The organism is Candidatus Methylomirabilis limnetica, from assembly GCF_003044035.1.
GTDB lineage: Bacteria > Methylomirabilota > Methylomirabilia > Methylomirabilales > Methylomirabilaceae > Methylomirabilis > Methylomirabilis limnetica.
The window spans coordinates 1-57,011 of the sequence record NZ_NVQC01000023.1; the positions used below are offsets into that span (position 1 = coordinate 1).

Here is a 57,011-nt window from a genome sequence, read left to right on the forward strand (position 1 = left end):
CCCTTCCTCAAATGACTCCTTGGCCCCCACACGCGCCATCATGCGGCGAACCCCTGGAGAAAACGACGTGTTCTCAATATCCAGATCCTTGTCTTTTGGAATCAGACCTTTTTGACAGTCAGAACAATGATAATAGGCCCGCTTGATCTCAATCTCCGAGAGGACCGTTGTGACCTTCTTTATCCGATAATCCGTGAACTCCGCCTCGTGCCCTGAGCCACAGAGAATCCGGGCCCCCCGATGATCTCCTGAATCAGCATTGATGAGCTGTTCCAGAAACACGCCTCCCACCTGATGCATGGCATGGCGTATAGAGAGCTCAGTGGCTTCCAGATCCAGACCTCCTCGCTTCTCCTTGTCCTGAAAAACACGTGTCATCAAGAAATTGATTTCTTTACGGGCTTCCTGGAGAACCTCCTCTTCAATTTTTTTTTAAGCTCCTGCAGCTCATGTTCATCGTCTATCTCAGAAACCGGCCTGAGAAGACAAATCTTCTCGTTTACTTCAATGGCCTCTTGGTACAGTCGAGCAAACTTTCTATAGTTTGCAATCTCCTTTTCGGTCTTCTCCAGTTCCGGCCCCATCCGAAGGTTTTGAGCCCGACTCACCCCCTTTTGGGTCGTATTCCAAAGATACTGGGGCCCGTGTCCCGGGTGATCCGGTTGGAAGCAGGCGCAGTTCTTTTTCCCACACCTGCGAAAGTTGACCGAAATCATCCCTGGACGAAAGTCGCCGACAGCCGACATCTGCAGGTAGATATTATCGCGGCGCTCTTCCAGTTGTTCAAGTGGTGTTGTCATAAGGCCTCCTTATCTGATTGCTCAATTAACAATCAGATGATAGGCCAAAAAAAGGGAAAAGTCAATATTACCCATAAATTTGTCTTACACCCAGTTCCGGGTTTGTCCTTGACCGTTTTTTCTCCCTTGTGGTAGGGTAAGACCCTGTTTTTTCAGTCTCGCATCCTGTTGCCCAAACGAGGCGGAGATGTTGCACCCATCGTTCGATGATTTTTCGCGAAAGGCCGAGGATGGGAACCTGATTCCCGTCTATCGCGAGATCCTCGCTGACATGGATACTCCGGTCTCGGCCTTTCGGAAGATCGATCGCGGCGAGTATGCCTTCCTGCTGGAGAGCGTTGAGGGGGGAGAAAAGTGGGGCCGCTATAGCTTTCTGAGCAGTAGCCCCGGCCTTATCTTTAAAGCGAAGGGATCGACGGTTGAGGTGATTACCGAAGCCGGAATTGAATCTCACGCCATCGAGAAAGACGTGCTGGAGCCACTGAAGGCGATCCTCGCGCGGTATCGGCCGGTGCGTACGGATGGTCTTCCCAGGTTCTATGGGGGGATGGTGGGGTTTTTGGCCTACGATGTCGTTCGACAGTTCGAACGGCTTCCGGCGATGACCAAAGACGATCTCGACCTACCCGACGCCCTCTTCCTCCTGCCCGATACCCTGCTGATCTTCGACAATGTCTCTCACCGGATCAAGGTGGTTTCCAATGTCCTTGTTCCCGAGGCGAATCCGCGGCGGCTCCGGGAGGCGTACGACGATGCCGCCAGGAAGATCGATGCGGTTGTCGAGGCGCTGCGGCGTCCACTTGATGTGCGCCACACGGAGGGCCGAGGCGCGGGAGAGCTGCAACTTGGCTCCACCATGAGCCGTGCAGAGTTCATCCAGGCCGTACAGCGCGCCAAGGAGTATGTGCGGGCTGGGGATGTTGTCCAGGCGGTGATCTCCCAGCGTCTATCGACCAAAACCTCGGCCGATCCTTTCGATGTCTACCGGGCCCTCCGAATCATTAACCCGTCACCGTATATGTACTACCTGCGTTTGGGCGATTTCCAGGTGGTCGGTAGTTCACCTGAGGTACTCGTCCGATTGGAGGAGGGGAGGATCGATCTCCGTCCGATCGCCGGCACCCGCCCCAGGGGGCAGAGCGATGCAGAAGACCTGGCCCTGGAGCAGGAACTGCTCGCCGATCCCAAAGAACGGGCAGAGCACATCATGCTGGTAGACCTCGGACGAAACGATGTCGGGCGGGTGGCCGAGGTAGGGTCGGTCACCGTCTCGGAGCTGATGACGGTGGAGCGGTATTCGCACGTGATGCATATCGTCTCCAACGTCAAAGGAATGCTCGCTGAGGGGTGTGATGCCTTCGATCTGCTGCGTGCCTGTTTTCCCGCTGGAACGGTGACCGGCGCTCCCAAGATACGAGCCATGGAGATTATCGAGGAGCTGGAGCCGGTGCGCCGAGGGCCGTATGCGGGCGCGGTCGGGTATTTTGGCTTCTCCGGCAACATGGATACCTGTATTACTATCCGCACCGTTGTCATCACCGACGGGACCGCACATGTCCAGGTAGGCGCCGGGATCGTCGCCGACTCCGACCCGGAGCGGGAATACGAGGAGACGATGAATAAGGCCAAGGGGATGCTCAAGGCGATCGAGATGGCTGAATCAGGCGATCTCTGGATCGGATGTGCGGGGTAAACGCAGATGCTGGTCGTCATCGATAACTACGATTCCTTCACCTATAATCTGGTCCAGTATCTGGGCGAGCTCGGCGAACGTCCTCGCGTCTTCCGGAACGATCAGATCACCCTGGAGGAGGTTGCTTCGCTTCATCCGGATCGGATTGTGATCTCTCCGGGACCGAAGACGCCGAAAGAAGCCGGCATCAGTTGTGATCTGATCCTACAGTTTGCCGGACAGATCCCGATCCTTGGTGTCTGCCTCGGTCATCAGTGCATTGGTGCCGCGTTTGGCGGCCAGATCGTGAGGGCGTCTCGCTTGATGCACGGCAAGACCTCTCCGATTCACCATGACGGTCGGACTATCTTCTCCGGACTCCCGAACCCCTTTGAGGCAACGCGCTACCATTCGCTCCTTGTGAATAGGGAGGGTTTACCGGATTGTCTGGAGATTTCCGCCGAGACCGCCGAAGGAGAGATTATGGGAGTTCGCCACAAGGAGCATCAGATCGAAGGGATTCAGTTCCACCCCGAATCGATCCTGACGAAGGAAGGTATGGCCCTGCTCAGAAACTTCCTCTCACTCTCCTGAATGACAGCAATAATACAGGTATAGCTAATGATCCTTGAAGCGTTACAGAAGGTGGTAGAGCGAAGAGACCTCAGCCCTGAAGAGGCCTTCATGACCATGGAAGAGATGATGTCAGGAAAGGCGTCTGACCCGCAGATCGCAGCCTTCCTCACGGCGCTTCGATGTAAGGGCGAGACGGTGGTTGAGGTAACCAGTTTTGCCAGGGCGATGCGGGCGCACGTGTTTCCGGTGGTGGTAGGGGCACGTTGCAACGTGCCCCTCTTAGTCGATACCTGTGGTACCGGGGGCGATGTCAGCCACACCTTTAACATCTCAACGGCGGCGGCCTTCGTGGTGGCCGGAGCAGGTATCCAGGTGGCCAAGCATGGCAACCGCTCGGTGTCGAGTCTGTGCGGAAGCGCTGATGTCATGGAGGCGCTGGGCGTAGACCTCGCGCTCACGCCGCAGCAGGTGGGGGACTGCATCGACGAAGTCGGGATCGGATTCCTGTACGCGCCGCTTTTGCACATAGCCATGCGGTACGTGATGACGGCTCGCAGGGATATACGGATCCGAACGGTGTTCAATATTCTTGGTCCCCTGACCAATCCTGCCGGTGCATCGGCTCAGGTAGTGGGCGTGTATGAGGAACGTCTTACCGAACTCTTAGCCAGCGTGCTGAATGCTCTTGGGTCGAAGCGGGCGTTTGTCGTGTGTGGCCTTGACGGGCTTGATGAGCTCTCACCCACGGGAGAGAGTAGGGTCTCCGAGGTCAAGGATGGGCATGTTCACACGTACATGGTCGCGCCGGAGGATTTCGGTATCAAGCGGGCAACGCTTAGCGACCTGCGGGGCGGCAGTGCCGCGGAGAATGCAGAGATCATCAAACGGATCCTGGATGGGGAGGAGGGGCCGAAACGCGACGTTGTGGTGATGAACGCCGCCCTCGCTATCGTTGCTGGCGGTAAGGCTGATGACTTCCAGGATGGGGCCACACTGGCTGCTCACTCAATCGATAGCGGTGCCGCCGCGGAGAAGCTCTATCGCCTGGTAGAGTTCAGCCGGCGACACTGCTGGCAGTGAGCCGAAGCGATGATGCTGCGTCGTATTCTTGAGCACAAGCGTCAAGAGGTGGCCGAACGGGAGGCGGTGATCCCGCTTGCGGAGCTGATGGCGCAAGCGTTCGACTCACCGCCACCGCGCGATTTCACGGCGGCCGTGACAAGAAGACGAATGGAGTCGGCGACGCGTGAGCCCCTGAAGGCGATCGCCGAGATTAAACGCGCCTCACCTTCCGCGGGACTGATCCGCGAGTCGCTTGACGTGGCTGAGCTTGCGGTGTCCTACCGGGAGGCGGGCGCAAGTGCGATCTCAGTTCTCACAGATGGCCGGTTCTTCAAAGGGAGCCTGAAGGATATCGCGACAGCCAGGGGGGCGATCGATCTGCCGGTACTCAGGAAGGAGTTCATCGTGAGCCCCTACCAGATTTACGAGAGTCGCGCGCATCGGGCAGACGCGATTCTACTTATCGTGGCGGCCCTTGATGCTTCGCAACTGGTGGACTTCTATTCGCTGGCCACATCGCTTTCACTGCACCCGCTGGTTGAGGTCCACACCCTCGCAGAACTTGAGACCGCCAAGAAGGCGGGGGCCACGCTTATCGGGATCAATAATCGGAATCTTGCAACCCTGGAGACCAGTGTAGACACCACGTTTGCGCTCTTGCCATACCTTCCCCCGAAGGCGGTGGTCGTGAGTGAAAGCGGCATCAGCCGCCCCGAAGATGTACGGCGTCTGACCGAAGCTTCCGTGGATGCGATCCTGGTAGGCGAAGCTTTGCTCTCGAGTCCGGATCCTGGCGGCAGGCTTCGCGAGTTGTTGCTGGATGCCAACGGATGATACGGGTCAAGGTATGCGGGATTACGTCGCGCGAAGATGCCTGGGCCGCCGTGGAGGCAGGGGCCGATGCTCTTGGATTCATCTTTGTGAAAGGGACCCCTCGGCATATCGAGCCCGAGGCGGCCGCCGTCATCGTCGCCCAGATGCCGCCATTTGTGGCCACCGTGGGGGTGTTTATCGACCGGATGCCCGAGGAGATAGATCGGATCATGATCGCGTCCGGTCTCAGCCTCGCGCAATTGCATGGGGCCGAGAGCCCGGCAGACTGCGGTCGCCTTCGTGTCCCTTTCGTGAAGGTGATCCGGGTCCAAGGCGAGTACGACCTGGAGGCGTTACGCACCTATCCGCAGGCGAGGGCGTTCCTGCTGGATACCTACGTTGCTGATCGACCGGGCGGGACCGGCAGGACCTTTCCTTGGGAGATCGCGGCCAAGGCTGCGCGCCAAGTCAGGGTGATCCTGTCCGGTGGGCTGACCCCGGACAATGTCGCTATCGCGGTGACCCAGGTCAGGCCGTATGCTGTCGATGTCTGTAGCGGTGTCGAAGCCTCCCCAGGCCGGAAAGATCATCAGAAGGTGAGGGAGTTCATTGAGCGAGCAAGAAAAGCCGATGCACGCTGAGGCGCGACATCAGGGCCCGCTTCCCGATGCCAGCGGACACTTCGGCAGATACGGAGGGAAGTTTGTTCCGGAGACGTTGATGGCAGCGCTCACGGAGCTGGAGAAGGTCTATCTCGAGGCCAAGGCCGACCCCGGTTTTCAGTCCGAGCTGCAAGGCTATCTCCGGCATTATGTGGGACGCCCGACGCCCCTCTATTTCGCGCGCCGGCTGACGGAATATTTGGGAGGGCCTCGGATCTATCTCAAGCGCGAGGATCTTTGCCATACGGGTGCGCACAAGATCAATAATACGATGGGCCAGATCCTCCTCACTCGTCGCATGGGAAAGTCTCGGGTCATCGCTGAGACGGGGGCCGGACAGCATGGGGTGGCTACGGCCACGGTAGCCGCGCGGTTTGGTCTTGCCTGTGAAGTCTTCATGGGCACCGAGGATATGCGGCGGCAGGCCTTGAACGTCGTCCGTATGCGCCTGCTTGGCGCAAAGGTTACTCCGGTCGAATCAGGGAGCAGGACCCTGAAGGATGCGATCAACGAGGCGATGCGTGACTGGGTCACGAACGTCGAGACGACACACTATATCCTGGGCTCGGTCCTGGGAGCCCATCCGTACCCGATGATGGTTCGAGACTTTCAATCGGTCATCGGTAGGGAGGCCAGGGCGCAGATCATGGAGTTAGAGGGGCGACTGCCGGACTACCTGGTGGCCTGCGTCGGCGGAGGTAGCAACTCGATCGGCCTGTTCCATGACTTTCTTGACGAGCCCGCTGTTCGGATGATCGGGGTGGAGGCGGGCGGTCTGGGCATCGAGACCGGTCGCCATGCGGCCAGATTCGCGACCGGCGAGTTGGGCGTCCTGCACGGGACGATGAGCTTCATCCTGCAGGATGGCGATGGTCAGATTCAGGAGACCCATTCGGTCTCTGCCGGACTCGATTATCCAAGCGTCGGTCCGGAGCACAGTTACCTCCGAGACCTCGGGCGGATCGACTTTGTCTCGGCCACCGATGCGGAGGCGCTGGAGGCCTTTCAGCTCCTAAGCGAACTCGAGGGCCTCATCCCGGCCCTGGAGAGCGCTCACGCCATCGCCCACATCAAGAAGCTGGCCCCGACACTGGCCAAGGATCAGATTGTCGTAATCAACCTCTCGGGCCGAGGTGACAAAGACGTGGAGGTTGTCGCCAAGCTGTTAGGGTGCGAGGGGTAGGGGCAGGGAAAGGGTGTGCTGGGTAGGGGCAGTCCCTTGTGGCTGCCCTGAGTGCGAGGTGCAAACATGAACCGAATTGACGAGCGCTTCCATCGTCTCAAGCAGGCCGGAGAGCGGGCCCTGATGCCGTACCTGACTGCCGGCGATCCCGATCTTGCTACCACCCGTTCACTCATCCTGGAGTTCGAGAGGCGAGGGGCGGATCTTATAGAGATCGGCGTTCCTTTCTCTGACCCTTTGGCCGACGGCGTCACCATCCAGCGTGCATCGCAACGCTCATTGTTGGCCGGTACGACGCTCCCGCGAATCATCGAGATGGTAGGGGGGCTTCGTGCTGACTGCCGGCTGCCGCTACTCCTGATGAGCTACGTGAACCCGATCTTTCACTTTGGTTATGCTCGATTCGCCAAGGAGGCTGCAGCGGCCGGCGTCGATGGGCTGATCGTACCGGATCTTCCACCCGAAGAGGCGGCCGAGCTGGTTGAGGCGACAGCCGCTCACAACCTTCATACGGTATTCCTGATCGCCCCGACCAGCCCGCAACAGCGCGTGCGGACGATCGCGGCTGCATCGAAAGGCTTCATCTACTATGTCTCCTTGCGGGGTGTGACGGGGGTTCGTTCCGGGCTCAGCGACGATCTTGATGCCAGCCTTCGGTTGATCAGAGCGGAGACCGACCTGCCGCTCGCGGTGGGGTTTGGCATCTCAACGCCGGAGCAGGTGCGGATGGTGTCGAGGGTGGCGGATGGGGTGATCGTAGGAAGCGCCATCGTTTCGCTACTGGAACAAACAGCCGGGCAGCCAGATCAGTTGAAACGCGCGGGCGATTTCGTTGCGTCACTAAAGGCCTCGACAATCGAGTAGGTACCCACAAGCTTGCGCCCGCGGGTATCTGCCGCTGATCTTGAGTGTTACGCTTGGCTTCGGACTTTCGCTTGACAAGCCCCATGTAATGTCATATGAAGGTGATACAATACTGCCTTTCGATAACGGATCGTGGTCAAAAGTAGAGAATGACAATGCTTTCATGGATGACGCGTCAAAAGGAGCTGGTAGGGCTGGATATTGGAACCAGCTCTGTCAAGGCCGTGCATCTTCAACGATCACGAAGCGCCTATCAATTAGCTGAAATTGGCATCGCCCGCATCCATCCCGAGACGATCGTGGATGGAATCATTACGGACGCCGCCACGATCAGCACCGCCATCCGGCAACTCTTCAAAGAGCACGGCATCGCCATCAAGGACGTGGCTTTTTCTGTTTCGGGCAACTCGGTGATTAGCAAAAAGATTAAAGTTCCCAAGATGAAGAAGGCGGAACTCCGCGAAGGGATCATATGGGCGGCTGAGCAGCACATTCCCTACTCGATCGAGGATGTTAACCTTGACTTCCAGATCCTTGGAGAGGCCGGTCCTGACGAGCAGGAGATGGATGTACTGCTGGTCGCAGTGAAAAAGGACACACTCAATGCTTATCTGGCTGTCATTACTGCGGCCGGGCTGAGCGCCGCAGTCGTTGATGTGGACGCCTTCGCCATCGAGAATGCCTTTACGATATCCAAGAAGGTCCAGCCGGGCGAGGTGGTGGCCCTCGTGAACATCGGAGCGGCCGTTACCAATATTAATATTCTTGACGGCGGGATTTCGGAATTTACCAGGGATAGCCCGCTGGGGGGCAACCGACACACCGAGTCGATACAGAAGAGCGCGGGCTTAAGTTTTGAACAGGCCGAGTCGCTAAAGAGGGGAGAGCCCGTTGCGGGGCATAGCGTTGCGGAAGCAAAGCCTGTAATCGAGATGGCCAATAACGAATTAGCTGGGGAGATACGACGATCCTTCGATTTTTATTACTCGACGAGCCAACGGGATACTATACACCGGGTGGTGTTAAGCGGCGGATGCGCGCTGTTGCCGGACATGGCGGCATCCCTTTCAAGTGTGCTTGAGCTTCCTGTTGAGGTTACCAATCCTTTTCAGTACATTACTGTGGACCCGAAGAAGTTCGATGCTCAGTACCTGGCCTCTGTCGCTCCTCAGATGACAGTTGCCGTGGGATTGGCCCTTCGGGAGCCGGAGGATGATGCGGGATGATCAGGATCAACCTTCTCCCGCGTGAGGAGCGACAAAGAAAGGTTCATGTCAAGGCCACTCAGGCAGCGATCATTGCCGTGGCGGTCCTTGTTGCCGGAGGGATGTTGGGGTACTGGTATTACGTGAAGCGGGACGTGCAACAACTGCGAGCCAATATCGTCGCGACGCAGAGTGAGATCGACACAAACAAAAAGATCGTCCTGTTGGTCGAGCAGTACACTCGCGACAAGAAACAGCTTCAGGACCGGCTGACACTCGTTCAGCGCTTGGCCTTCGATCAAAATAGCCCGGTCCGTCTGCTTGATGGTATCAGTCAAGCATTGCCTGATGGCGGCTGGATCACCGGAATCAGTAAAGTCTCCGGGAGGCTCGTCATTCAAGGATATGCCTCCTCACACTTTGCTGTTGCGGAATTGATGCTGGCGCTTCAGCGACTCCAGTCGATCGTGAGCAGCGTTGAGCTAAACTTTTCAGAGCTTGCGCTGTACGAAGGCCGGCCGGTCGAACGGTTCGAGATCCTTGCGACCCTGTCGGGGTAGGCGGGAGGAGGGGGATGTTGCCTTCTATTGATCTGTCGGCCTACACTGCAAACATCCCGCCAAAGCAAAGGGTTGCTCTCGGCATCATATTCGCCATTCTAGTGGCCATGGGCTACTGGCAGTTCTTCCTCAGGTCGGAGTGGACTACACGGAGCGAGGTTCAAGCTGAACTACTGCAGTTGAGATCAAAGGCGGAGCAGAGCAGGCAGATCGCGAGCCAAAGACCGCATCTGGAACAAGATGTCAAGTTGCTGGAGGCGCGCCTCCAGCGTGAGATCCAGAGGCTTCCGGCCGAAAAGGAGATCCCGTCGTTGCTAAAACGGGTTGCCAGTCTAGGCCAGGAGGCGGATCTGGACGTCACCTTGTTCAAGCCCGGCGCCACGGTGATGAAGGAGTTCTATGCTGAGATTCCAGTGCAACTCAAGGTAGCGGGGACATACCATGACCTTGGGCTACTCTTTGAGCGGCTTGGTCGATTGGAACGAATTGTGAACGTGGCCGACCTGACCATCCGCCCGGCAGTGAAAGGCCAGAGGGCTGGGGACAGCATCCAGGCTGAGTTTGGTGTGGTGACCTACACCTACCAAGCGACGGCGCTCGGGGCAGACTCAGGCAAAGCGGGAGCGAAGAGTGGTGAGGCTGCAAGTGCGGCAAAATAGGCTCCCGTGCAAGCCTGTCCTAGAGCGCTCTAATCGAGGAACGTCTGTTGGCAGCATGGTAATCTTCATCCTTGTGACTGCCACGGCCTGCGGCAGGGATACGACGCTGCCCACGCCTTTCCCTGCCCAGAGCCTGCCCCAGCCTGTGCCCCGCGTCGCCTCCCCAACTCAAGAGGTGAAGGATGGTCCCTTCGATGGAACTCAGGATAGACCTGCTACGTATCAGTCCCGGGGGCGCCGCGATCCGTTTCGGCTGCCTCGGGTCATGACGTCAGAAATGCTCCCGACAGTGCATCTCAAGCTGACTGGTATTATCCGGGAAGTCCGCTCCTACTACGCATTGGTGGAGTCGGACTCCTCACCAGGCATGGGGTACGTCATCCGGGAAAACGACATCGTTGATTCGGCAAAAGTCGTCAAGATCACCAAGGATAGTGTAAAATTTGAGGTGCAAACGAAGAATTCGGAGGGGAAGTTGCTTACCGGATACGTAGAGAAACATATGCCAGTAGAATCAATGAAATCGCAATGAAGATGATCAGAGACAATAACGCAGCACGAAAGCGCTCGCTTGCTGGCGTAATCCTCCTGGTGATTTCTACAGCATGTGCTACCACAGAGGTTCCGACGGACAGGGCGCTGCAGCAGCCCTCAGGTGATCCATCCTCGCTGACCGCCTCTTCTGCGGCGCAAGCCGTCGATGTGACCGGCGTGCAGGTCCGGGTACAGGGGCCAGGCGAGGCGTCCATCATTATCACGGCGGATGGGACGCTGGTCGATTATGCATCGTTCGCGGAGCACGACCCGCCCCGCCTCGTCGTCGATCTGCCACACGCCATAAACGCGATCAGCCGGCCCGTCAACCTGCCGGCCGACTCTCCCATCTTACGGATCCAGACGATGCAGATCCCGCAAGGTCCCATCCCAGGCCTCCGCCTGGTGTTAGACCTCAAACAGATGCTGCCGTATCGCGTGGAGTTGATCGGCAACAGCTTGCTGCTTCTGATCAGCGCTGAGGTCTCTGAGTTAGCCCCAGTGGCGCAAGAGCCTACGGAACTGGAACGGGTCGCCGAGCCTATGGTGAGCCCAGTCGAACCAGTGGATGAGGTGGCTCGTGGCGTGAAGCCGACGGTGTCCACGATGGTGGCGAAGCTAGCAGCCGACACTGACCAATCGGTCCCGCCATCGGAAAAGCCCCATCCTTCCGCGCCCACAGAAGGATCGGCGAAAAAGCCTGTGGCGAGTCCCGTCGAAGGAGCGGAAACAGGGTCGGTGCAGGCCGCGCAGCCTCCAGCCGCATCACCTCCTGCCGCGAAAGGGGAAACGCCACCGCCACTCCCGAAAAACCCCACTGCCCTGGCAGCGGCTAAACGGCCCAGCCGTAAGGCGAGCGGAGGAGCAGGACAGGAGGCGCCCCCGTTGCCTTCGGCGGCCGCCACACAACCGATTGCGCCGGTACCTGCAACGCCAAAAGTCGCTGCCGCCAACAAGCGGTTGTCGTTGGTTTTCAAGGATGCTGATCTCGATGAGATCCTGCGGACGGTAATCCGTGAGGCTAGCGGATTGAATATAGTACTTGCCCATAAGCTCCCGAAGGAAAAACGACAAGTGACCGTTCGGCTTGATAATGTCGAGTGGCGTCAGGCGCTCGATGTCATCCTCCGCAGCCTGGATCTCAGCTATGAGCAGGACGGCAATGTGCTCTATGTCGGCCCAACGACTGATATCCGAAAGAGCAAGGATGATCGGGTAAAGGGTATCGAGGAGGCGATGCGAATTAAGGAGGCGACGGAGCTCAAAGACTTGCGCATAAAGGAGGCGACGGAGCTCAAAGACTTGCGAATGGAGGAAGAGAAGCGGAAGGTTGAGGATGCAAAGAGAAAGGCTGAAGAAGAAGACCGGCTTTGGGCTAATGAGCCTCCATGTACGAAGGTGATTCGTTTGGCGCATACGAAAGCCCCGGACGTGAAAAAACTTCTAGAAAAGCACAAGACGGTGCGGGGAAGCATTGAACTGGAGGAGACGACCAACACCCTGATTGTGATTGATGTGGAATCTCGCTGCCTGAAGATGGCCGCCCTCGCCAAAGAACTGGATATGCCGCCGAAAGATCCCTTTGTGACCAAGCTGCTGCCGTTTAATTACGCGAAGGCGGCCGACCTGAAAACACACCTGACTGCGCTGAAGACGACGCAAGGCAGCGTGATCGTCGATGAGCGCTCGAGCCGAATCATCGTGAAGGACCTCCCCGAGAGCGTCGAGAGGATAGAGACGTTTTTGAAGCAGGTCGACATTCCGACGCCCCAGGTCCTGATCGAGGCGCGCATCGTCGAGGCCTCTCGCAGCTTCTCGCAGAGCGTCGGGATTCAATGGGGTGGGGCGGGGATTCCCACAACACCAGGGAGTAAAACGGGGGTGACGACCTTCGGCGGAAGCGGTACTCCTGGTTTGGTTAAATTCCCCACGCTCACGCCGACCCCTGGTACACTACCGTCCAGTACTGGAGGCGGTGTCCCTTTCTTAGGGCCGGTGCCGCTCGCGCTGAATCTTCCAGCGGTCGCCGCAGGCGCCAACCCGTTCGTTCTCGGGGCGACAATCGGGAGCCTCGCAAATCGATTCCTTGTGGGGGTACAGCTTTCTGCTGCGGAGCGTGAAGGAAAGATTAGGACCCTGTCGTCGCCGAGAGTGGCGACCCAGGACAACGAGGAGGCCGAGATCAAACAAGGGACGCAGGTCCCCTATACCACGATCGACAGCTCCGGCAGAACGGTTGTCATGTTCCAGGAGGCCTTCATTAAACTGAAAGTGAAGCCGCACATTACACCGGACGGGCGGGTCTCGATGAAGGTTGAGGCGGAGCGTTCCTTCGCGGGAGACGTCATTAGCGGCCCCTTTGGATTTGTTTTCCCCATCAACACTCGCAAGGCCACGACCAACATCCTGATTCAGAACGGTTCCACCGTGGTGATCGGTGGTCTCCTTCAGTCAAACGAGTCGATCGGTACAGATCGAGTGCCGTTTTTTGGCAACATCCCGGGTTTGGGCTGGCTCTTCAAGCGGCAGTCGCTCGGTCCCGATGAGCGCGTGGAGCTTCTGATTTTCCTTACGCCCTCTATCCTCTACGAGTCACGGCTCTAGGACTGCGCGAGCTTCTGGCGGGGTGGTAAAAATGAGGTTGCTTCAGCACAGGCGCAGGAAATCATCTCTCGTTTTCACGGTAGTATTAGGGATGCTCCTCTGGTCCTCAGCGCCGCCCCACGCCGAGCAGGCAGATCCTGCCGACCCTTGCGCAGCGATACGAGAGCAGATGTCAGCGCATATCGCTCTCGGAACCCCCGATGACCTCATCAGACTTCAGGATGTCTTCAACAAGGCTGAACGGGAACTTGGCAGATTACAGCTCAAGGCTCCTACCGAGGTTTCTCCACAGTTCGCGGAAAAACAGTACGACCTCAAAGAGCAGCAGAATCGTCTGGTTGAGTCAGGGTTGGTGCTTCGCCACCTTGACCGTTCCGGCGAGGAGACGCCGATAGCTGGGGTCGATCGCCCAAGCGCCGAGGAGCATGCGTCTCTTAGCGATGAGCTCTCAGGGCGCATCAAAGCGCTACAGACGACCATTGGAGCACTTGAAAAGGAGATCCGATTAGACCAGGATAAGTACCGTCAGTGTCTTGTAGCTGAGCGGAATAATCTCGCAGCGCTCCTTACTGCGCGGCGAGTAGATCTGCTTGCAAGGTATGCGGAGTTCCATGACTGTCATGCTGCCGACGAACCGTGCCTGCAGTACAAGCTCAGTGTACTCTGTGATCTGAAGCCGCTTGTGTCAGGGGCGGAGAGACTCCCCATCCTTCGCCTCATTGCTGAGGTTAGGAGCCGACTCAATGTCGGGGAACTGACTGAGTCAATAAGCTGCGAGAGCCGCTAGCGCAATGATAAAGAAGCGTCACACAACAATACTGGCTATCGCGCTCGTCCTTGGGTCGTTCTCCGCCTCGGATGCTGAATACCTCATCTATCTTAAGGGAGGGCATTTCATCGTGGCTGATGATTGCACCTTTCGGGTTCGCAAGGAGGTTGGGAAAACTCCTGAAGGTGACGAGCGGTCAATCCTCACGGAAGACTGCACGAAGGGGAAGCCAGAGGGGCAAATCTTTTGGAGTACGATCAATGGGAACTTCGGAGAGGTGAGCGCCGATGATGCCTATGCCATCTTCGGAACAAAAAGCCTCCTGCCGATCAAGCTGTCTGGTACCACCATGCCCCTGGAAGACTACCTGATCACCAACCGGGGCGATAGCTTTGTGAACTCCAAGGGGGTTCCAGAAGAAAATGGTGCGGAGGTCTATGGGATGAAGCGAGACGAGCTGATCAAGGTCGATCGGCGAGGCGTCATCGAGATTGCCCCTGAACGTTTGGCAAAGAGCCGATCTGAGGGGCTTTGTCCCGGGCAAAAGGTGGAATTTGGCGTTAGTGAAACCGAGTTGGTCGGAGACCATCTCCTAGGTGTCATCACAAATCTTTCGAAGGAACCGTGGGCTCCACAGATTGAGGTTGAAATCCGAGTGAAAGGGCGACGTAAGGGAAAGTTCCCGGTTAAAGATTCGAATGTCCTTGATCCTTATGAGTCCACTTCATTTGATGAGCAGTTGAAAGCTAAAGACATCGATAAACTGGAGTGGCTGAAGCTGTACTTCAAGGACCCAGAAGCCCCCGTTAAGCTTTGCTATCGAAAGCTACAGACAGGAACAAAAGGGTCCAACTGAGAAAGCGTCCACCATGCAGTCCCCCAGGTAGTACGAGCCACCAGAGAGCCCTTTCTGTAAGCGATCGCTCCTTGCCCTTCTTTCAAGCCGCTTGGCGCCAAGGTTTCCCCTTTTTTCCACTCGGTAGTTGGGGTAAAATACAGATCAAGGTGAGAAGTGTGGATGGACTAATGATGCCTGTGTCTTTGACCGCCAGGATTCTCACTGTGGTGACTTGGGCCATGCTGGCTTGGGCCCTCGGCCCACCGCCCAACCTCTTGGCCGACGGTGGGCCGACGATCCTCTCGCTCGGTGATGACTCTTACGTTACCTGGTCGGAGGTGGAGTCGAGGACTGGCGCGGTAGTCAGGCGCGAACTCGGGGATTCCCTTCTAGCCGCTTTCTCGGTGGTTGTCCTCTCGAACGTGAACTACGATAGCCTACCGGAGGCGGTGCGCGACGGACTTGCAGACTATCTGGCGCGCGGGGGTTCGTTGCTGGTGAGCGGTGGCAAACAGTCTTACGGGAGTGGAGGGTATGCCGGCACAGCGTTAGGGGACCTTTTGCCGCTGAAGCCGTCGCGGGATGACTGGCTGCCTCACCCGTTCGGTCCGACGCTTATCCTGCAGCCCGACCATCCGATCCTGAGAGGAGTAGTAATCCTGACAATGGCCTTCTTTAACGAACTCGACCCAGGCAGCGGTGCGGTGGAGATTGCTCAGTACCGCAAAGGCTCCAAGGCCGCCTTTGCTGGCGGGGGAAACCCCGGTGGCGGAGAGATTCAAGGGGGCGGGCGTCGTCCAATGCCGCTTATTGCTGAGCGCAGCATCGGTTCTGGAACCATCCTGGCGATTGCGATGGACATGACACTCACCGGGGACTGGAATGACCGGAATCGTTTTGCGCAGAACTGCATCGAGTATCTGCTTCAGCGCTCCAGGATCGAGCCTGTCAAACTACTAAAGGAACCGGCAAAGGAATCGGTGACAGAGTGATGGCATGTTACGCTATCTGACGGCGGGCGAATCCCACGGTCCGATGCTGACCGCAATCCTGGAGGGTATCCCAGCCAATCTTCCGCTTGCCGTCGAGGAGATCACCCTAGACCTCGCGAGAAGACAGCAGGGATACGGACGCGGGGGCAGGATGCGAATCGAGAAGGATGAGGCCAACATCGTGGGCGGTGTTCGCCACGGTTTGACTATGGGTGGACCGATCGCGATCCTGATTGCGAACCGCGATTGGGAAAACTGGAAGCTCACGATGGACCCAACGCCTACGGGGAGGGAAGCTGATCCAAAAGGGCCAGTCACTCGTCCAAGACCAGGACACGCGGATTTGGCTGGAGCTCTCAAGTACGGGCAGCAGGATATCCGCAATGTGCTGGAGCGCGCCAGCGCCAGGGAGACGACCGCCCGTGTGGCAGTCGGGGCCGTCTGCAAACGCTTGCTGCTGCAGTTTGGTGTTGAGGTGTTCAGTCATGTCGTTGGGATCGGTACCGTCGTGGCCAAGACGGATGGCCTCTCGTTTGCGGAGATCCGAGAGCGCGCCGAGGTCTCGCCAGTACGATGCGCGGATCAGCAGGCGGGTGAGGCGATGATGCGGAAGATCGACGAGGCCAGGAGCAAGGGCACGAGCCTGGGAGGCGTGTTCGAGGTGGTGGCGCTCAATCCGCCGGTAGGGCTCGGCAGTTATGTCCACTGGGACTGTAAACTCGACGGTCGGCTTGCCCAGGCTGTCATGAGCATCCAGGCAATCAAAGGCGTGGAGATCGGTATGGGCTTTGAGGGCGCCCGGTGCTTCGGGTCCGAGGCCCATGATGAGATCTTCTACGAGGATGGTCGCTTCATGCGGAGGACCAACCGGGCCGGTGGGCTTGAGGGGGGGATGTCGAACGGCGAGCCGATTCTTGTGCGTGGCGCAATGAAGCCGATTGCCACGCAGTACGCCCCGATGGCCTCAGTAGATCTCTGTACGAAAGAGCCATTTAAAGCGAGTATCGAGCGATCCGATATCTGCGCTGTCCCCGCCGCCGGGGTGATTGGGGAGGCCGTGGTGGCGTATGAGATTGCCCGGGCATTTACGGAAAAGTTCGGCGGCGACAGCCTGGAGGAGATGACACGCAATTATCAGGGATATCTCACGTCGGTTCGCGAACGTTAGTGTAGCGTCTCAGAAATGCCTTGTACAATCCGTTCGTGGTGAGCTGGTCGAACCCATGAGCTACCCCGCAGCAAGCTACGGGGTGTCGTCTTCTGTTCTGGCCCGTCATTCCGTGCTTGACGAGCCTGCCCCGTACTTGATACGGGGGAATCCAGTCGGGCCCGCTGGATACCGGCTTCCGCCGGTATGACGAACTCGCGGCAAGCCGCGGGGTATCGACCCTCAACGGAATGAACGGAACCTATTGAAATGCTTCACCCTTCGACTGGCTCAGGGCGAACGGAATGCGTAAAGAAGCGTTGGTTACACTGACATGAAGATTGTACTTACCGGGTTTATGGGGACAGGGAAAACCGTTGTAGGCCGTCATCTGGCCGAACGGCTTGCGCTGCCCTTTATCGATCTGGACGACGCCATAGAAGCGGCGGCGAGCATGGCGATTCCGGAGATCTTTGCCTCGGAGGGAGAGTCGGGCTTCAGGCGGAGAGAACGAGAGTTGATTGCGAGTATGGCGAATCGCGGGAGCTGTGTCGTTGCCACAGGCGGCGGTGCCGTGCTCGATCCCGAGAATGTCCGGAACCTCAGAACAGGCGCGTTCCTCGTCTGCCTTGTGGCCGAGCCCGCTGTCATCCTGCAGCGGCTGGGAACCGATGTCCGCCGTCCCCTTTTACAGAGTTCGGACCGACTCGCCAGAATTCGGGAGCTGCTGGAACAGCGAGGCCCTGCCTATGCCCAGGCGGATCTCTCTATTGAGACGAGCGGGGCCGATGTGGAGGAGATCGTAGATCGGATTATTCAGCAGCTCCGCCTCCAGGCAGGACTCTCTCCCAGTCCCTCCCCTTTAATAAGGGGGAGGTGAGGAGGGGGTTGATGAAGATGGCAGCCAGGGTTCCCGTGACGCTCGGCAGCAGGAGCTACCAGATTGCCGTCGGCAGTGGACTGCTGAAGCAACTGGGCGAGCTATGCGGTGAGCTACTCCTAAGCAGGCGAGTCATGATCGTCACGAATCCGGTCGTGGGCCGCCTCTACGGGGCTAATGCTGCGGCCTCGCTCCGACGAGCTGGATTCCAGGTGGGGATCGCAGAGGTTCTAGCGGGGGAGCGGGCAAAATCGTTGCGCCAGGCGGCTAGTCTGTATCGGGCCTTGTTGCACAACCGGATGGATCGCCGCTCTGCGGTAGTCGCCTTGGGTGGTGGGGTGATAGGCGACTTGGCAGGGTTTGCGGCGGCAACCTTTCTTCGAGGCATCCCGTTGATTCATGTTCCGACGACCCTCCTGGCCCAGGTGGACAGTAGCGTCGGCGGGAAGGTCGCCGTCAATCTGCCCGCAGGGAAGAACCTGGTCGGTGTCTTCCACCAGCCGTCATTGGTCGTGACCGATGTCCAGACGCTGAAGTCGCTGCCGTCGCGACAGATACGGGCGGGGCTGGCCGAGGTGATAAAATACGGTATGATCGCGGATCGAGAACTCTTCGCGTATATTGAAACACACCTGGATTCAATCCTGCGGGCAGAGGAAGAGCCTATGACGCATCTGGTGACCCGCTCATGTGCGATCAAGGCGGATATCGTCGAACAGGATGAACGAGAGGAGGGGATACGCGCAATTCTCAACTTCGGGCATACGCTGGGCCACGCTCTTGAGACTGTCGCCGGATACCAACGACTTCTTCACGGTGAGGCAATAGCGATCGGTATGGTGGTGGCGACAATGCTTTCGGTGAACCGAGGCCTTTGCGAGCGCGAAGATCTGAATAGACTGCGTACGCTCCTTGTGAGGATTGGGCTCCCGATAATGGCATCCGCTACTACGGCCAGCCTTGTACAAACAATGCGTTACGACAAGAAGGTGAGAAATCAGGTGATCTATTTTGTCTTAACAAAAGGGATCGGGCATGCTGCAATGGCGGCCATTTCGGATCCTGGTGAGCTGCGAGCGGCCATCCGTGCAGCGTGGAGATTGTAAGATGGATGGCGCGAAACGCGAATCGGGAAGACGGGTCCTTGTGTTGAACGGCCCCAACTTAAACCTGTTGGGTCGTCGTGAACCGGACCAGTATGGTCATACAACACTGAAAGAGATCGAGGATGAACTCCGGTCTTATGCAGCCTCGCAAGTAGCCGAGGTTCGCTTCGTTCAATCAAATCACGAAGGCGAACTTATCGATGCTATCCATAAGGCCATCGGATGGGCTGATGCGATGATTGTGAACGCAGCCTCCTTGACTCATTCGAGCGTGGGACTGCGGGATGCGATCATTGCCGCAGCCATCCCTACGGTCGAAGTGCACCTGTCGAACATCTACCGACGCGAAGAGTTTCGACATCGCTCTCTCATTGCCGACGTTGCGGCTGGACAAATCACAGGCTTCGGCGCCTTTAGCTATCGGCTCGGGATGGAGGCCGCTCTTTACCTGCTTGATAAAAAGGGATCGTAAGGTGAAGGCTCAGGTCTCGCTAACTCATGGAGAAAAGAGATGATGATCGCTGCAGGAGATCTTCGCTCGGGGGTCAAGGTCGAACTGGACGGAACCCCATACGTCGTGACTGACTATCAGTGGGTCAAGCCCGGCAAAGGCGGCGCCTTCATGCGCACCAAGCTGAAGAATATGAAGACCGGCGCCATCAGCGACCGCACCTTCAGAACCGAAGAGAAGCTTCAGAAGGCGGAGGTGGAGGATCGGAAAGTGCAATTCCTCTACCATGATGGCGATGTCTACCACTTTATGGATACGGAGAGCTTCGATCAGTTCTCTATTGGCCAGAAAAAGCTAGGAGCGGCTAGTGGCTTCCTCAAGGACGGGATGATCATTTCGGTCCTGTTCTATCGTGGGGAGCCCGTCGATGTCGTGCTTCCCATCTTTGTCGAGCTCAGGGTGGTCGAGACCGACCCCGGCTTCCGTGGTGACACTGCCTCCGGCGGCTCCAAGCCGGCGACACTCGAGACCAACGCCGTGATCCAGGTGCCGCTGTTCATTAACATCGGCGACCTCCTCCGCGTCGATACACGTTCCGGTGCCTATGTGGAGCGAGCCTGATAACCGTCTCAATGAACTACCCCGCAGCAAGCTACGGGGTATCGTCTTCTGTTCTGGCCCGTCATTCCGTGCTTGACGAGCCTGCCCCGTACTTGATACGGGGGAATCCAGTCGGGCCCTCTCTGGATACCGGCTTTCGCCGGTATGACGAACTTGCGGCAAGCTGCTGGGAATGAGCTCCCAGTGGATTCAAAATCAGTTAATAACATCTGGTTTCTCACACCGAGATGGCTTCTTGATTCCTTGGCAGGTATGCCGCTTGTGCGTCATCACCGATCGTGAGCTGCGACCCGGGTTGAGCCACGTTGACATTGCGGCGCAAGCCGTAGAGGGTGGCGCATCGATGATCCAGCTCCGGGACAAGACGGCCGGACCTCGTCAGCTTTTGCAGGAGGCACGCCAGATCGCCAAACTGTGTCGGGAGCGTAGGGTCTGCTTCATTGTCAACGACAGACTGGATCTCGCGCTCGCGGTCGATGCCGACGGGGTCCACCTTGGACAGGATGACCTGCCGCCCGGGAATGCCCGTGCGCTCCTGGGGGCAAGCAAGATTATGGGGGTTTCGACCCACTCCCTGGAGCAGGCCCTCAGGGCCGCAGAACAGGGGGCCGATTATCTCGGTATCGGGCCGATATTCGCGACAGCTACGAAAGCCACCGGGTACGAACCGGTTGGCTGTGATACTATTCGACAACTACGAGCCAGGATCGATATCCCGATTGTGGCCATCGGCGGCATTAGATTGAGCAACGTCGGAGAGGTCATTCAGAGCGGAGCCGCTGGTGTTGCGGTGATCTCGGAGATTGTCGGCGTCGACGATATCACAGCAGCCACCCGGGCTTTCGTGACAGCCATTGAGCAGGCGGAAAGCGGGCGATGACACAGCGGAAAGTTATTGATAGAGCTTTCGCGTTATTTACTCAGAAAATCCCCTCCCCGTCTACCTCCCATGGCCCCTCCTTAGAAAGGAGGGGAACGGCGCGCTGGGTAGCGATTTTCATGCTGCATGGGTGGCGCCAAAGGCCATGAATATCCCATGGTAAACATTAAAGTTATGCTTGTAGTAACCATTCAGTTACGGGTGGAAAATCTCCCCCCGGCTTAATACCCCGGCTTAATACATGCCGGGGCAGGGCCGCAGAGGCAGGCTCTAACCCCCCTTTTCCAAAGAGGGGGACTACCCGTTTCCCCCTTTGGAAAAGGGGGCAGGGGGGTTTTTATGGAGGACACCATGAGACTCCGGAGGGTCGTGAGCAGGACCGGAGGGAGAAACCCCCTTCGATCCCCCTTTGCCAAAGGGGAAGAACAGGGGACATGTCTGTGCGCGGGTAGGTTCACCCACGGTAATTCCGGAATAACCAAAATACTTTACCCTTCGACAGGCTCAGTATAAGACCCCCTCTCCCACAGGCGGGAGAGGGTTGGGGTGAGGGGGAGGGGCAACGGCTGTTCGCTGGAATGTGGGGTGCTTGAGTGTGATGATGCTACGGGTAGCTCGATTGAGGAGGACTGGATGGGACGGCGGTGGTTGTGGCCTTGGAAGGCTCTAGCACTTATCCTGCTCATAGCCGTAAACGCCCATGCGGCCAGCACCATAAAAGTTGGGGTGGCTGGTCCGCTGACGGGTGATCAGGCTACCTTGGGACAGGAGTTGAAGGGCGGCGCCATCATCGCCGTAGAGGAGTGGAATGCCAAGGGAGGCCTCCTCGGACGGAAGATCGAGATCGTATGGGGTGACGACCAACACGATCCAAGGCAGGCCGTCGCAGTCGCCAACAAGTTCGTGAATGAAGGGGTCGTCGGGGTGATCGGCCACTTCAACAGCAGTTGTTCGATTCCAGCTTCCACCATCTATCGTGACGGCAAGGTTGTCCAGCTTACTCCTGCCTCCACCAACCCGCAGTTCACCGAGCGCGGCTTGTGGAACGTCTTCCGCGTGTGCGGCAGAGACGACCAGCAGGGTGGTGTGGCGGCCAACTTCATTGTGAGGAAGCTGCAGAAGAGAAGGATCGCGGTCCTGCACGACAAGACCACATACGGACAGGGGCTGGCTGATGAAACCGTGAAGGCCCTTGAGAAGGCCAAGATTAAGCCTGTCTACTACGGGGGCGTCACGCAGGGAGAAAAAGACTTCCGACCGGTGCTCACCGCAGTGAGGCTGAGCGATCCTGAAGTCCTCTTTTATGGCGGCATCTATCCAGAGGCCATTCTGCTTACGAAGCAGATGCGTGAGCTGGGAATGAAGACGGTCTTTATGAGCGGCGACGGCGTCTGGGCAAAAGCGTTCATCGACATTGCCGGCAAGGCGGCGGAGGGCTCCTTCATCACCTTTACCCCGGACCAAACGAAGATCAAGGAAGCCCAGGAAGTCATCAGGCGGCACAAAGAAAAGTTCGGCACTGAGGTTGGAGCCTACACCGTATATAGCTATGTGGCTGCCACCCTGCTCTTTGAAGCGATCGCCACGACCCAGTCTACCGATAGCATCAAGATCGCGGACCATATCAGGAGGACCAAGTGGAAGACCGCCCTCGGACCGATCCAGTTCGACAAGAAGGGCGATGTCCTCGTGTCGCCCTACGTGATCTGGGAGGTGAAGGACGGGAAGTTCGTGGAACTCCAGTAGGTGGGAGGTGACGCGTCACGTGGTGGAGGGAAGGGAGCAATCTCTTCCCTCCCTTTGTGTTGAGCGGAGATGCTGCTTCAACAGCTGGTGAACGGGCTGACGCTCGGTAGTGTCTATGCATTGATCGCGTTAGGCTACACCATGGTCTACGGGATCATTGGGCTGATCAACTTCGCCCACGGTGAAATCTACATGTTGGGCGCCTACATGGGGATCGTCACCTTCAGCCTCCTGACCGCCCTCCACCTGACATCCCCTGACTCCGGCGTCACCCTCCTGCTGATGATGATTGTGGCGATCCTCTTCTGCGGCGCGTACGGCGTCACCATTGAACGGCTGGCCTACAGACCTCTGCGCACTGCCCCGCGTCTGTCTCCCCTCATCAGCGCCCTGGGGGTCTCTATCTTTCTCCAGAACTTCGTGATGCTGGCGCAGGGACCCAGGGATAAAGGATTCCCTGAGCTGTTCATCCAGGGCGGGATAGACCTTCCGGGTGGCAGGATCAGCGCGATCCAGCTCTTCATCATGGCCACCTCGGTCCTCATGATGTTCGCGCTTCACCTGCTGGTGCGTCGAACAAAGATCGGCAAGGCGATGCGTGCAACCGCTCAGGATCAGCAGATGGCCAGCCTGGTCGGCATCGATGTGAACCAAGTGATCAGTGTGACCTTTCTCATTGGCTCGGCGCTCGCGGCAGTGGCCGGGGTCATGGTCGGGATGTACTATGGCCTGATTAATTTCTATATCGGCTACATGGCCGGTATCAAAGCCTTTACTGCCGCCGTCCTGGGCGGGATCGGCAGCATTCCGGGCGCGATGATCGGCGGGGTGCTGTTAGGTCTCATCGAAAGCCTTGGGGCGGGCTATATCTCCAGCGAGTACAAAGACGTGTTTGCGTTTGCCATCCTGGTCCTCGTGCTGATCTTCCGTCCCAGTGGCCTCTTAGGCGAGGATAGCTCAAAGCGTGTCTAGGCTGAACATGCGAGCCCCATCCCGTTCCGCTCTATTGTACCGACGCCCTTTGCTGAGAATCGTCCTGATCAGCCTCTGGCTGGGGCTTCTGTCGCTGCCTCTCATGATGGAGATAGAGGCCCCTTATTTTGGGCTGGAACGCCCCCTCATGGTTTCCGGCGTCGCGGTATTGCTCGGCCTCATGCAGTGGCTCGTGTCCCAGTGGCGGAGAGCATCGCCAGTGTGGATGGATCGCATGATGGAGGCCGGTGGGGCTACAATCCGTAACCTTGCCCAGCGGGTCGATCGTCGCCCACTCTACGCCTTGGCCCTGGCGTGCGCGGTCGTGATCCCTCTTGGTCTGAACCGGTATCACATCGATGTGCTGACCCAGGTAGGGATCTATGTGACGCTGGCGCTCGGGCTCAACATCGTCGTGGGCCTGGCCGGACTTCTGAATCTTGGCTACATCGCGTTTTATGCGGTAGGCGCCTATGCCTACGGCCTTCTCGCAACCCGAGTCGGCCTCTCGTTCTGGGAGGTCCTGCCGCTCGGAGCGACCTTGGCGGCCATCTTCGGCGTCCTCCTCGGCGTCCCGGCCCTGCGTCTGCGGGGAGACTACCTGGCTATTACGACCCTGGGGTTCGGTGAGATAATCCGTATCGTTCTGAACAATTGGGATAGCTTCACGGGAGGGCCCAACGGGATCATCGAAATCCCGCGTCCAAGCCTCTTCGGGTTCACCTTTTTCCACCCGATCCACTACTATTACCTGATCCTGGCGATTGTTCTCCTGACCATCTTCGTGGTTGATCGACTTAATCAGTCGCGTCTCGGCCGCGCCTGGACCGCGATGCGCGATGACGAGGTCGCCGCTGAGGTGATGGGCATCGACCTGGTCAAGACGAAGCTCCTCGCGTTCAGTCTTGGCGCGACCTGGGCAGGACTCGCGGGCGTTTTCTTTGCGAGTAAAATGACATTTATCTCTCCGGAGAGCTTCACGTTTTTCGAATCGGTCATCGTCCTGTGCATGGTGGTGCTCGGCGGGATGGGAAGTGTGCCAGGAGTGATCCTGGGCGCGGCGATGCTGCTGATCCTGCCTGAACTGATGCGGCAGTTTGCACAATACCGTATGCTGGTGTTTGGAGCTGCCATGATCGCGATGATGGTGATGCGGCCGGAGGGGCTGCTCGCCGCACGTCGCCGCGCGGTCCCCCTATGGCGTAAGGAGGTTTCTCGCGCCACGGTAGTGAGCGGGCCCCAGGCCCCTTCGACGGGGTTAGGACAAGTCTGTCCAGCCTTACAGTTTCCGCAAGACGCGAGCATGACCCTCCTTGCAACACGAAAGCTGTCAGTAGACTTTGGTGGTCTCCGAGCGCTTGATATGGTCGATCTGAGCGTAAAGGCGGGGGAAATCGTCAGCCTGATCGGCCCCAACGGGGCCGGCAAAACCACCTTTTTCAATTGCGTGACCGGCCTCTGTGTTCCAACTTCTGGAGAGGTTCTCTATCGCGGGCAGAACATGGTTGGCCTGAGGCCGAACCAGGTCACGGCGAAAGGGGTGACCCGCACCTTTCAAAACATTCGGCTTTTTCGGGATATGACGGTACTCGAGAACGTCATGGTAGGACGCCACTGTCGGATGCACGCCTCGGTTGTCGGCGCCATCTTTAGACCGAAAGGCGTACTTACTGAAGAAGAGGAGTTGGTGGCGAAGGCGCGCGACCTGCTTCGATTCGTGGGTCTCGAGGAAAAGACCGATCTGTGGGCAAGCGAGCTCCCATATGGCGATCAGCGTCGGCTTGAGATCGCGAGAGCGATGGCGAGCGACCCGACCCTATTGCTCCTGGATGAGCCGGCCGCAGGGATGAATCCCCAGGAGACCAACGCCCTCATGGATTTGATCTATTTGATTCGCGCACGCGGCATCACCGTTCTGCTCATCGAGCACCATATGAAGGTGGTCATGGGCATCTCTGAGCGAGTGGTAGTTCTCGACCACGGGGTCAAGATTGCTGAAGGCACACCGGAGGCGATCAGAGCGGATTCCAGAGTGATTGACGCCTATCTGGGGAAGGAGTCGATACGTGCTTAGGCTGCAAGAGGTGCATGCCCATTATGGCGCCATCCATGCCCTGAGGGGCGTAAGCCTTGAAGTAGAGGAGGGTCAGATCGTCACGCTTATCGGCGCCAACGGGGCTGGAAAATCCTCTACATTGATGGCCATCTCCGGAATCATCAGACCAACCGCCGGACGGATCATCTTCGAGGGAGAGGACCTGACCCATCTTCCATCACATGCTATCGTCAGGCGTGGTATCTCGCAGGTCCCGGAGGGGCGGAGAATCTTTCCAAAACTGACCATAATGGAAAATCTGGAGATGGGGGCCTATACCCGCGCTGATACAGCGCAGATCCGTCAGGACCTTGATCGGGTATTTTTGCTCTTCCCGCTGCTCAAAGACCGCCAGTCCCAACTGAGCGGAACCCTCTCGGGCGGGGAACAGCAAATGCTGGCCATCGGCCGTGCCCTGATGGCGCGCCCACGGCTTCTGCTGCTGGATGAACCCTCGCTCGGGCTGGCCCCCAAATTGGTGGAGACGATCTTCGAGGTGATTCGAGAGATTAATGCGCAAGGTACCACGATTATGCTTGTCGAGCAAAACGCACACATGGCCCTGCGAGTCGCAGCCAGGGGGTACGTCATGGAGGTCGGTCTGATCGTGCTGACGGATGAGGCAGAAAACCTCATGGCAAATGAGAAGGTCCGAAGCGCCTATCTTGGGGAGTAGTGTGAGACGTTCAAGGTTCAAGGTTCAATGTGCGACGTTCAAGGTTCAAGGTTCAAGGTGAAACGTTCAAGGTTCAAGGTGAGACGTTCAACGTTCAACGTTCAATGTGCGACGTGCGACGTTTGCCCTCGGCCGGCTCCGGTGGGACCCTAAGGGGGATCTGGTCGAGCCGCCGTATATGATCTATCGGGTGAAGAAAGGGGGCAGCTTTCACGGATGGTTCGAACAGGTGACCGACCGAATGCTCAGGCAATAAGGCTTGCCATCACGCCTCAGGCCCCGTCATCTCGGGCGGTGGCGCGAGCCGCCTCGATTCTCCGCAAGGGTGGCCTGGTGGCGTTCCCTACCGACACGCTGTATGCCCTTGGAGCCGACGCCTCGAACCCCTTGGCCATCGAGCGTCTCTTTGCAGCAAAAGGCCGTAGCCGGAAGGCCCCAATCCCGCTGCTCGTAGCCGATCTCATGATGGCGATCCAACTGGTCGGTGAACTTCCAGATGCGGCCGTTCGGCTTGCCAAGCGCTACTGGCCTGGTCCGCTTACCCTTGTGCTGTGGGCTCCTCGCGGGGCCTGCACGCTGCTTACCGCCGGTACCGGCCGGATCGGCCTCAGAGTTCCAGATGCGGCTGTTGCGCTAGCCCTGATTCGCCGCTTCGGCAGCCCCGTGACCGGAACAAGCGCGAACCGCTCGGGGGGCAAAGATCCCCTGGACGCTGATGAGGTGCTACGTCAGCTTGGGGATCGAGTGGACCTGGTCCTGGATGAGGGTCCCGTCGCCGGTGGGAGTTCGTCAACCGTCGTAGATGTCACCATAAGCCCGCCCGTCATCGTGAGACAGGGCCCGATCCTGCAAGAGGAAATCCTTAGTCTGCTGGAATGCTAGCGTAGTTTTTCATAAATCCCTTACATTGTTTGTCATTCAAGAACAGCGATAGACTTCGCAACTACTCTATTCTTCGCGTCATTGCGAGCACCCGCAGGGTGCGCGGCAATCTCAGTGCAATAATGCGAGATTGCTTCACTTCGTTCGCAATGACAACTTTCTATCGCTGTTCTGGGGTTGTCATTTCGGGCTTGACAAGCCTGCCCCGTACTTGATGCGGGGGGGAATCCAGTCTTTCTGCACTGGATTCCCGAATTCGCGGGAATGACGGCCTGGAATATGTTTAAAAAAGCGTTGGACGCACTACACCAGGCGCACCTGATGAAGAAGGCAGGTTGGCCGTCAGAGTGTGAAGCCCTCTGAAAGCTTTTGGAACGTCCAGGAAAGTATGCGAAAATAGAGTAGTACGAAGGGTTAGGGAAGATTGGCGGAATAAATCATCAACACCAGGTACAGGAACAATGGGGATCGAGCCGATCATTGAACGCATTCGCGCAGTAGCACCTGACGCGGATGTGACCCTGCTGCAACGGGCGTACGACTTTGCCGCCAGGGTGCACAAAGGCCAGGAACGGATCTCGGGAGAGCCGTACCTGTCGCACCCGACAGCCGTGGCTGAGATTGTACTGAATCTTAAGATGGATGTGGCGAGTATCGCCGCCGCCCTCCTGCACGATGTCGTGGAGGATACCCACGCCTCGCTCGAGGAGGTCAAGCAGACCTTTGGTGACGAGATCGGGGATCTCGTTGACGGTCTCACGAAGATCAGCAGGCTCCCCTTCGGAAGCCGCATCGAGCATCAGGCCGAAAGTCTCCGAAAGATGGTGCTGGCGATGTCCAAAGATATCAGGGTCATTCTGATCAAGCTGGCTGATCGGCTCCATAATATGCGAACCCTTGAACCGCTGAAGGAGGAGAAGCGTCGGCTGATCGCCAGGGAGACCCTCGACATCTACGCCCCCATCGCGCACCGCCTCGGAATCTACTGGATGAAGGCAGAGCTCGAAGACCTGGCTCTCCGCCACCTCGAACGCGATGCCTACCAGGATCTGGCAGCAAGGATCGCGAAGAAACTGCAGGAGCGGGAGAAGGATATCAATGAGGTCATTGGGATCCTTCAGCAGAAGTTAACCGAGGGCGGCATCCGGGCACAGATCATAGGTCGTCCCAAACATTTCTATAGCATCTACAAAAAAATGCGCGATCAGCAAAAGGGATTTGATGAGATCTATGATCTGACCGCGGTCCGGGCGATCACCGAATCAGTCACGGACTGCTATGGCTCGCTGGGCGTCATCCACTCTCTGTGGAAGCCTATTCCCGGTCGGTTCAAGGACTTCATTGCGATGCCAAAGTCGAACATGTATCAATCCCTGCACACGACAGTCATAGGCCCGGTCGGCGAGCCGGTTGAGATACAAATTAGAACCCGTGAGATGCACAAAACGGCGGAGCAAGGGATTGCGGCCCATTGGGCGTACAAGGAGGGGAAGGCAGCGCTTGACCCGGCTGATAAAGGGTTTGCCTGGATTCGACAGCTACTGGAGTGGCAGCGGGATCTGAAAGACAGCCGGGAGTTCCTGGAAACGGTGAAGGTGGACCTGTTCCCTGAAGAAGTCTACGTGTTCACGCCACAAGGGGATGTGAAGAGCTTCCCTAAGGGGGCTTGTCCTATTGACTTCGCCTTTGGTGTCCATACCGATATCGGCCTCACCTGCGTGGGAGCCAGAGCGAATGGGCGCCTGGTCCCCCTGCGATACGAACTGCAACATGGCGATATCATCGAAATCCTGAGCGATTCAAAGCACCATCCAAGCCGTGACTGGCTGAAACTCGTGAAAACCCCGCGGGCGAGAGGACGGATCAGGCAGTGGATAAAAAACGAGGAGAAGGTCCGGAGTATTAGCCTCGGGAAAGACCTACTGGAGAAGGAGCTTCGGCGGCTAGGCAAGAGCCTCTCTCAGATCCTCAAGCCAAGTGCGGTCACGAAGGCCCTCACCGGTCATGGCTATGCAACCCCAGACGAGTTTTTCGCCACCGTCGGATTTGGCCAGCTCTCCCCTCGCCAGGCCATAGCAAAGCTTTTACCTGCAGAAGAGCTGCTACAAGAAGGAGAGGTGAAGCCGGAGCGAAAGGCTAGCCAGCATCCGGACGAGGGCGTGACCCTTCTGGGATCACACGATTTTCTCGTTCGGTTCGCCATGTGTTGCAGCCCGCTCCCTGGTGATGAGATTGTCGGATTCATCACTCGTGGGCGCGGCGTTTCGGTTCACAGTGCGGACTGCTCTAATCTGAATCAACTCATGTACGACGTGGATCGAAAGATCAAGGTCTCCTGGGATGCGGCACCGAAGACCGCCCACCAAGTCAAGATCCGCGTAGTGATCGGGACGGACCGACCCGGGATCCTGGCCGCGCTCAGCTCGGCAATCTCCGCGAGCAAGATTAACATCGCTCAGGCTGATATACGCGTGACGGATGATGGCAAGGGACTGAACACCTTCACGCTTGAGGTGCTCGATCTGAAGCAGCTTCAGTCAGCGATGGGGGCAATTCGCCAGATCGACGGGGTGCTGGGAGTAGAGCGCATTCGTGGCTAGCGCACGGATCCCTGCTGTGGTCCAGCCTTCTGGACTAGGCCGGAGCGCAGGCAGCGTGTGCAGACCGCCATGTGGCGTTGGGTTCCATTCATGACAACGTGATGACGTGCGACGTTGATCTGCTGGCGGCGCTTGCTGACGTTGTGGGCATGACTGACCTGACTGCTTACTCGCGGTCCTCGCCCGCATATCTCACACTGCGAGGGATGGGTGGATGGCATGGCATGACCTCCGATGGTTTGTGGCTATCATGTGATCGCTTCGCAACGAACCGAAAGTATACGGTAACGGCCCGCCAAAATCAAGCGCAGAAGCATATGACGGATGCGTACAACCGATGAGGGTGATCGGCGGTCTCGCTAAAGGGCGACGGATTCAGGCTCCTCGTGGAAGAGAAACGAGGCCAACCTCGGATTATCTCCGCGAGGTTCTGTTCAATGTGCTGGCACAGCAGGTGGAGGGCAGAACCTTTCTGGACTTGTACGCCGGGACCGGAGCCGTGGGGATCGAGGCCTTGAGCCGTGGCGCCGCCGGGGCGGTATTCGTTGAGTGCGATCGGTTGGCCCTTGCGATGCTACGCCGGAACATCGAAACGTCTGGATTCCGTGAGCAGGTCGAGGTTGTCCCGATGGAGGTTCTCAGATTCCTGCGCCGGACGGCCTGTGCCGCACGACAATTCGATCTGATCTTTCTAGATCCGCCCTACCAGCGAACTGACGCAGAGGCGGCGCTCTCTATGATAGCATCCACAGGGCTGCTTGCACCGACCGGTATTGTGATTCTGGAACGATCTACAAAGGACACCCCTATCCAAGCCCCTGCTGGGCTGGCGCTTATTCGTGAAGTCCGGCATGGCGCCGCAGCTCTTCAGCTCTATCGACGGGAGGCAATGTGACGACGCTGGCTATCTACGCCGGGACCTTCGATCCGTTTACCTTTGGACACATCGATATCGCCAGGCGAGCCCACCGCCTCTTTCCTCACCTTGTCATCTCGGTGAGTACAAATCCAGACAAATCCGCGCTTTTCAGCCTTGCGGAGCGTCAGCGGATCATTAGGGACGCCGTCCGGACTATGCGCGGTGTCTCTGTCGAATCCTTTGACGGTCTTCTGGTGGATTATATGCATCGCAGGAGAGCGCGAGTTGTCATCCGTGGTCTCCGCGCCCTTTCCGACTTCGAATACGAATTCCAGATGGCGCTGATGAATCGGAAGCTCAACGAAGAGATCGAAACGGTATTCCTTATGCCCCACGAGCAGTATTCTTACCTCAGCTCTCGACTAGTAAAAGAGATCGCCCTACTTGGGGGAGATGTCTCCCAATTTGTGAGACCAATGGTCTCAAAGATGCTCAAAGAGCGAATCGCCCTGCGGGAAGCAGGAGAACGGAGACAAGGAGAATGACGGTGAATCTGTCAAGTCGCGCAAGGAATGCCAGTCCCTCTGCCACCCTCGCCATTGCTGCTGTCGCTAAGCAGATGAAGGCGGACGGAATTGATGTTGTGGACCTCGGGCTCGGGGAACCGGATTTCGAGACGCCGGACCACGTCAAGGAAGCGGCAATTGTCGCTATTCGGGAGGGGTTCACACGATACACGGCCGCCTCCGGCATCGACGAGTTGAAGAAGGCGATCGTCACCAAGCTGAAGCGCGATAATGGCCTCTCCTATACCCCTGCAGAGGTGATCGTCTCGTGCGGTTCGAAACATTCGCTATTCAACATCGCCGAGGTACTGTTTGAGTCTGGGGACGAGGTGATAGTCCCGGCGCCCTACTGGGTCACCTACACCGAACAGATCCAACTCGTCGATGCGCGACCGGTCATCGTGCAGACGCGGGAAGAAGATGGTTTCCACCTGACCCGTGCGGCGGTGGAACCCGCCATTACGCCAAAAACCAAGGCGATTCTGCTTAACAGCCCATGCAATCCGACCGGCGCCATGATCCCGCCGGAACAGCTACGGGCGATCGCCGCGCTGGCGGTGGAGCGAGACCTATTGGTGATTTCGGATGAGGCGTACGAATCTATGACTTACAGCGGGCATACCCACATGAGCATCGCCTCGCTCGGCGAGGAGGTGAAGCGGCGAACGATTCTTGTAAATACCGTCTCAAAGGCGTATGCCATGACCGGTTGGCGGATCGGGTACGCGGCAGGTCCGGCGGACATCATCAAGGCGATGGGCACTATCCAAAGTCAGGTCACGTCGAATCCCACCTCGATCGCGCAAAAAGCCGCGGTGGCCGCCTTACTCGGCCCGCAGAATGATCTGCTCACCATGGTCATTGAATTCGATCGACGTCGGAGGTATCTCCTGAGTCGGCTGAATACCATTTCCGGAATCACATGCACGAACCCTGAAGGCGCGTTCTATCTGTTTCCCAATGTCTCCAGCTTCTACGGAGCTGTAGTGAACGGCGTCCCTATTCGAAACTCCGCCGAGATGGCAGCCCACCTTTTGCAGACAGCCAATGTCGTAACGGTCCCAGGGAGCGAATTCGGAAGCGATGCGCATCTTCGCCTGTCGTACGCGACATCGATGGATAGCATTAGAAAGGGAGCAGAGCGGATAGAGCGAGCCCTTGGCGCACTTCGTGGCTGACGATCATTGCGTTTATTGCGTTATTGCGTACTGCGTGGTGCGTAAGCTTCCATCCCTTCTCAGAACGCCGCACGCTCGCACGCTGTACGCCGCACGAGGTTTACCATGCCCAAGCTGAAGTTGATCACCTTTGGCTGTCAGGCCAACGAACTTGATTCGGAGCGGATCACTGGGCTGCTTCTCCGCGAGGGGTATACCCTCACCGAGCGTGAGGAAGATGCCGACCTGATTCTTCTCAATACCTGTGCTATTCGTGAGAAGGCGGAGCATAAGGTCTACAGCCGCCTCGGGACCTTTCAGGTACTGAAACGGCAGCGGGCAGGACTGAAAATTGGCATCTGCGGGTGTGTCGCTCAGCAGGAAGGGCAGGCGCTTCTCAAACGATTTCCGTACCTGGACTTTGTGGTCGGACCTGGACAGCTCACGGCCATTGCGCCGTTACTTCAAGCCGGGACTGCGAGGGGGCTTGCGACGGCGAGAGCGCCCGGCTACTCCTACCCTGTGGACGCGCCGGTGCAACGTCAAAACAGTATCAGGGCCTGGGTCAGCATTATGGAGGGGTGCGATCGCTTCTGCACCTTTTGCGTGGTCCCTTTCACTCGAGGCCGCGAGCGCAGCCGACCCCCTGAGGAGATCGTGGAGGAGATCCGTGGGCTCAAGCGACAAGGGTACCGCGAGGTCACGCTCTTGGGTCAAACAGTCAACTCCTATGGGAGGAAACTGACACCTCCGATCAGCTTTGTGGAACTGCTCCGCCGGATCGATCACCTCGTGGACGGTCACATGCGGGTTCGATTTACGAGCCCACACCCCAGCGACGTTACCGACGAGTTGGCAGCGGCGCTCGCAGAACTCCCGAGTCTGTGTGAACAGATCCATCTGCCTGTTCAGTCGGGTTCTGATCGGATCCTTCATCGAATGAAGCGCGGCCATGATCGGGATGAGTACCTGGAGAAGGTCGCACTGCTACGGGCCAAGGCACCCGAGATCGCTATCACGACGGACATTATTGTCGGGTTTCCCGGTGAGACGGAAGAGGACTTTCAGGCAACCCTGGACCTGATGCAGGAGGTCGGCTACGACGGCGCCTTCATTTTCAAGTATTCGCCGAGACCCCACACAGAGGCGGAGGAGATGCCCGATCAGCTCTCCGAGGAGGTTAGGGGCCGTCGGTTGGAGCAAGCGCTTGTGCTCATGAACCGGCTGTCACTTGAGCGCAACCGCGCGTACCTCGGTCGAACAGTAGAGGTACTTGTGAATCGCGAGGATGCCAAGGGTGACTCGGTTCGCCATTCCGGTCGGACCAGGCAGAATAAAATTGTCCATTTTTCAGGTGAAGGGGTGGAGGACGGTAGCGTTGTTTCTGTAGCGATCACATGGGCCAGTGCCCTGTACTTGCAAGGCGAGATGGTTTGCCTGTAGCACACTTGTGAGCTTGTCCTGTAAATGTCTTCTTGTGCTTCGACAGGCTCAGCACGAACGGGAAAAAGTTAATGTTTTCCATGCCCATGCCGTTCGCCCTGAGCGCGTCGAAGGGTGAACGGGGGTATGCAGGACAGGCTCTTGTAGCTGTTGAATCCTGCGAAAAAGGATCAGGTAAGAGTGCTTAAACATCGGGTTCTCTTCGATGAACAGACGATTGCGGTACGGGTATAGGAACTGGCGCGGGTAATCGCTCAGGATCTGCCGGAGCCGACGCCGGTCCTGCTCGGTCCAAATACCCGAGTGAACATCCAGTCGTCAGATTCCTCGACGAACATCGTTAACGTCGAGACGTCGGCGCTCTTCGAGGCACTGCGCAAGAACCTGGATGGGTCCATATCCGATCATGCATTGCAGCAGCGGCTTCGTGAAACTGTAGACGCGATGCAAGTGTCTGCGGGTACTTGCAGCTTCTCGGAGCGGTACAAGGACTTCATTGCCTTGGCGGCTGACCACGTCACTGTCTTCGCGCCGTTCTTGCCTGCACTTACACAGCTCTTGCTGTGACGGGGAGGCATGTGCGGTCGACGCAAAGCAGCGACCGCCCAACTTCGCGCTACAGCAGACCGGGTGCTCACGTTGTTCGTGCTCCAGCCGCTGACCGAAGCGTTAGGCTGGAAATGATTGAAATGCACTGGAAGAGGAGATGCCATGTCAAGAGACAAGAGAAAGCAAATCATTCAAGACATTGAGAAGAAAAGAGATTCCAAAGTCATTACGTACATCACGAGTGATCGTGCGAACCTTCAGGTCATGATCAGTCATGATGTGGTCTCGATTATCCACGACCATATCTTGATGCTCAAGGAAGAAGCACGCGCAAAACTGGACTTGTTTATCTACAGTCGAGGCGGTGCTAGCGACGTTCCTTGGACATTGGTCTCAATGTTCAGAGAATATTGCCATGAAGGATCCTTCAGCGTGCTCATACCGTATCGCGCGCACAGCGCAGCGACAGTCATCTCGCTTGGTGCAGATGAGATTCTGATGACAAAAAAGGCAGAGCTGGGACCAATCGACGCCACAATGACGACCGGTCCGTATAATCCGACTGAAGGAGACACTAGAAATCGTCTGCCGGTTTCAGTGGAAGATGTAACAGGATATTTCTCCCTACTTGACAGATTTGGTTGTGAGCGCGCAGACGAGAAAATGAAGGGATTCGAGCAACTGACAAACAAAGTCCACCCACTTGCCCTTGGCGCGGTGAGCCGACTTCTTGAGGAAACAAAGCTTGTGGGTCTTCGACTGTTAAACACAAGAGCGAAACCTTTTTCTGAAGAAGAGAACCATGAGATCATCCGGAAACTTTCTTCGGAAGTTTACTCTCACAGCCACACGATCAACCGTACTGAGGCAATAAAATATCTTGGTCTGAAACAGGTCAGGAATGCTGAAGACGCGACCTTGGAGAACGATCTGTGGAGCCTCTATCTTGAATACAGGGACATGTTCCAATTAGAAAATCCTTTCAATCCAGAGGAACACTTGGTTGCTAACAACCTAGAGGAGAACACATGGGACAACTTGAATCTTGCCTGTATCGAGAGTGCTGACCGCTTGGATGTGTGCCGCAAGTCAATCAGAGTCAAACGCCTGCGCCAAGTTCCACCCACGATCAACTTAAACTTGACCAATATCCAGTTTCCTGTCATAAATCTGCCGAATTTGCAACCCAACATGAATCCCCAGCAAATTCAGGCTCTTGTTCAGCAGATGGCAAATGCCACCATGCAACAGATATTGAACACGGCAGTACAGAATGCGATAAATGAATTAATGAAATCGCTCCCTCAGATAGGATTTGAGCACGTCTCGCTTAATTCTGGGTGGGTGAAGGAGGCATGATCATGAACGAACAAAATTCTTGGAGTGTTTCATCCATGTCTCTTGAGAATCAGGAGCACAATGACCTCAGTGCTCTTGCTGGTCGCTGGAATGAGAATCTTCACGTCACGGTCTCTCTCCCTAGCACTGTGACACGAGGCCCTATCGTCGACCACATGACGACTCAAGAGAGCAGGAGTTTCTTCGCGTTTTAAAAGATACTTCAGAATTTCTTTTAGCCAAGAGAGATGAATATAAACCATAAATCCTCCAACCAACGGATCGAGCGGGCGCTGTGAACCGCGCCGCTCATCCTTGGCATGTGTGCCAGGCATGACACAGAGCGAGCGAGGTGCAAGTCCCCGCGCCAGGTTCTCGCGGAGCCGAAGGCTAGGAGAAGGGCAAGGGCGTCACCGTGAGGTGGGGTCTGGAGGAAGCCCAATCCAAGAGCGCGGGGCGACGAACAGGAACCGGATACGAGGTGTGGGACCACCCGGGAGGAACTGGCACGTGACCGCGAAGTCCTCCATCCGCAACGGGGTGTGCGTTATACATCCGGCGTCTGCGCGCCAAACATTCTGTGTCGTATCCTGAGAGACCTGCCTGCTGTCCGCAGGAGCGGACTGAGGACGGGGAGACCCGACCTGAACGGCAGGCAGAAGTCAGCAGAGGGCAGAGGAGGTGGAGGCAACGAGCCGGGACCGGTTGTCCGGAGGACCCTGGAGGACTCACCCCACCGAAGGCCCAAACAGTTCCTGCAAGGGATGAAGAGAGAGGAGTCGTTGCCTGGCGTGGAGCGGTGAGATAGCATCCGGCGAGGTGTTGGGCTTGCGTCCGGCATCTGGGATGAACTTGCGGCTGGTGCACTGGGAGAAGACGCTCCGGTTGGGGTGCGCATACCACCCTGACTGAATCTGCCGAACCGCCGTATACGTGATCCGTATGTACGGTGGTGTGGGAGGGGGGAGGCCGTGAGGCCTCCCCCTATCCCGATTAGGCCGACCGACGAACCACTGGGAATGCACAGACCATGGCACCTGCACAACGCGAACAACTCATCAAGCGCTTCGAACGCGACTCCCTCACGCCGCCTCGGAGTAACGACATGAACAGCGAGCAGAACAGGAAGGAGTCAACGGGTCAGACTGGCGAACCCCTCGCCATTCAGTTCCGGCAGTTCTGCCTTGCATACCGCGGACCCAAGGGTAAGCCGCTCCTCCAAGTGCTTCAAGATGTCTCGCTTTCCATTCGCCCTGGCGAGTTTATTACGATTGTCGGCCCCAGCGGATGCGGCAAGACAACACTGCTCCGGGTGGTTGCCGGCCTTCTCGTTCAAGAAGAAGACGACGTTGTCATCACCGGTTCACTGCGCGTCTTCGATATGGCCCCTCTGGAAGCGAAGCGCCAGCGTACGTTCGCCTTCACATTTCAGAACCCCGTCTTGTTGCCCTGGCGCACGGTTCGCCAGAACGTTGCGCTTCCCCTGGAAATCACGCACGAATCCGAAACGCCCGACTCCCAGCAAATCGACGCGATGCTGTCCATGGTCGGCATTGGCGACTTCAGTTGCTCCATGTCCGCCCAACTTTCCGGCGGAATGCAGCAACGCGTTAATCTCGCCAGGGCACTTGTACAGGAACCACGCATCCTCCTGATGGACGAACCCTTTGGCAGCCTAGACGAGGTCACACGCGAGCGCCTGAACTTCGAGCTTCTGCGCATTCACCGGCTGAAGAAACAGACGATCCTCTTCGTAACCCACAATCTGACCGAAGCCGCACTGCTGGCGGACCGCGTTCTTGTTCTGAGCAAGCGGCCGTCCACGATTCGCGAAGTGCTTCCAATTGGTCTTCCGGAAGAAAGGACGGACGACACCCTCCTTTCTCCGGAATTTCTGGCACACGTCAGAAGGGTCCGGGACGTTTTCACGCGCGAGGAGACCGCAACATGAGGCGCGTTCTTCCAGCCGTGGCCTTCATCGTTCTGGTTCTCGCCGTATGGGAAGGAGTGGTCAAACTGTTCCATGTTCCCGAGTACCTTCTCCCCGCTCCCTCGATTGTTTTGCACCGCCTCGTTGGCATGAATAGCGTGCTTCTTGCCCACACTTCAATTACCGCGATGGAATCGGCACTCGGCTTCGCTCTCGGGACGGTATTCGGAATCCTGCTGGCGGTCGCGTTTGTTCACTCCCGCACAATGGAAATGGGCGTGTATCCCTATGCCATCGCCCTCAAAACCGTTCCCATCGTGGCAATCGCACCGCTTCTCATTGTCTGGTTCGGCAACGGCATCCTGCCGAAAGTAATCGTGTCGGCCATTATTTCATTCTTCCCAGTCGTAGTGAACACGACAAAGGGACTCCGCAATGTGGACGCGGAAGCCTTCGACCTCTTCGACTCCATGTCCGCCAGTCGCCGGCAGGTATTCTTCAAACTCCGGGTTCCGTCGTCCCTGCCATATCTGTTCGCTGCCCTCCGTATATCTTCGACCCTCGCTGTCATCGGCGCCATTGTGGGGGAGTTCTCCGGCGCGGACCGCGGGTTGGGTTTCTTCATCATGATTTCGTCGCACCGTCTTGAGACGGTGGATATGTTCGTCGGGATACTTCTCTCGTCCCTACTGGGGATTCTCTTCTTCTACAGCGTCGCGCTGATAGAACGATTGGTCATTCCGTGGGGACGAGGCAAAATCGGGGAAGCAGGTTAACGGAGGTAAGCATGAAAAAGCAGGTAGTCATCGGTATCGTAGTTGTTGTCGCGGTCATCCTTGGCTTTGTCGCCATCAAAGGGCGAAAGGGCACAACCGGCCCAGGCACGACCCCGGAAATCACCAAGGTCTCAGTCCGTATGAAGTGGTTTTTCGCCGGAACCATGACGGGCTGGTTTGCCGGCAAGGAAGAAGGGATCTTCAAACAACACGGCATCGACCTGACCATCAATCCGGGTGGACCCGACAACAACTCGGTCAAACTCGTAGCGGCTGGAACGGATCTGTTTGGAGTCGCTGGCGCGGATGAAGTGCTCCTCGGGCGAGCGAAAGGAATCCCTGTCGTGGCTATCGGCGTCCTTTTCAAGGAATCACCAATCTGCTTCATCGCCAAGGAAGCAAAAGGAGTGCGAACACCCGCAGACTGGGCAGGAAAGACAGTCGAGGTCAGTTACGGCAGTAACGCCGAAGTTGAATATCGGGCGCTCGTTGCCAAGTTCAACGTGCAGAACATCAAGGAAGTGCCATACACGTTTAACCTCATTCCCTTCATTGAAGACAAGGTTGACGTTTCTGTGGCATACAGAATGGATCAGGTTGTTACGCTTCAACGCAAAGGCATCGCACTCTCGATTATCACAGCCAAGGAACACGGCATCAATCCTTACGGGGATGTCGTTATAACTACCGAGAAGACGCTTCAGGAACGGCCTGAACTTGTTCGGCAGTTCATGTCCGCAGTCGTTGAGAGCCAACGCTGGGCCATCCAACATACATCCGTTGCCGTAGAACACCTCGTTTCTCAAACAGGGAGCACGCTCAAGGCGGACAACGAAGGCGCCGTTTGGCAAGCGACCGTACCATTCTTAGTGGCTGATGGTGGGGCCGAAGCCATTGGCGTTATGTCAACCGGTCGATGGAACGAGACAGCCACGATTCTGGTGGACTACGCTAAATTGGACCCGACAACAGATGTCAAGAAAGCCTTCGTCAACATCATTGCCGCGAAGTAGCGAGGCAAGACATGGCAAATCAAGAACAGCGGGCAATTGTGCGGTCACGTATCAAGCGCTCGTTTGCTGATCGCTACCGAAGCGCTGCAAGTTGGATGGCGAGGCCCAAGACGGTTGCATTGGTAATCGTGGCTGGATATGTCGTCATCTTCATTGGTTGGCTTTTCTATCTAGCCGTTCAACCGGCAGTACCCGGCAGTACCCAGAAACTCTTCTCGTGGCAGCGTTTCAACGAGGACACAGGCCCATTCACACTGATGTGGAATACCCTTGTTGTGGTCATCACGTTTCTGGCGTCAATGCCGCACCGGAAGTGGGAGGACGCCCTTCGCTTGCGGTCATCGCAAAAGGAACGAATACGCATTCTTGACAACTTCCAGCCATCCCAATCGATGATTGAGTTCTTTGACAACCGGTCCATCTACGATGCAATCCTCACAATGTTGTACCGACTCAACGATGAAGGGGACCATGGACCAGGCAAAACTCATTACAATGTGTGCATGCTCCTCTGCTCGCCTGCGTTGGACTACTGTGGGAACGAAAAGTCGCGCTCTCCCGGAAGCAAGCAGTCCGAGTGGGGCCTTGAGTTTCGGGACATCGTGGAGAAACTTGTGGCACACAAGGACATTGAGTTCGACATTTGCCACCTTCCTGTCGAACCGTTCTCAGGGGTCAACGCACTTCGAGACTTCATCTCCGCGTTGGCCACATACACCATTCAATCCGAAGACCAGTTGAAGTCCGACGATGCCGTGAAAGCGGATGCTGAGTTTCAGACCATATTCGGTTCGATATGGGATCGGTCTGGATTGGTCGCCAATGACTTCGCTAATTGGTCAACCGACGTAGACAAGAAAGACCGATTTCACGTCAAGACGCATACCATCAACATTCCGTTTCAGGTAGTCCTCGTTGATAGCAAAGATGTCATGGAAGTCGTTGTTTCCTTTGCTGGCCGGGAGGTTCTGGAAAGAGAACAGAGGCGGGGGGTCAAAGGCTTCTACAGCAGCGACCCTTACGTAGTTAAGACGTTCCGCGAGGTGTTTCGCATGTATGTGGAATCAAAGGGAAGAATCCCGTACATACCGAGTCATACGAGCAAGGTTTCAGACTCGCACGACGCAATCGGGCCGCACATCATCCCAGGCTACTACAACAAACTCGTTGGCCCGCTTCGCGTGTTGCCCGAGACCTTCTCACCGGTAGTCGGGAACTCGACGAAGTTCACAGTGTGGCTTCTTGACAAACTCATCACCACGGGCGATCCAGACGACCCCGATTGCTGGGGTAAGAAAGTGAAGAAGATTCTTGATATCGGGTCTGGTACTGGGGTGCTCGCACTTGCAACGGGAGCGATCTTGCAGGCCCGCTTTAAACGCACTGACTACACAATCACAGCGATTGATTCATGTCCGTACGCGCAAAGGGTCCTCCGGTTGAACACCACGTCAGACCCGCGGATCAAAGTCAATCCCTGGACTCTCCGTTTCACCGCGAACAAGGAGGGTGAGGTTACGGACGCATGGTTCGAAGACGACAGCAACCAGAGGGTTGCCATTGAAGGTGACTTTGCTGGTTTCGATTTGGTCACAGGGGATCTTCCATTTGTTCACGCGCGGAAGCGCACGGAAAAGGACCTTCGGTTTCTCGATCTCGATCATCGCCTTCATCAAGCACTGTTCTGGGTTGCGGCCCAGACCAAGCTACTTACCCCTGCCGGATTACTCGTTACGGCGTTTTCAAGTCTCGGTGGTCCCGAAGACATTGCGGAGTTCGAGCGCCATCTGCGCAACAACGCACTTCAGGTCATTCAGCGCGTTGAGTTCCACGAATCCGGCTACATGTGGATGGTCTATGTCCTGATGAAGAAGCCGGGGTATGACGCTTACCAAGGGAAGCTATGGTGGAAGGTTCTTGATGCTGAACGATATGTACAGTGGGATCCGAAGACCTGAATATCAGCAGGAACGAAAGGGGGCCTCATGCCGACAATAACACGTGTTGCAGATAGAGATGCTCGCTGGCAACAGTCCACGTTTGATCCCAAGGCTTACAAAGTGGAGTTGTGGGAGGGCCGCAAGATTGGCCAAGGGAGAACGTTGCTGTCCCGCTACTATCCCGGCCAATGCGTCGCCCCGCAGCGATCCAGTGCAGCATGGGACATCTTCATTTTGGAAGGCGACATGACCGTCAATGGTGAAAGGATAGGCTCTGGCGACCATGTCTTGATCGGAGCAGGCGAATCCTGCTCTTGGTCAACTGAATCGGGTTGTTTGTCTTTGGTCTTCGTTAGAACTGATCACGAGTGGGTGCAGTCTGGCAATGCCGGGGGAGACCCCAGCAGCGAAAACGTGGAGAGGTGTGAGCAAGACATGGCGAGCAAGAGCGAGAAATCCCTTTGAAGACGGGGGACGCGGATAACCTCCTCCTGAAGCACAGCGTCATTGCGCTGGGCTGGGTGGAGATGGGCGATATTTGACAAGTGAGCGAGCAGAAACGATCAGTGAAGGGCCTAACAAATCTTTCCACCTACCATTTTTTCGCAACGCTCCCAAATGCAGGTGAACTAAATCGTTGAGGCTGTAGAAAAACCTCCTCGCGAAGAGCACTCGCAATAGGACGCGATATGAGCAACGATCGTCCGAAATCTGACCCCTTTCCAACGTCGGTACGATCGCGGCCTCTCGCGGCTCAGAGAGGGCCACAGGCTCGGCACCATTGGGCAGCAAGAAAACTCGTGGCCTGTTGCCGAGGTCTCGAAACTCGCGTTTTTCGGGGTTTTTCTACAGCCTCGTTATGCGCCTGCACGACCCACTAAAGTTTGTTCCCACCGAGCCGGCCTGGTGGACTGCATCGGCGGGCCATCTGCTGGGCGAGAAAGAGAATGAGGCCGCCATGAATCGCTTCCCCGGGCCGCTGCTCACATACGTGGTGCCGGACTGCGACGCTCTCCTCTAGCGACGGCACAAGCTCATGGCCGCGAAGATCAAGACCAATATGAGGACGGTGCAAACCCATGGTGTCTCTGACTGAATCCGAGAAGAGCGAGATCATCCGACTTCTCAGCACGGGCCATCCGCTGCCGGAGCAGTGGCGGTATCGGCTGTTCCCCAGCGGCCATCGCGCGCAGGAAACCGGCAAGGAATACCGGCTGGTCTATGACGGCAAGCTCAAGCGTGAGGAAGTGCTGGCGCAGACACCTGCCGCACCGTGGCAACTGGTGCGGGAGTTTTGCGCGGAGCGACCGCATGAGGACGGCTGGCGGAATCTGCTCGTGTGGGGCGACAACCTGCTCGCGCTGCGGGAACTGCTCTCGGACCAGCAGGGGCCGAATCGCTTCTGCACGCGGGGCAAGATCAAGCTCATCTACATCGACCCGCCGTTTGCGACGCGGCAGGATTTCATGAAGGACAAGGAGAAGGCCTACCGCGACAAGGTCCTTGGCGCACAGTTCATCGAGTTCCTTCGCCGCCGGCTCATCCTCCTCCGCGAACTCCTCGCCGACGACGGCAGCATCTACGTCCATCTGGACACAAAGAAGAGCCACTATCTCAAAGCGGTGCTGGATGAATGTTTCGGCGAGGAAAACTTCATCAATGAAATCGTCTGGCAGAGAACGGCTTCACACAACGACCCTGGCCGATACGGCAACGTCCACGACATTCTTTTCTTCTACAAGAAAGGAGATGAATGCATCTGGAATGCGCCAAAAATGGAGCAGTCGAAGGACTATATTGAAAAGTTCTTCGTATATGCCGAGTCGCTGGATAAGAAGCGTTGGGTCAAACTGCGCCGAGGCGAATCTCCACCTGAGAACTGGCAACGTTATCGTTTAGGCAACTTCGCTAGCCCCCATCCACGACCGAACTTGACCTACAACTATAAGGGCTATCGGCCACCGGCCAACGGGTGGAAAGTGGCACTCGCACGAATGGTTCAAATGGATGCTGAAGGGTTGCTGCACTTCCCACTGAAGAAGGACGGGAGAATTCAGCCAAAACAATACCTGAGGGACACGCTTGGAAACAAACCGGTCCCTGATGTTTGGTTCGGCATCAGTCCGATTCAGGCGCAGACAGCCGAGAAAACTAACTACCCCACGCAGAAGCCCGAGGAACTTCTCCGGCGCATTGTTTCCGCCTCCTCCAACGAAGGCGACATCGTCCTCGACTGCTTCGCGGGCAGCGGCACAACCCCGGCTGTTGCAGAAAAACTAGGCCGGCGTTGGATCGCGATGGATTGCGGGAAACTAGCCATTTACACCACGCAGAAGCGGCTGTTCTCTCTCACAACCGCCATCGGAGCGGCGAAGAAGGACGACCGCGCCGAACCGGAACGGGTGGAGGATTGGGCAGAGCACCTCAAGGGCGCACCCGGCGTCCTGCTCATCACCGAGAAGGCCCGCAAGGGCGAGTGCCAGGTGACGTTGGACCTGCTCCATGATCTCGCCGCTCTCGCGAAGAAACATGACCTCGTAAAGAAGGATGCGACGCTGTCGTTGGTCTGCCCGGAGGATAAGCTGGAAATCCCTGCGGGCCGCCTGAAAGAACCGGAGGACGGACACGGTGCCAAGTGCATCAAGGTGGACGGGATCGAGTTCCGCCTCTCAGTCATCGCGCCCAAGGACAAGCCGGACAAGGAACGTCCTTTACCCGCGAAGGAGTTCGCCCTTTACCGAGCGGGCGTCTATGACATGGCGACCATCAAGGCACTGCCGTGGACAGATTACCAGCCGTTTGTCCTGAAGCTCTTTGGCGTTCGCGAGCACCAGCACGCACGGTACGGGTTCCACCTCGACGGTTACATCAACACGCATTCCGCCCTTCTCTGGAATTATCCAGACCACAAGGCATTCACGCTGGATTACGGCTACGTGGACGACCTGCACAGGACGGTGCGAGGCAAACCAGGCGAGCGTTTCTACATCATCGCCCCGGTCGTGGCGATGGCGTTCGCAGAGGACGAGGTGACGCGGGGCGAGACGACGTATGTCTTTCTCAAAGTGCCGCTGTCGGTCCTGCTCCGGCTCATCGAGCGCAAGGTGCCGGCCGCTCTCAAACAGCCTGCAAGGGAGGAGGATGTAAACGAGGTGATTGACGCGGTGGGATTCGACTTCATCTCGCAGCCGCAGGTGGCGTGGAAGGCGAAGAAGGAGAGCCGACCGGGAGAGCTGTTCGCCGACTACCTGCTGGAACTCTCCGAGTTCCGCGCCCAGACGCTCGCGACTGACCCGGAGGATTTCCAGAACTTTGAGACGTTCTCAATGGCGCTGGTGGACCTGGACTACGACGGGGATGTATTCAAGTTGAGCCGGGTGTTCTGGGGTGAGGACGTGCTCAAGGCGGCGGGCGGGCTGGAGAAGGCCGAACGGCTGGAGCTGCGCATCGCGGAGCCGGAATTCACGGGTAAGCAGATGATGGTGATCCTCTGCGACCGCTACGGGAACGAGAAGACGTTGCTGCTGTCGAAGACCGACTTTGAAGGCAAGCGCCCACGGTCTGATAAGAAGGTTGCCAAGAAACGGAAGAAAACAAAATGAGCCTCCATCTGCGTATCGCTGACCAGGTGCTGAAGGCAGAGGACACACGCGAAGCCACCGAGGCGGTGGTCCACAAGTACGACGCATTCCTGAACCTGCTCTGCGCGGATCACTATTCCTTCCAGCGCGACGCCGTGCGGGAGTCGCTTCGGTTGCTCGTGTCCGATAAGTATCCGGGCCTCGAGCGGCTCGCGCGAGAAAACTGGAACGCCCGCGAGGCCATCCGCCAGCGGCACGAGAGCGTGGACGCCTACCTCGCCAAGATGCCGCTGCGAGACAGGAAATCGGTCTCGCTGGATCTGGCCACGGGCACGGGCAAGAGCTTCGTGATGTATGCGTTGGCGGCGATTGCGCTCGCCGAAGGTCTAGCGGAGCGGGTGCTCGTGCTCTGCCCGTCGTTGACGATCGAGGAGGGATTGCTGGAGAAGTTCATCGCGCTGGCCGGCAACGGCGAGTTATCCGGGATTATGAAGGAGCTGGGCGCTGCGGTGGCGATCCCCGGCATCAAGCGTGGCAACGAGACGATTCAGTCCGGTGACATCTGTGTGGAGAACATCCACGCGGTTTACGAGAACACCGGCTCGTCCATCCGGGACAGCTTCCGGGGGCAGGGTGCGCGGACGCTTGTGCTGAACGACGAGGCGCATCACTTGTTCAGTCCGCCAGACCGCAGGTTGAAGGAGTGGATGAAGTTTCTCCAGCACGCTGATTTCGGCTTTCGACAGATCGTAAACGTCACGGGCACGCCTTACGTGGACGACGATTACTTTCCGGACGTGGTGTTTCGTTACGGGCTGAAGCAGGCCATTGCCGACAAGGTCGTGAAGAAGCCGAACTACAAGCTGGAGGACACCTACTCGGCGCAGGATTGGCAGAAGACCTACGCGATCCACCAGAAAAACAGGAAGGACTACGGCAAGGAAGTGAAGCCCATCTCCATCGTCGTTACTCAGGAGATCGCGCGGTGCGTGGAGGTGTGGCGCGAACTGGTGGACTTCCTCGCTACCAAGGAGGGGATCAGCCGCGAGGTGGCGGAGAGGAAGGCGATTTGGGTGACCTCGGGTGTGCCGTCCAGTGGCGACGCCAAGCCCCGAGTCGAAGCAGCCTATGCCCCACGAGACGACAAGGATTCACCGGAGAAGCGCCGGAAGGAGAACTTGGCTTCGCTGAAACAGGTGGATGATGCCGGCAGTCCGGTGGAGTGGATCGTCTCGGTAAGCATGCTCACGGAAGGCTGGGATGTGAAAAATGTCTTCCAGGTGGTGCCACACGAATCGCGTGCGTTTTCGTCCAAGCTGCTCATCGCGCAGGTGCTGGGCCGCGGGTTGCGGGTGCCGCCGGGGTTATCCAAGGAGCCCCTGCTGACGATCAATAACCACGAGGCGTGGTCGGAGGAAGTCGGCAACTTGCTCAAGGAAGTGCTGGAAGTGGAGAACACGCTCTCGTGGGGATACGACCCGCGTCGGCGCAAGTATGTCTTCCCGCTACACAACCTGACTTACGAGCCGGAGCAGAGAGGCGTGGAAGCGAAGCGTGAGCAGGCGCGGCCGCCGGACGTGACCTTCCTTCCCCAGGATCGGAAAACAACGGAGTATTCGACGTTCTCGGAGACCGGAACGCTGGCAGTAGAGATACAACATCACGATCTCTTTGAGATTGAGGATGCGGCGAAGCTCATGCGCCTGTTCCTCCGGGAGAAGGACGAGAAGATTGCGGCTGCCTGGCCCAAGAAGCGGCTTAAAGAGTTCATCGTCAGTCGGCTGAGCGGCGCTGGGCAGGACGCGACCTTCCTTAGCAGGCAGAACTACCTTTTGCTACAGCACAGTTTCTCGCCGATGTTCCGAGAACTCGACAAGGAGCATCCGCGCATGAGCCAGACAGCGAAAGACGTAGTGCTCGTGGACCTGACTGTGGTGCCTCGGCAATCCTTCTCCGAAAGCATGCTCAAGGAGCACGGTTCGATATGGACTGTGAGGGAAGAGTCTCCTCCGTATGGCGGTCAGGAACTGCATCTATGGGAGCAGTATCAGCAGTTCCGTAAACTGTACGCGGACTATCCTGACGGAGTGTCCGACCAGGCAAAGGCCATTAGCTCCAAAATCCATAATGTTGACGTGGGTAAGTTCAAGTTGCCGTGGAATGTTCACTACGTCACCCACGAGCCGGAGAGGAAGTTCTCCGATTTGCTATTCGAGAACGCCGGCTTGTTTGACGCGTTCGCGAAGATGCCGAACATGGGCGGGTACGCGTTCCCGTATTCCTACAAACCTGCCAAAGCCGCCAAGACCCACGTGGCGAACGAGAACTTTAACCCGGACTTCTTCATCAAGCTGAGCGCTCGGCACGACATTGTGGTCGTCGAGATTAAGGCGGAAGGAGATGACTCCAATCGAAATCGAGCCAAGTGCCGAGACGGACTGAAGCACTTCGAGACGCTGAGCGAGCGGTTGAAGGAATCGGGCGAACCGTGGCGCTACCACTTCTATTTCCTTTCACCGGAGGACTACACCAACTTCTTCGAGCACGTCCGCAACCAGAGCTACGCCGGCTGGCGGTCTGGGTTAATGCAAGAGTTGGACGCATGAGCGCAGCAGCGGTCGCTCAGCGCTACCGCGGTCTAGCCGACCTCCCCCGGCGGGGTGCAAGCGTCCGCCTCTCGCAGGATCCGGCGCTTCTCCTCACCCGTATATCGCCGTCTGGTGACCTTCTCCAGCACCTCTACCTCCTTCGCTGTGGTCCCCATTTCCACTTCCACTCTACCTATACGCTACCCGTTTCCTATCTCGCCCTCTACTCGAAACTCAGGGGAGGCGAGTGTCTCACCCATGTTGACACAGAGGGGCACTACCGGTTCACGGCGGAGGAGTTGGATTTCATCCTGAACTACGGCATCAAATACCGCCTCGGCCGCGATGCCGGAAGTGAGGACGAATGAGCACGCGCGAGCAGAACGAAAGGAAGTACGTGCAGTGGGATGATCTACCAGGCGGTTTCGGCGAAACCGCCCTACCCCGTCATTGACCACGGTAGGGCGCGATCGCCGAGCGCGCCGGCCCTGGAACTACGACATCAAATACCGCCTCGGCCGCACCTCGGAAACCGAGGAATAATAGGAAAGGAAACCCAGGAGCAAACAACTACCCATTGCCGCCGCCAACAACACGTTCGAGCGTATCAAACGCGTCAACCAATCCGGCGGAGAATTCTGGTCCGCCCGCGAAGCTTAATCTGGTGTAGTGTTGTTTTATTCAACTTCCCACTCGCCGGGTGTCAGGTGTTCAAGAATGACCCTGCTGCCGTGGATGATGGCGACAATGAAGCAGACTTGTTCTTTTACTTTGTAGATGATGCGATAGGAACCGTAAATGAGTTCTCGGATTGTCTCATCGTTAAATTCCGGAACCATCCGGCCGCTCAGAGGAGCGTGCTCAAGCCTTCGAGGCGCGCGGACAACACGGATGCCGAACCGCTCGGCGTATACTGCCGAGTCACGGGCGATATACTCGATAAGGTCGTGAAGGTCCTTTAGTGCCGGTTCGGTCCAGATGACTTCAGCCATTCCTGAACCCTGTTTTCGGCCTCCACCTGTGAAACCAGGCGGCCTTCGTCAATAGCCTTGAGTCCATGCTCCACCTTCTCTCGGACATAGAGGTGATAGTGGATATCTTCAAGAGTTGAATCCTCGGGCAGGGTTTTTATGAGTTCAATTACTTGGTCTCTGACGTGAGTCATGTTGCACACCTCCCTTGGGTGATTGGACCTCTACAAATCTTGGGCTTGCCCGCACAAGTAGAATCGCACACATTGCCACGGTGATCAATCCTTTGGGAAGAATACTTCGTTTATAGATTTACGACGATGCGGGCAGGCGGGTCGAGACGCAAGAGAAATCCCCGTGGATAAAGGCCATCAGAAAGGATAGGATGTCGCCATGATGATTACGAAACAAACTGTTGCCGACCAGATTGTCGCGTATCTTCACCACGAGGTTACGCTGCCGCAGTTGGTGGATTGGGCTGAGAACGCCATGATGGATGGCGAGTTTGCCGAACGCGATGCCACGACAATTTCGTCCGTCATCGCCCGTCTCGGCGTGGCAGATGTGCGCACCTTCGGCCTCGCTTGGGAAGATTGCGAGGAGTTGCTAGGCAAGCTCGGTTTCGCGCCTCGCGTGGAAGTCGTCTCCGCATAAACCCAAACCCGTGTTCGACGAAATCGACACGGTGCTGGCGGGGCACTACGGGTTCACGGCGGAGGAGTTGGATTTCATCCTGAACTACGACATCAAATACCGCCTGGGCCGCGACACCGAAACCGAGGCGGAGGACTGAGCCATGCCCACGAAAAAGAAAACCGCCGTCACGAAGCGCGCCCCCGTTCCCCGCGCCCTCGGCTCGCTCGTCGCAGAGGTTCGCAGCCTCATCCAGTCCGCCCGCCGCGTGGCCGCTTCTACGGTCAACACTCTTCAGGTGCGGACCAACTATGAGATCGGCCGCCGCATCGTGGAGCACGAGCAGAAGGGGGAGAAGCGGGCCGGGTATGGGCAGGAACTGCTCAAGGCGCTTTCCGAACGCCTGACCGCGGAGTGCGGCCAGGGATTCTCAGTGAGCAACCTTCAGCTCATGCGGAAATTCTTCATCGAGTACAAATATCGAATTCAACAGCAGGCTGCTGTTAAATTGATCGCCACAATAATTCAACAGCCGGATGCTGTTGAATTCAGTCCAGTTGAGATCGCGAAGCCTACGCAAAAACCTCCTTTCACGCTCAGTTGGACGCACTATGTCCTGCTCCTCACCGTCAAAGACCCGGACGAACGCAGTTTCTACGAGATTGAGGCAGCGTCGGAAGGCTGGTCCATCCCCGAACTGAAGCGCCAGGTGGCCGCCTGCCTTTATGAGCGTCTGGCATTGAGCCGCGGCAAGACAGCCGTGCGCAAACTTGCGCATGAAGGGCAGATCGTCACGCGACCGGAGGACATGCTGAAGGAACCCTACGTCCTGGAATTTCTCGGGTTGGACGAGAAGACGAAATACTCCGAGAACGACCTGGAAACCGCCATCATCAACCGGCTCGAACATTTTCTGCTGGAGCTGGGCAAGGGCTTTCTTTTCGAGGCGCGGCAGAAGCGTTTCACTTTCGATGAAGACCACTTTTATGTGGACCTCGTTTTCTACAACCGCCTGCTGCGCTGCTACGTCCTGATCGACCTCAAGCTCGACAAACTCACGCATCAGGACCTGGGCCAGATGCAGATGTATGTGAACCACTACGACCGGAAGGTGAAGCTGCCAGAGGAGAACCCCACTATCGGCATTCTGCTGTGCAAGCGAAAAAAGGATGCCATTGTCGAGGTCACGTTGCCGCCGGATGCCAATATCCAAGCCAGGGAATACAAGCTCTACCTGCCCTCCAAGGAGGAGCTGAAGCGCAAGCTGCTGGAGTGGGGAGAGGAGCAAGTCTGATATCCCATGGCCGTCCTCACGCTCAGTCTCGATGACGCTCGCTACCCGCCGAATTTGCGCGAGCGCATGGGCGATGACGCGCCCGCGCAACTGGCCGCCCTCGGCAACCTCGACCTGCTCGCGTTGCCCAAGATCGGACTGTTCAGCTCCGTGCGTTGCCCTGGCCACGTCATCCTCACGACCTACGACCAGGCCGCCAAGTGGCGCGATGCAGGGCGCTGTGTGATCAGCGGCTTTCATTCGCCGGTCGAGAAGGAGTGTCTGCGTATTCTTCTGCGCGGTCCACAGCCCATCATCATCTGCCCGGCGCGCGCCATCGAGGCCATGCGCATCCCGATCGAATTGCGCACGGCTTTCGATGCAGGACGGGTACTGTACCTTTCTCCGTTCGCCAAGCAGCCGAGGCGCGTCACCAAGGAGTCTGCGCTCCGCCGCAACGAGACCGTCGCGGCCTTGGCGGACGAAGCGTACGTCGCGCACGTGGCCGCGGGTGGCCAGACGGCGCTCATCAGCAAAATGCTCGCACAATGGGGAGTACTACTCGTGTGAGCAACGCCACACACTTGGAACTGTGCGGGCAGGCGTCTAACACCATGCTGCACCCGACGGCCGCTGACCTTGACGCAACGCGTCCACTGGTGATCGCGAGCCGTTATGAGTATTGTTGAATGGCTACAAAGGCGAAGAATTACCGTCGGGGCGCAACCTGGGTTTTGCTTAGCCCTCTATTGTTTGTTATGGCAGCTATTTCAACTGTCGAATCATTAACCACATATTATGTGCAGTTGGTTTGTTTTAGTATTGTTTCAATTGCAGGTGTAGTCACTGGCGTTGGTTTTGTTTTTGGTTGGCCTTGGGCAAATATCTCGGCCAAGTATATCGCCGGAATAGTAATAGTTTACTTTGTTTGTAGTTGGCTTCTAATAGCTCTGTTTCTTGCATATGAAATGATTTCGGGCATGTAGATGCATCAGACTCATAACAAGTCGCTTGTGTGGGACGGCGCGCCGCGATGCGGCGCGCCGTCCCACAGCTTATCGTTCAGGCTTGATTGTGGTCGCGTGTGGTGTGATACTGGTTAGAGATTGACCATGGTGAGTATCGTCTACTGGGTCATCGTGCGGGGGGAAGGGTGCTGACACATCGGGTCCTCTTCGAAGAGCAGGCTATTGCGATACGGGTGCAGGAAATGGCGCGCGCGATCGCCCAGGATCTTCCGGAGCCGACGCCGGTCCTGATCGGCCTGCTCACCGGCGCGTTCATCTTTCTCGCCGACCTGATGCGAGCGCTGGGGCGCCTGGGGATCGACCCCCATGTAGACCTGATGGCCGTCTCACACTACGGGCCGTTGGTATCATCCAGTGGGCTGGTACAGATCCACAAGGACAGTGCATTGGATCTCAGGGGGCGGGCTGTGCTCCTAGTCGATGATATCCTGGATTCCGGGCGAACCCTCAGCATGGTCCGAGATCACCTTGCCGCCAAGGGGCCAAGATGGCTGCGAACGTGCGTCCTCCTGGACAAGCCGAGCCGACGGGAGATCGCGATCAGCGCGGACTATATCGGCTTTGAGGTTCCCAATGCCTGGATTATTGGCTACGGCATGGACGCGTCCGGGGAGGGGCGAGCGCTTCCGTATGTGGCCCTGGTAGAGCGGGAAGGGGAGCAGGGGTAGGCGTGAGTCGTAAAGAGGCGGGGAAGAAGCATGATGTCCGCCGTCGTCTGCTGGTGAAGGAGGATCTGGTCTATGGTCCTCTGCTGTCTCGGCGACTGGGCCGCTCGCTGGGCGTCAATCTGCTTGGCGCCGGCGAGAAGCTTTGTTCCTTCAACTGCCGCTACTGCCAGTGCGGCTGGACAGCGCGTCCGATCCTGGAGGTGGGCGAGCTGATCGCGGACTTTCCTGCGGGCGAGAAGGTTGCCGATGCCTTAGAGGCCAGGCTTCAGCAAGTGTGCCGAGAGAGCATCCCCATCGACGCCATCACCTTCTCCGGTAATGGCGAGCCGACGCTCCATCCGGAGCTCATGGCGATTGTCAAGGCCGCGTCGGTCCTTCGGGATCGCTTTGTTCCACACGCCAAGCTGGCTATTCTGTCCAACAGTTCAACCGTGTATCGGCCAGAGATCCGCGCAGCACTTGAGTGCGTGGACCTGAAGTTGATGAAGTTGGATGCCGGGAGCGAGGCGCTCATGCGCCGGATCAATCTGCCGGCCAAAGGGTGTGACTTCGCCCAGATGCTCCAAGGGTTAGCACAGCTCGACGGCGTGCTACTGCAAGCGATGTTCGTGTGGGGCAGGGTAGCCAACACGGCCCCGGTGGCAATACGCGAGTGGGCCGACCGGGTCGCTGCGATCCGGCCGCTTGGGGTCCAGGTCTACACCCTCGACCGGGTACCGGCCGACTCCGGCTTGACGCCGGTCTCCAGGGTAGTGCTCGATTCAATTGCCAGGTATGCACGACGGCGCGCCCATGTCGCAATCGAAGTCTACTGAGGCTGTCGCCGGCCGCCGGGCTCGGCGGTGGTGGCTGATGCTCCCTGTGCTCGCCCTGCTCGGCATGGCCGACTCGGGCTACCTGCTCTGGCTGCATCGCACGACGACCTCGGCCTTCTGCCCTACGGCGGGATGCGATGTTGTCAATCAAGGAGAATATTCTGAGATCAGGGGCGTCCCCCTCGCCGCCTTCGGTATCGCAGCCTATCTGGCGCTACTTGCGCTCTCGGTGATGGCTGTAGCGCTCGACAGCCGTCGCGTGCTGGGGGTGATGCTCGCGATTGCCGGAATCGGCGTAGCTGTGTCGGCGTGGCTGGTCTATTTGCAGGTCGCTGTCATCGGATCGATATGTTTCTGGTGCGTCCTCTCAGCCTTTACTATGTTGTCGATCCTTGCCATGAGCTTGAGTGCTTTTCTCGTGAAGCGAGATCCTCAACGATCGGAACTGGCCAGCCCACCACGAGTGACGCAAGTCCCATCGGGGGCATTGCCACAATCCTTCAGGTTTCCGCTAATGGCGCTAGGAATGATCGCCCTGCTCGCCGCAATGCTGGGAGGCCTCTTCCGTTTGGGATGGGACTGGTCGAGCGTGCCGTCAACCTTGCCCCCTGTACACGGCCCTCTGATGATTTCTGGATTCCTGGGTACGCTCATCGGGTTGGAACGAACCGTGGCCATGGGGAGGTGGTGGCCCTCTATCGGGCCTCTGTGTACTGGCATAGGCGCCCTTCTTCTGATTGCAGGTGTACCCGGTGTGGCCGGCCCGATATTGATGACCCTTGGCAGCCTTATACTGGTCATCACTTTTGTCCAGCTCATTCGGGGCCAACCGGCCCTGTTTACGGTTACCATGGGGCTTGGGGCGCTCGCGTGGCTGGTAGGCAATACCCTTTGGCTTGTCGGATGGCCGATTTTCCGCGTTGTAAGCTGGTGGGCCGCTTTCCTGATCCTCACTATTGCCGGGGAGCGGCTGGAGTTGAGCCGTTTTCTCCCTCTCGCTCGAAGACACCGACTATCGTTTCTGGCTGCCATTGGTTTTTTTGTGGCCGGGCTCCTTCTCGCCGTGGTAGCGTTCGATGGCGGGTCGCGCATGAGCGGACTGGGCCTTATTGCCATGAGTATCTGGTTGCTGCGCCACGATATGGCGCGACACTCGGTGCAGAAGACAGGGCTGCACCGATTTGTCGCTCTGAGCCTGCTTGTAGGTTACGTATGGTTGGCAGTGGCTGGGCTGCTCATGTTAAGTTTAGGCGGAGTAGCGACCGGAGTACACCACGCTGCAGCTCTGCACGTCCACGAACATGGCGTGCAAGACGGCTACGATGCTGCGTTGCACGCCATGTTCGTGGGCTTCGCGTTCTCTATGATTATCGGGCACGCCCCGATCATTTTCCCGTCTGTGCTGGGAATTTCTTTGCCTTTTCGCCCAGCCTTCTATAGTCATCTTGTCTTACTCCATCTTTCGCTCGTGCTGCGAGTGGTAGGGGATTTGGCAGCGTGGTGGCCGGGAAGACTGGGAGGCGGACTGCTCAATGTTGTGGCCGTGCTGCTCTTCCTTGGCAACATGGCGTTATCTGGTACGATGGGAAGACAGTCGGTCTCGTTGGGAGATGCCGGCAACTACTCAGGTAGATAGGCTGAAGGCTGAAGGCCTTTAGGGGTAAAAAGGTTGCAGATCAATCTCGATCCGAAAAATAAGGCGAACGTGGCGCCGATAACGGGTAGTGAAGTCACGGGAGGGACGGCCCCGTCTCGCGATGTCATTAAAACTGCGCGACTTCCGATACACTTCTTCACTTGTGCCGTTGCTCTCTTTGGAATGGGTATGGCCGCGGTACCGTTTGTTGTGGGTGATCTGGTAGACTTTTTCTACCAGCCGCGAATCTTAGCCCTTACCCACACCTTTACGCTGGGATGGATCAGTTCTGCGATTATGGGGGTCATGTACCGCGTTGTTCCAGTTATGACGAAGCGGCCATTACGATTTCCAAGATTGGCGCGCTGGCAGTTCTGGCTTTTCGAAATCGGTGCGACAGGCCTGATTACGCATATGCTCATTGGAGTGTGGGAACCCACCTGGATGTCTGCGGCTGTGATTGTGCTCAGCGCGGCGTTTTTTGCCGTAAACATGCTGTACTGCGTTGGCCCTGCTTGGCACCAGGGTGTATCCGAAACCGGAATGTGCATGTCGGTGATGTTTCTGCTGACTGCCGCTTCTCTTGGGCTGGTCCTCGCATTGGATAAGTCCTACGGATTCCTCTCTGGCAGCGTGCTCACTAACTTAGCCAGCCATGCGCATCTCGCCGCGCTCGGATGGGTGAGTCTCACCATTTGTTCCGTCTCCTATCGGATGGCTCCAGCGTTTCTGTTGTCGGAACTGACGCTTCCGCGTGTGGCGATATGGCAACTCTACAGTCTTGCCGTCGGTGTGACCGGCCTGGGCCTCTCGCTTCTGGGATGGATTGGTGGCGGTGCGTCCATCTGGAGCGGCATCATCATGTTGGCTATGCTTGCATATGTGGGTGTCCTTCAGTCACTTGTGCGCAACCGACGGATATCGATCGATTGGACGATGCGGCACGCGCTGGCCGGTGTCGTGTGTTTACTGCTCTCCATCGGACTCGGGTTCTCGCTGCTATGGATTGATCCAGGCAGCGCCATTGGTAATAGAGTGGCGGGAGCGTATGGGGTCCTGGGACTGCTCGGCTGGGTGACGAATCTCATTATTGGGATGTCTTACAAGCTCTTTCCGGGATTCGTTGTCGGCGTACGTGAGCGCAGAGGGTGGCCAAAGCTGGCGCTCGCTGAACTATCCTTGCTTAGTTGCCGGCCGGTCGTCTTTATCTTACTGAATGCAGGTGTCCTGACGGCTGCCGGTGGTCTGATCGCGGCTCATGTGGCGGTCGCTCAGCTTGGTGCTCTGGTGATCGCGCTGGGGGGCCTGATCTACGTGGCAGTGATGGCGCGGACCCTGAGCTATGCGTATCGCGCCTCTGTTCCTCCGGCCGCAAACGACCCATTCCGTATCCTTTCCGGTAGCTCGTAGAAACGTGGTTTTCTACGAGAGGGCTCATCATTGAGCAGGACGCCCACACGCTTCGACGCATTGCGACGTCATCGCTTTACCCCTAACAGCCTTCAGCCTTCAGCCTATCTACCTCAACGGTGTGGTGTCTCTGGAAAAAGGATTTGACAACCTTCCGCCCGCTATCTATCATGTCATCAATACGGGACAGGGGCTGAGGAGGCGCTCTGATCTAAAGCGAGGGGTGGTGCATGGACTGCGGAACCTTGGAAGGGCAGATGCGTTTACTAAGAGGGAAGGGAAACGATGACTAAAGCTGACATCGCTTCAATCGTCGCTGAAAAAGGCCTCCCCAAGAAGCAGGCGATGGAAGCAGTGGAGGCCACCCTCAGCATTCTGAAGGACGCTCTCATGAAAGAGGAGAAGATCCAGCTAGTCGGGTTTGGCTCTTTTCAGGTCAGGGCCAAGCGGGCGAGGAAAGGCCGGAACCCGCAGACCGGAGAACCGATTACGATCTCGGCTCGTAAGGTGCTGAAGTTCAAGCCTGGAAAGGCCTTGCATCAGGCCGTAAACGATATCGGTGGGTAGCTGCTAAGTAGCGGAAGAGGGAAGGCTGTGCTTGGTGCACGGACGAGGTTGGCCAGAGCGAGGCCGCGATCTTCACAAAGACTTCTTCCAGGTCTTGATGGCGGCTTCCAGATCCCCGAGAAGTTGTTTTTTAAGATCGGAGAGGTCGCTGAGCTGACAGGCCTTCAATCCTATATCCTCCGCTACTGGGAGACGCAGTTTACAGCGCTGCGGCCAACCAAAAGTCCAAGAGGACAACGACTGTATAGGCGTAATGACGTCGCGGTTGTGCTTCAGATCAAGGAGCTACTGTACCAGAAGCGATTCACTATTGCGGGCGCCAGGCGCCATTTATCAGCAGAGCATGGGCTGTCTCAGCCAACCCTATTGGACTCTGTGCGCCAGGTAAGGGAAGAGCTGAAGAATATCTCCTCGTTATTGC

General features: G+C 57.4%; 57 protein-coding genes and 1 pseudogene (1 of these 58 running past the window's edge). 53 read left to right on the forward strand and 5 right to left on the reverse strand.

Annotated elements, in window-relative coordinates; translation table 11 throughout:
• Together CLG94_RS09165 and CLG94_RS09170 are read right to left on the reverse strand one after the other, a co-directional pair.
• Positions 1–378, reverse strand: a pseudogene (locus tag CLG94_RS09165) (ISKra4-like element ISDesp4 family transposase); the annotation flags it as partial.
• On the reverse strand, positions 378–800 hold the full coding sequence (locus CLG94_RS09170) for a DUF6788 family protein (RefSeq protein ID WP_107562861.1): 423 nt from the start codon (positions 798–800) through the stop codon (positions 378–380). The pseudogene CLG94_RS09165 and the gene CLG94_RS09170, both read right to left, overlap by 1 nt.
• Positions 801–987: 187 nt before the next feature.
• On the opposite strand from CLG94_RS09170, the gene trpE reads away from it, so the two are divergent.
• The 27 genes from trpE to CLG94_RS09305 all read left to right on the forward strand — a co-directional run bounded on the left by trpE (position 988) and on the right by CLG94_RS09305 (position 29,849).
• Positions 988–2,493 (forward strand): anthranilate synthase component I, encoded by a 1,506-nt coding sequence (gene trpE, locus CLG94_RS09175; RefSeq protein ID WP_107562863.1) that lies wholly within the window; start codon positions 988–990, stop codon positions 2,491–2,493.
• 6 nt (positions 2,494–2,499) lie between these two features.
• Positions 2,500–3,066, forward strand: coding sequence for an anthranilate synthase component II (locus CLG94_RS09180; RefSeq protein ID WP_107562865.1), 567 nt, complete (start codon positions 2,500–2,502; stop codon positions 3,064–3,066).
• A gap of 27 nt (positions 3,067–3,093) precedes the next feature.
• Positions 3,094–4,128, forward strand: a complete 1,035-nt coding sequence (gene trpD, locus CLG94_RS09185; RefSeq protein WP_107562867.1) for an anthranilate phosphoribosyltransferase — start codon at positions 3,094–3,096, stop codon at positions 4,126–4,128.
• Positions 4,129–4,137: 9 nt separating this feature from the next.
• The gene (gene trpC, locus CLG94_RS09190) at positions 4,138–4,944 is read left to right on the forward strand and encodes an indole-3-glycerol phosphate synthase TrpC (protein ID WP_239993193.1); all 807 of its coding nucleotides are present in this window, start codon (positions 4,138–4,140) and stop codon (positions 4,942–4,944) included.
• Positions 4,941–5,564 carry a phosphoribosylanthranilate isomerase gene (locus tag CLG94_RS09195; RefSeq protein ID WP_107562869.1) on the forward strand — a complete coding sequence of 208 codons (624 nt, stop codon included), beginning with the start codon at positions 4,941–4,943 and terminating at the stop codon, positions 5,562–5,564. Before trpC ends, CLG94_RS09195 begins: the two co-directional genes overlap by 4 nt.
• Entirely contained in the window at positions 5,554–6,768 is a 1,215-nt protein-coding gene (gene trpB, locus CLG94_RS09200) for a tryptophan synthase subunit beta (protein ID WP_107562871.1), read from the forward strand. The genes CLG94_RS09195 and trpB overlap by 11 nt, the downstream gene beginning before the upstream one ends.
• A gap of 66 nt (positions 6,769–6,834) precedes the next feature.
• Positions 6,835–7,632, forward strand: a complete 798-nt coding sequence (gene trpA / locus CLG94_RS09205; protein ID WP_107562872.1) for a tryptophan synthase subunit alpha — start codon at positions 6,835–6,837, stop codon at positions 7,630–7,632.
• A 167-nt stretch (positions 7,633–7,799) separates the two neighbouring features.
• On the forward strand, positions 7,800–8,858 hold the full coding sequence (gene pilM / locus CLG94_RS09210; RefSeq protein ID WP_161954117.1) for a type IV pilus assembly protein PilM: 1,059 nt from the start codon (positions 7,800–7,802) through the stop codon (positions 8,856–8,858).
• Entirely contained in the window at positions 8,855–9,397 is a 543-nt protein-coding gene (locus tag CLG94_RS09215; protein ID WP_107562876.1) for a PilN domain-containing protein, read from the forward strand. Before pilM ends, CLG94_RS09215 begins: the two co-directional genes overlap by 4 nt.
• 14 nt (positions 9,398–9,411) lie before the next feature.
• Positions 9,412–10,056 carry a type IV pilus inner membrane component PilO gene (locus CLG94_RS09220; RefSeq protein WP_107562878.1) on the forward strand — a complete coding sequence of 215 codons (645 nt, stop codon included), beginning with the start codon at positions 9,412–9,414 and terminating at the stop codon, positions 10,054–10,056.
• A gap of 55 nt (positions 10,057–10,111) precedes the next feature.
• Positions 10,112–10,588 carry a hypothetical protein gene (locus CLG94_RS09225; RefSeq protein WP_107562880.1) on the forward strand — a complete coding sequence of 159 codons (477 nt, stop codon included), beginning with the start codon at positions 10,112–10,114 and terminating at the stop codon, positions 10,586–10,588.
• Positions 10,585–13,194: a secretin GspD/PilQ domain-containing protein gene (locus CLG94_RS09230; RefSeq protein WP_107562882.1), complete on the forward strand. Its 2,610-nt coding sequence runs from the start codon at positions 10,585–10,587 to the stop codon at positions 13,192–13,194. Before CLG94_RS09225 ends, CLG94_RS09230 begins: the two co-directional genes overlap by 4 nt.
• 169 nt (positions 13,195–13,363) lie before the next feature.
• A complete protein-coding gene (locus tag CLG94_RS09235; protein WP_133174689.1) occupies positions 13,364–13,981 on the forward strand; it encodes a hypothetical protein in 618 nt (205 codons plus the stop codon).
• Positions 13,982–13,985: 4 nt separating this feature from the next.
• A complete protein-coding gene (locus CLG94_RS09240; protein ID WP_107562886.1) occupies positions 13,986–14,819 on the forward strand; it encodes a hypothetical protein in 834 nt (277 codons plus the stop codon).
• Positions 14,820–14,989: 170 nt separating this feature from the next.
• Positions 14,990–15,793 carry a hypothetical protein gene (locus CLG94_RS09245; protein ID WP_133174690.1) on the forward strand — a complete coding sequence of 268 codons (804 nt, stop codon included), beginning with the start codon at positions 14,990–14,992 and terminating at the stop codon, positions 15,791–15,793.
• A gap of 4 nt (positions 15,794–15,797) precedes the next feature.
• Positions 15,798–16,961: a chorismate synthase gene (gene aroC, locus CLG94_RS09250; RefSeq protein ID WP_107562890.1), complete on the forward strand. Its 1,164-nt coding sequence runs from the start codon at positions 15,798–15,800 to the stop codon at positions 16,959–16,961.
• A 313-nt stretch (positions 16,962–17,274) separates the two neighbouring features.
• Positions 17,275–17,820 carry a shikimate kinase gene (locus tag CLG94_RS09255; RefSeq protein ID WP_107562892.1) on the forward strand — a complete coding sequence of 182 codons (546 nt, stop codon included), beginning with the start codon at positions 17,275–17,277 and terminating at the stop codon, positions 17,818–17,820.
• Between the two features lie 11 nt (positions 17,821–17,831).
• A complete protein-coding gene (gene aroB, locus CLG94_RS09260; RefSeq protein ID WP_107562894.1) occupies positions 17,832–18,926 on the forward strand; it encodes a 3-dehydroquinate synthase in 1,095 nt (364 codons plus the stop codon).
• A gap of 1 nt (position 18,927) precedes the next feature.
• Positions 18,928–19,398: a type II 3-dehydroquinate dehydratase gene (aroQ, locus tag CLG94_RS09265; RefSeq protein WP_107562896.1), complete on the forward strand. Its 471-nt coding sequence runs from the start codon at positions 18,928–18,930 to the stop codon at positions 19,396–19,398.
• Between the two features lie 42 nt (positions 19,399–19,440).
• Positions 19,441–19,998 carry an elongation factor P gene (gene efp, locus CLG94_RS09270; RefSeq protein ID WP_161954131.1) on the forward strand — a complete coding sequence of 186 codons (558 nt, stop codon included), beginning with the start codon at positions 19,441–19,443 and terminating at the stop codon, positions 19,996–19,998.
• A 235-nt stretch (positions 19,999–20,233) separates the two neighbouring features.
• The gene (thiE, locus tag CLG94_RS09275; RefSeq protein ID WP_107563100.1) at positions 20,234–20,878 is read left to right on the forward strand and encodes a thiamine phosphate synthase; all 645 of its coding nucleotides are present in this window, start codon (positions 20,234–20,236) and stop codon (positions 20,876–20,878) included.
• A gap of 633 nt (positions 20,879–21,511) precedes the next feature.
• Positions 21,512–22,624, forward strand: coding sequence for a branched-chain amino acid ABC transporter substrate-binding protein (locus CLG94_RS09280; RefSeq protein ID WP_107562900.1), 1,113 nt, complete (start codon positions 21,512–21,514; stop codon positions 22,622–22,624).
• 69 nt (positions 22,625–22,693) lie between these two features.
• Positions 22,694–23,596, forward strand: coding sequence for a branched-chain amino acid ABC transporter permease (locus CLG94_RS09285; RefSeq protein ID WP_107562902.1), 903 nt, complete (start codon positions 22,694–22,696; stop codon positions 23,594–23,596).
• A complete protein-coding gene (locus tag CLG94_RS13625) occupies positions 23,589–25,670 on the forward strand; it encodes an ABC transporter permease subunit (protein WP_239993194.1) in 2,082 nt (693 codons plus the stop codon). The genes CLG94_RS09285 and CLG94_RS13625 overlap by 8 nt, the downstream gene beginning before the upstream one ends.
• A complete protein-coding gene (locus CLG94_RS09295) occupies positions 25,663–26,367 on the forward strand; it encodes an ABC transporter ATP-binding protein (RefSeq protein ID WP_107562904.1) in 705 nt (234 codons plus the stop codon). The genes CLG94_RS13625 and CLG94_RS09295 overlap by 8 nt, the downstream gene beginning before the upstream one ends.
• Before the next feature lie 216 nt (positions 26,368–26,583).
• Complete coding sequence (locus CLG94_RS09300; protein WP_107562905.1) at positions 26,584–27,249, forward strand: L-threonylcarbamoyladenylate synthase; 666 nt, start codon at positions 26,584–26,586, stop codon at positions 27,247–27,249.
• 461 nt (positions 27,250–27,710) lie between these two features.
• A complete protein-coding gene (locus CLG94_RS09305) occupies positions 27,711–29,849 on the forward strand; it encodes a RelA/SpoT family protein (RefSeq protein ID WP_107562907.1) in 2,139 nt (712 codons plus the stop codon).
• Here CLG94_RS09305 and rpmB read toward each other — a convergent pair.
• Positions 29,846–30,070 carry a 50S ribosomal protein L28 gene (gene rpmB / locus CLG94_RS09310; protein ID WP_107562908.1) on the reverse strand — a complete coding sequence of 75 codons (225 nt, stop codon included), beginning with the start codon at positions 30,068–30,070 and terminating at the stop codon, positions 29,846–29,848. The two genes, CLG94_RS09305 and rpmB, sit on opposite strands and share 4 nt — an antisense overlap.
• Before the next feature lie 116 nt (positions 30,071–30,186).
• Between rpmB and rsmD the strand changes: the two genes are divergently transcribed.
• From rsmD to CLG94_RS09385, 15 genes are all read left to right on the forward strand, one after another.
• Complete coding sequence (gene rsmD, locus CLG94_RS09315) at positions 30,187–30,744, forward strand: 16S rRNA (guanine(966)-N(2))-methyltransferase RsmD (protein ID WP_107562910.1); 558 nt, start codon at positions 30,187–30,189, stop codon at positions 30,742–30,744.
• Complete coding sequence (coaD, locus tag CLG94_RS09320; protein WP_107562912.1) at positions 30,741–31,253, forward strand: pantetheine-phosphate adenylyltransferase; 513 nt, start codon at positions 30,741–30,743, stop codon at positions 31,251–31,253. The genes rsmD and coaD overlap by 4 nt, the downstream gene beginning before the upstream one ends.
• Complete coding sequence (locus CLG94_RS09325; protein ID WP_107562914.1) at positions 31,250–32,452, forward strand: pyridoxal phosphate-dependent aminotransferase; 1,203 nt, start codon at positions 31,250–31,252, stop codon at positions 32,450–32,452. The genes coaD and CLG94_RS09325 overlap by 4 nt, the downstream gene beginning before the upstream one ends.
• 105 nt (positions 32,453–32,557) lie before the next feature.
• Positions 32,558–33,874: a tRNA (N6-isopentenyl adenosine(37)-C2)-methylthiotransferase MiaB gene (gene miaB, locus CLG94_RS09330; protein WP_107562916.1), complete on the forward strand. Its 1,317-nt coding sequence runs from the start codon at positions 32,558–32,560 to the stop codon at positions 33,872–33,874.
• A gap of 303 nt (positions 33,875–34,177) precedes the next feature.
• On the forward strand, positions 34,178–34,441 hold the full coding sequence (locus CLG94_RS09335) for a hypothetical protein (protein ID WP_107562918.1): 264 nt from the start codon (positions 34,178–34,180) through the stop codon (positions 34,439–34,441).
• Positions 34,442–34,585: 144 nt separating this feature from the next.
• A complete protein-coding gene (locus CLG94_RS09340; protein WP_107562919.1) occupies positions 34,586–35,782 on the forward strand; it encodes an SDH family Clp fold serine proteinase in 1,197 nt (398 codons plus the stop codon).
• A 1,009-nt stretch (positions 35,783–36,791) separates the two neighbouring features.
• Complete coding sequence (locus CLG94_RS09350) at positions 36,792–37,712, forward strand: ABC transporter ATP-binding protein (protein ID WP_107562923.1); 921 nt, start codon at positions 36,792–36,794, stop codon at positions 37,710–37,712.
• On the forward strand, positions 37,709–38,467 hold the full coding sequence (locus CLG94_RS09355) for an ABC transporter permease (RefSeq protein ID WP_107562925.1): 759 nt from the start codon (positions 37,709–37,711) through the stop codon (positions 38,465–38,467). Before CLG94_RS09350 ends, CLG94_RS09355 begins: the two co-directional genes overlap by 4 nt.
• An 11-nt stretch (positions 38,468–38,478) precedes the next feature.
• Positions 38,479–39,480, forward strand: coding sequence for an ABC transporter substrate-binding protein (locus tag CLG94_RS09360; protein ID WP_107562927.1), 1,002 nt, complete (start codon positions 38,479–38,481; stop codon positions 39,478–39,480).
• Positions 39,481–39,491: 11 nt separating this feature from the next.
• Positions 39,492–41,438: a class I SAM-dependent methyltransferase gene (locus CLG94_RS09365; RefSeq protein WP_107562929.1), complete on the forward strand. Its 1,947-nt coding sequence runs from the start codon at positions 39,492–39,494 to the stop codon at positions 41,436–41,438.
• A 27-nt stretch (positions 41,439–41,465) separates the two neighbouring features.
• A complete protein-coding gene (locus CLG94_RS09370; RefSeq protein WP_107562931.1) occupies positions 41,466–41,885 on the forward strand; it encodes a cupin domain-containing protein in 420 nt (139 codons plus the stop codon).
• Between the two features lie 316 nt (positions 41,886–42,201).
• Positions 42,202–42,441: a hypothetical protein gene (locus CLG94_RS13125; protein ID WP_161954119.1), complete on the forward strand. Its 240-nt coding sequence runs from the start codon at positions 42,202–42,204 to the stop codon at positions 42,439–42,441.
• 58 nt (positions 42,442–42,499) lie between these two features.
• Positions 42,500–45,022: a site-specific DNA-methyltransferase gene (locus tag CLG94_RS09375; RefSeq protein ID WP_107562933.1), complete on the forward strand. Its 2,523-nt coding sequence runs from the start codon at positions 42,500–42,502 to the stop codon at positions 45,020–45,022.
• The gene (locus tag CLG94_RS09380; protein ID WP_107562935.1) at positions 45,019–47,607 is read left to right on the forward strand and encodes a DEAD/DEAH box helicase; all 2,589 of its coding nucleotides are present in this window, start codon (positions 45,019–45,021) and stop codon (positions 47,605–47,607) included. Before CLG94_RS09375 ends, CLG94_RS09380 begins: the two co-directional genes overlap by 4 nt.
• Positions 47,604–47,957: a hypothetical protein gene (locus CLG94_RS09385; protein WP_107562937.1), complete on the forward strand. Its 354-nt coding sequence runs from the start codon at positions 47,604–47,606 to the stop codon at positions 47,955–47,957. Before CLG94_RS09380 ends, CLG94_RS09385 begins: the two co-directional genes overlap by 4 nt.
• Positions 47,958–48,266: 309 nt before the next feature.
• On the opposite strand, the gene CLG94_RS09390 is transcribed toward CLG94_RS09385, so the two are convergent.
• Both CLG94_RS09390 and CLG94_RS09395 read right to left on the reverse strand, forming a co-directional pair.
• Positions 48,267–48,581: a type II toxin-antitoxin system RelE/ParE family toxin gene (locus CLG94_RS09390; protein ID WP_107562939.1), complete on the reverse strand. Its 315-nt coding sequence runs from the start codon at positions 48,579–48,581 to the stop codon at positions 48,267–48,269.
• Complete coding sequence (locus tag CLG94_RS09395) at positions 48,548–48,754, reverse strand: hypothetical protein (RefSeq protein ID WP_107562941.1); 207 nt, start codon at positions 48,752–48,754, stop codon at positions 48,548–48,550. Before CLG94_RS09395 ends, CLG94_RS09390 begins: the two co-directional genes overlap by 34 nt.
• Before the next feature lie 199 nt (positions 48,755–48,953).
• Here CLG94_RS09395 and CLG94_RS09400 point away from each other — a divergent pair, with 199 nt between their 5' ends.
• The 11 genes from CLG94_RS09400 to CLG94_RS09440 all read left to right on the forward strand — a co-directional run.
• Positions 48,954–49,214, forward strand: a complete 261-nt coding sequence (locus CLG94_RS09400; RefSeq protein WP_107562942.1) for a hypothetical protein — start codon at positions 48,954–48,956, stop codon at positions 49,212–49,214.
• 10 nt (positions 49,215–49,224) lie between these two features.
• Positions 49,225–49,353: a hypothetical protein gene (locus CLG94_RS13790; RefSeq protein WP_275666225.1), complete on the forward strand. Its 129-nt coding sequence runs from the start codon at positions 49,225–49,227 to the stop codon at positions 49,351–49,353.
• 3 nt (positions 49,354–49,356) lie between these two features.
• Positions 49,357–50,487 carry a PDDEXK nuclease domain-containing protein gene (locus CLG94_RS09405; RefSeq protein ID WP_107562944.1) on the forward strand — a complete coding sequence of 377 codons (1,131 nt, stop codon included), beginning with the start codon at positions 49,357–49,359 and terminating at the stop codon, positions 50,485–50,487.
• 6 nt (positions 50,488–50,493) lie between these two features.
• Positions 50,494–51,036 carry a DNA-processing protein DprA gene (locus CLG94_RS09410; RefSeq protein WP_107562946.1) on the forward strand — a complete coding sequence of 181 codons (543 nt, stop codon included), beginning with the start codon at positions 50,494–50,496 and terminating at the stop codon, positions 51,034–51,036.
• A gap of 119 nt (positions 51,037–51,155) precedes the next feature.
• Positions 51,156–51,452, forward strand: coding sequence for a hypothetical protein (locus tag CLG94_RS13045; protein WP_133174691.1), 297 nt, complete (start codon positions 51,156–51,158; stop codon positions 51,450–51,452).
• Positions 51,453–51,619: 167 nt separating this feature from the next.
• Positions 51,620–52,162 carry a hypoxanthine phosphoribosyltransferase gene (hpt, locus tag CLG94_RS09415; RefSeq protein ID WP_018130016.1) on the forward strand — a complete coding sequence of 181 codons (543 nt, stop codon included), beginning with the start codon at positions 51,620–51,622 and terminating at the stop codon, positions 52,160–52,162.
• A 2-nt stretch (positions 52,163–52,164) separates the two neighbouring features.
• Positions 52,165–52,977, forward strand: a complete 813-nt coding sequence (locus CLG94_RS09420) for a radical SAM protein (RefSeq protein WP_107562948.1) — start codon at positions 52,165–52,167, stop codon at positions 52,975–52,977.
• On the forward strand, positions 52,955–54,613 hold the full coding sequence (locus tag CLG94_RS09425; RefSeq protein WP_161954120.1) for a vitamin K epoxide reductase family protein: 1,659 nt from the start codon (positions 52,955–52,957) through the stop codon (positions 54,611–54,613). The genes CLG94_RS09420 and CLG94_RS09425 overlap by 23 nt, the downstream gene beginning before the upstream one ends.
• 189 nt (positions 54,614–54,802) lie before the next feature.
• Positions 54,803–56,023, forward strand: coding sequence for a hypothetical protein (locus CLG94_RS09430; RefSeq protein ID WP_107562951.1), 1,221 nt, complete (start codon positions 54,803–54,805; stop codon positions 56,021–56,023).
• 285 nt (positions 56,024–56,308) lie between these two features.
• A complete protein-coding gene (locus tag CLG94_RS09435) occupies positions 56,309–56,590 on the forward strand; it encodes an HU family DNA-binding protein (protein WP_107562952.1) in 282 nt (93 codons plus the stop codon).
• A gap of 27 nt (positions 56,591–56,617) precedes the next feature.
• Positions 56,618–57,011, forward strand: the 5' portion of a protein-coding gene (locus CLG94_RS09440; RefSeq protein WP_107562954.1) for a MerR family transcriptional regulator. It continues 17 nt past the right edge of the window; 394 of the gene's 411 nt are visible here — the first part of the coding sequence; it begins with the start codon at positions 56,618–56,620; its stop codon lies off the right edge, out of view.

Coding starts and splice junctions, on each gene's coding strand:
- rsmD (WP_107562910.1), top strand. CDS start 30,187: ATGAGGGTGATCGGCGGTCTCGCTAAAGGGCGACGGATTCAGGCTCCT.
- CLG94_RS13045 (WP_133174691.1), top strand. CDS start 51,156: ATGGCTACAAAGGCGAAGAATTACCGTCGGGGCGCAACCTGGGTTTTG.
- rpmB (WP_107562908.1), bottom strand. CDS start 30,070: ATGCCATCCACCCATCCCTCGCAGTGTGAGATATGCGGGCGAGGACCG.
- trpD (WP_107562867.1), top strand. CDS start 3,094: ATGATCCTTGAAGCGTTACAGAAGGTGGTAGAGCGAAGAGACCTCAGC.
- CLG94_RS09405 (WP_107562944.1), top strand. CDS start 49,357: ATGCCCACGAAAAAGAAAACCGCCGTCACGAAGCGCGCCCCCGTTCCC.
- CLG94_RS09245 (WP_133174690.1), top strand. CDS start 14,990: ATGATGCCTGTGTCTTTGACCGCCAGGATTCTCACTGTGGTGACTTGG.
- CLG94_RS09230 (WP_107562882.1), top strand. CDS start 10,585: ATGAAGATGATCAGAGACAATAACGCAGCACGAAAGCGCTCGCTTGCT.
- CLG94_RS09170 (WP_107562861.1), bottom strand. CDS start 800: ATGACAACACCACTTGAACAACTGGAAGAGCGCCGCGATAATATCTAC.
- aroQ (WP_107562896.1), top strand. CDS start 18,928: ATGGATGGCGCGAAACGCGAATCGGGAAGACGGGTCCTTGTGTTGAAC.
- CLG94_RS09385 (WP_107562937.1), top strand. CDS start 47,604: ATGAGCGCAGCAGCGGTCGCTCAGCGCTACCGCGGTCTAGCCGACCTC.
- CLG94_RS09410 (WP_107562946.1), top strand. CDS start 50,494: ATGGCCGTCCTCACGCTCAGTCTCGATGACGCTCGCTACCCGCCGAAT.
- CLG94_RS09375 (WP_107562933.1), top strand. CDS start 42,500: ATGGTGTCTCTGACTGAATCCGAGAAGAGCGAGATCATCCGACTTCTC.
- CLG94_RS09215 (WP_107562876.1), top strand. CDS start 8,855: ATGATCAGGATCAACCTTCTCCCGCGTGAGGAGCGACAAAGAAAGGTT.
- aroC (WP_107562890.1), top strand. CDS start 15,798: ATGTTACGCTATCTGACGGCGGGCGAATCCCACGGTCCGATGCTGACC.
- CLG94_RS09255 (WP_107562892.1), top strand. CDS start 17,275: ATGAAGATTGTACTTACCGGGTTTATGGGGACAGGGAAAACCGTTGTA.
- trpB (WP_107562871.1), top strand. CDS start 5,554: ATGCACGCTGAGGCGCGACATCAGGGCCCGCTTCCCGATGCCAGCGGA.
- aroB (WP_107562894.1), top strand. CDS start 17,832: ATGAAGATGGCAGCCAGGGTTCCCGTGACGCTCGGCAGCAGGAGCTAC.
- CLG94_RS09390 (WP_107562939.1), bottom strand. CDS start 48,581: ATGGCTGAAGTCATCTGGACCGAACCGGCACTAAAGGACCTTCACGAC.
- CLG94_RS09340 (WP_107562919.1), top strand. CDS start 34,586: ATGTCAAGAGACAAGAGAAAGCAAATCATTCAAGACATTGAGAAGAAA.
- CLG94_RS09225 (WP_107562880.1), top strand. CDS start 10,112: ATGGTAATCTTCATCCTTGTGACTGCCACGGCCTGCGGCAGGGATACG.
- miaB (WP_107562916.1), top strand. CDS start 32,558: ATGCCCAAGCTGAAGTTGATCACCTTTGGCTGTCAGGCCAACGAACTT.
- trpA (WP_107562872.1), top strand. CDS start 6,835: ATGAACCGAATTGACGAGCGCTTCCATCGTCTCAAGCAGGCCGGAGAG.
- CLG94_RS09370 (WP_107562931.1), top strand. CDS start 41,466: ATGCCGACAATAACACGTGTTGCAGATAGAGATGCTCGCTGGCAACAG.
- CLG94_RS09435 (WP_107562952.1), top strand. CDS start 56,309: ATGACTAAAGCTGACATCGCTTCAATCGTCGCTGAAAAAGGCCTCCCC.
- CLG94_RS09300 (WP_107562905.1), top strand. CDS start 26,584: ATGGTTCGAACAGGTGACCGACCGAATGCTCAGGCAATAAGGCTTGCC.
- CLG94_RS09235 (WP_133174689.1), top strand. CDS start 13,364: ATGTCAGCGCATATCGCTCTCGGAACCCCCGATGACCTCATCAGACTT.
- trpC (WP_239993193.1), top strand. CDS start 4,138: ATGATGCTGCGTCGTATTCTTGAGCACAAGCGTCAAGAGGTGGCCGAA.
- CLG94_RS09180 (WP_107562865.1), top strand. CDS start 2,500: ATGCTGGTCGTCATCGATAACTACGATTCCTTCACCTATAATCTGGTC.
- trpE (WP_107562863.1), top strand. CDS start 988: ATGTTGCACCCATCGTTCGATGATTTTTCGCGAAAGGCCGAGGATGGG.
- CLG94_RS09285 (WP_107562902.1), top strand. CDS start 22,694: ATGCTGCTTCAACAGCTGGTGAACGGGCTGACGCTCGGTAGTGTCTAT.
- CLG94_RS09195 (WP_107562869.1), top strand. CDS start 4,941: ATGATACGGGTCAAGGTATGCGGGATTACGTCGCGCGAAGATGCCTGG.
- CLG94_RS09365 (WP_107562929.1), top strand. CDS start 39,492: ATGGCAAATCAAGAACAGCGGGCAATTGTGCGGTCACGTATCAAGCGC.
- CLG94_RS09380 (WP_107562935.1), top strand. CDS start 45,019: ATGAGCCTCCATCTGCGTATCGCTGACCAGGTGCTGAAGGCAGAGGAC.
- CLG94_RS09360 (WP_107562927.1), top strand. CDS start 38,479: ATGAAAAAGCAGGTAGTCATCGGTATCGTAGTTGTTGTCGCGGTCATC.
- CLG94_RS09325 (WP_107562914.1), top strand. CDS start 31,250: ATGACGGTGAATCTGTCAAGTCGCGCAAGGAATGCCAGTCCCTCTGCC.
- CLG94_RS09400 (WP_107562942.1), top strand. CDS start 48,954: ATGATGATTACGAAACAAACTGTTGCCGACCAGATTGTCGCGTATCTT.
- CLG94_RS09220 (WP_107562878.1), top strand. CDS start 9,412: ATGTTGCCTTCTATTGATCTGTCGGCCTACACTGCAAACATCCCGCCA.
- CLG94_RS09280 (WP_107562900.1), top strand. CDS start 21,512: ATGGGACGGCGGTGGTTGTGGCCTTGGAAGGCTCTAGCACTTATCCTG.
- CLG94_RS09305 (WP_107562907.1), top strand. CDS start 27,711: ATGGGGATCGAGCCGATCATTGAACGCATTCGCGCAGTAGCACCTGAC.
- CLG94_RS09425 (WP_161954120.1), top strand. CDS start 52,955: ATGTCGCAATCGAAGTCTACTGAGGCTGTCGCCGGCCGCCGGGCTCGG.
- CLG94_RS09240 (WP_107562886.1), top strand. CDS start 13,986: ATGATAAAGAAGCGTCACACAACAATACTGGCTATCGCGCTCGTCCTT.
- pilM (WP_161954117.1), top strand. CDS start 7,800: ATGACGCGTCAAAAGGAGCTGGTAGGGCTGGATATTGGAACCAGCTCT.
- CLG94_RS09430 (WP_107562951.1), top strand. CDS start 54,803: ATGGCCGCGGTACCGTTTGTTGTGGGTGATCTGGTAGACTTTTTCTAC.
- efp (WP_161954131.1), top strand. CDS start 19,441: ATGATCGCTGCAGGAGATCTTCGCTCGGGGGTCAAGGTCGAACTGGAC.
- CLG94_RS09350 (WP_107562923.1), top strand. CDS start 36,792: ATGGCACCTGCACAACGCGAACAACTCATCAAGCGCTTCGAACGCGAC.
- CLG94_RS09395 (WP_107562941.1), bottom strand. CDS start 48,754: ATGACTCACGTCAGAGACCAAGTAATTGAACTCATAAAAACCCTGCCC.
- CLG94_RS09355 (WP_107562925.1), top strand. CDS start 37,709: ATGAGGCGCGTTCTTCCAGCCGTGGCCTTCATCGTTCTGGTTCTCGCC.